This window comes from Maricaulis sp., assembly GCF_048270095.1.
Classification (GTDB): domain Bacteria; phylum Pseudomonadota; class Alphaproteobacteria; order Caulobacterales; family Maricaulaceae; genus Maricaulis.
The window spans coordinates 1-57,671 of sequence record NZ_JBLWTL010000003.1; the positions used below are offsets into that span (position 1 = coordinate 1).

40 protein-coding genes (1 of these 40 running past the window's edge) are annotated in these 57,671 nt (G+C 63.4%); 23 read left to right on the forward strand and 17 right to left on the reverse strand.

Annotated features, from left to right (window positions below; all coding sequences use genetic code 11):
- Positions 1-166: 166 nt before the first annotated feature.
- A complete protein-coding gene (glpK, locus tag ACN0YJ_RS02980; RefSeq protein ID WP_417495289.1) occupies positions 167-1,657 on the reverse strand; it encodes a glycerol kinase GlpK in 1,491 nt (496 codons plus the stop codon).
- Between the two features lie 94 nt (positions 1,658-1,751).
- Here glpK and ACN0YJ_RS02985 point away from each other — a divergent pair, with 94 nt between their 5' ends.
- From ACN0YJ_RS02985 to ACN0YJ_RS03000, 4 genes are all read left to right on the forward strand, one after another.
- A complete protein-coding gene (locus ACN0YJ_RS02985; RefSeq protein WP_417495290.1) occupies positions 1,752-2,687 on the forward strand; it encodes a lysophospholipase in 936 nt (311 codons plus the stop codon).
- Positions 2,688-2,693: 6 nt separating this feature from the next.
- The gene (locus ACN0YJ_RS02990) at positions 2,694-3,875 is read left to right on the forward strand and encodes an NAD(P)/FAD-dependent oxidoreductase (RefSeq protein WP_417495291.1); all 1,182 of its coding nucleotides are present in this window, start codon (positions 2,694-2,696) and stop codon (positions 3,873-3,875) included.
- A 136-nt stretch (positions 3,876-4,011) separates the two neighbouring features.
- On the forward strand, positions 4,012-5,088 hold the full coding sequence (locus tag ACN0YJ_RS02995; protein WP_417495292.1) for an efflux RND transporter periplasmic adaptor subunit: 1,077 nt from the start codon (positions 4,012-4,014) through the stop codon (positions 5,086-5,088).
- Positions 5,085-8,318, forward strand: a complete 3,234-nt coding sequence (locus tag ACN0YJ_RS03000; protein ID WP_417495293.1) for an efflux RND transporter permease subunit — start codon at positions 5,085-5,087, stop codon at positions 8,316-8,318. The genes ACN0YJ_RS02995 and ACN0YJ_RS03000 overlap by 4 nt, the downstream gene beginning before the upstream one ends.
- 48 nt (positions 8,319-8,366) lie before the next feature.
- On the opposite strand, the gene ACN0YJ_RS03005 is transcribed toward ACN0YJ_RS03000, so the two are convergent.
- The gene (locus ACN0YJ_RS03005; RefSeq protein WP_417495294.1) at positions 8,367-9,314 is read right to left on the reverse strand and encodes a hypothetical protein; all 948 of its coding nucleotides are present in this window, start codon (positions 9,312-9,314) and stop codon (positions 8,367-8,369) included.
- Positions 9,311-10,405 (reverse strand): PQQ-dependent sugar dehydrogenase, encoded by a 1,095-nt coding sequence (locus ACN0YJ_RS03010; RefSeq protein WP_417495295.1) that lies wholly within the window; start codon positions 10,403-10,405, stop codon positions 9,311-9,313. The genes ACN0YJ_RS03005 and ACN0YJ_RS03010 overlap by 4 nt, the downstream gene beginning before the upstream one ends.
- An 82-nt stretch (positions 10,406-10,487) precedes the next feature.
- On the opposite strand from ACN0YJ_RS03010, the gene ACN0YJ_RS03015 reads away from it, so the two are divergent.
- Positions 10,488-10,952 carry a hypothetical protein gene (locus ACN0YJ_RS03015; protein ID WP_417476872.1) on the forward strand — a complete coding sequence of 155 codons (465 nt, stop codon included), beginning with the start codon at positions 10,488-10,490 and terminating at the stop codon, positions 10,950-10,952.
- Positions 10,953-11,026: 74 nt separating this feature from the next.
- On the opposite strand, the gene ACN0YJ_RS03020 is transcribed toward ACN0YJ_RS03015, so the two are convergent.
- Together ACN0YJ_RS03020 and ACN0YJ_RS03025 are read right to left on the reverse strand one after the other, a co-directional pair.
- Positions 11,027-14,614 carry an ABC transporter permease/M1 family aminopeptidase gene (locus ACN0YJ_RS03020; RefSeq protein ID WP_417488579.1) on the reverse strand — a complete coding sequence of 1,196 codons (3,588 nt, stop codon included), beginning with the start codon at positions 14,612-14,614 and terminating at the stop codon, positions 11,027-11,029.
- Between the two features lie 31 nt (positions 14,615-14,645).
- A complete protein-coding gene (locus tag ACN0YJ_RS03025; protein ID WP_417476962.1) occupies positions 14,646-15,536 on the reverse strand; it encodes an ABC transporter ATP-binding protein in 891 nt (296 codons plus the stop codon).
- A 200-nt stretch (positions 15,537-15,736) separates the two neighbouring features.
- Between ACN0YJ_RS03025 and ACN0YJ_RS03030 the strand changes: the two genes are divergently transcribed.
- On the forward strand, positions 15,737-17,542 hold the full coding sequence (locus tag ACN0YJ_RS03030; protein ID WP_417476870.1) for an ABC-F family ATP-binding cassette domain-containing protein: 1,806 nt from the start codon (positions 15,737-15,739) through the stop codon (positions 17,540-17,542).
- A 19-nt stretch (positions 17,543-17,561) separates the two neighbouring features.
- On the opposite strand, the gene ACN0YJ_RS03035 is transcribed toward ACN0YJ_RS03030, so the two are convergent.
- Positions 17,562-20,222: a M14 family zinc carboxypeptidase gene (locus tag ACN0YJ_RS03035; RefSeq protein ID WP_417495296.1), complete on the reverse strand. Its 2,661-nt coding sequence runs from the start codon at positions 20,220-20,222 to the stop codon at positions 17,562-17,564.
- Between the two features lie 241 nt (positions 20,223-20,463).
- Between ACN0YJ_RS03035 and ACN0YJ_RS03040 the strand changes: the two genes are divergently transcribed.
- Positions 20,464-21,147 (forward strand): Crp/Fnr family transcriptional regulator, encoded by a 684-nt coding sequence (locus ACN0YJ_RS03040; RefSeq protein ID WP_417495297.1) that lies wholly within the window; start codon positions 20,464-20,466, stop codon positions 21,145-21,147.
- Here the strand turns inward: ACN0YJ_RS03040 and ACN0YJ_RS03045 are convergent.
- The 4 genes from ACN0YJ_RS03045 to ACN0YJ_RS03060 form a co-directional block, all read right to left on the reverse strand.
- Positions 21,130-22,950 carry a tetratricopeptide repeat-containing protein gene (locus ACN0YJ_RS03045; RefSeq protein WP_417495298.1) on the reverse strand — a complete coding sequence of 607 codons (1,821 nt, stop codon included), beginning with the start codon at positions 22,948-22,950 and terminating at the stop codon, positions 21,130-21,132. The two genes, ACN0YJ_RS03040 and ACN0YJ_RS03045, sit on opposite strands and share 18 nt — an antisense overlap.
- 52 nt (positions 22,951-23,002) lie before the next feature.
- Positions 23,003-23,608 (reverse strand): hypothetical protein, encoded by a 606-nt coding sequence (locus tag ACN0YJ_RS03050; protein WP_417495299.1) that lies wholly within the window; start codon positions 23,606-23,608, stop codon positions 23,003-23,005.
- A 61-nt stretch (positions 23,609-23,669) separates the two neighbouring features.
- Positions 23,670-25,697: a TIR domain-containing protein gene (locus tag ACN0YJ_RS03055; protein ID WP_417495300.1), complete on the reverse strand. Its 2,028-nt coding sequence runs from the start codon at positions 25,695-25,697 to the stop codon at positions 23,670-23,672.
- Positions 25,698-26,011: 314 nt separating this feature from the next.
- Complete coding sequence (locus tag ACN0YJ_RS03060; RefSeq protein WP_417495301.1) at positions 26,012-26,851, reverse strand: DUF3108 domain-containing protein; 840 nt, start codon at positions 26,849-26,851, stop codon at positions 26,012-26,014.
- Positions 26,852-27,050: 199 nt separating this feature from the next.
- On the opposite strand from ACN0YJ_RS03060, the gene ACN0YJ_RS03065 reads away from it, so the two are divergent.
- The 8 genes from ACN0YJ_RS03065 to ACN0YJ_RS03100 all read left to right on the forward strand — a co-directional run bounded on the left by ACN0YJ_RS03065 (position 27,051) and on the right by ACN0YJ_RS03100 (position 40,196).
- Complete coding sequence (locus ACN0YJ_RS03065) at positions 27,051-28,763, forward strand: autotransporter assembly complex protein TamA (RefSeq protein ID WP_417495302.1); 1,713 nt, start codon at positions 27,051-27,053, stop codon at positions 28,761-28,763.
- On the forward strand, positions 28,763-32,818 hold the full coding sequence (locus ACN0YJ_RS03070) for a translocation/assembly module TamB domain-containing protein (protein WP_417495303.1): 4,056 nt from the start codon (positions 28,763-28,765) through the stop codon (positions 32,816-32,818). Before ACN0YJ_RS03065 ends, ACN0YJ_RS03070 begins: the two co-directional genes overlap by 1 nt.
- Before the next feature lie 122 nt (positions 32,819-32,940).
- Complete coding sequence (locus tag ACN0YJ_RS03075; protein WP_417495304.1) at positions 32,941-33,921, forward strand: mechanosensitive ion channel family protein; 981 nt, start codon at positions 32,941-32,943, stop codon at positions 33,919-33,921.
- Positions 33,911-34,888, forward strand: a complete 978-nt coding sequence (locus ACN0YJ_RS03080; RefSeq protein WP_417476860.1) for a zinc transporter ZntB — start codon at positions 33,911-33,913, stop codon at positions 34,886-34,888. Before ACN0YJ_RS03075 ends, ACN0YJ_RS03080 begins: the two co-directional genes overlap by 11 nt.
- Before the next feature lie 2 nt (positions 34,889-34,890).
- Positions 34,891-36,537 carry a L,D-transpeptidase family protein gene (locus ACN0YJ_RS03085; protein ID WP_417495305.1) on the forward strand — a complete coding sequence of 549 codons (1,647 nt, stop codon included), beginning with the start codon at positions 34,891-34,893 and terminating at the stop codon, positions 36,535-36,537.
- A gap of 4 nt (positions 36,538-36,541) precedes the next feature.
- Positions 36,542-37,525 carry a D-Ala-D-Ala carboxypeptidase family metallohydrolase gene (locus tag ACN0YJ_RS03090; protein ID WP_417495306.1) on the forward strand — a complete coding sequence of 328 codons (984 nt, stop codon included), beginning with the start codon at positions 36,542-36,544 and terminating at the stop codon, positions 37,523-37,525.
- A 104-nt stretch (positions 37,526-37,629) separates the two neighbouring features.
- Entirely contained in the window at positions 37,630-39,210 is a 1,581-nt protein-coding gene (locus tag ACN0YJ_RS03095; protein ID WP_417495307.1) for a L,D-transpeptidase family protein, read from the forward strand.
- A 5-nt stretch (positions 39,211-39,215) separates the two neighbouring features.
- Positions 39,216-40,196 (forward strand): D-Ala-D-Ala carboxypeptidase family metallohydrolase, encoded by a 981-nt coding sequence (locus ACN0YJ_RS03100; protein ID WP_417495308.1) that lies wholly within the window; start codon positions 39,216-39,218, stop codon positions 40,194-40,196.
- Between the two features lie 3 nt (positions 40,197-40,199).
- On the opposite strand, the gene ACN0YJ_RS03105 is transcribed toward ACN0YJ_RS03100, so the two are convergent.
- The 4 genes from ACN0YJ_RS03105 to ACN0YJ_RS03120 all read right to left on the reverse strand — a co-directional run bounded on the left by ACN0YJ_RS03105 (position 40,200) and on the right by ACN0YJ_RS03120 (position 46,554).
- Complete coding sequence (locus ACN0YJ_RS03105; protein WP_417495309.1) at positions 40,200-41,162, reverse strand: alpha/beta fold hydrolase; 963 nt, start codon at positions 41,160-41,162, stop codon at positions 40,200-40,202.
- Positions 41,159-42,013, reverse strand: coding sequence for an SDR family NAD(P)-dependent oxidoreductase (locus tag ACN0YJ_RS03110; RefSeq protein ID WP_417495310.1), 855 nt, complete (start codon positions 42,011-42,013; stop codon positions 41,159-41,161). Before ACN0YJ_RS03110 ends, ACN0YJ_RS03105 begins: the two co-directional genes overlap by 4 nt.
- A gap of 125 nt (positions 42,014-42,138) precedes the next feature.
- On the reverse strand, positions 42,139-45,324 hold the full coding sequence (locus tag ACN0YJ_RS03115) for an efflux RND transporter permease subunit (RefSeq protein WP_417495311.1): 3,186 nt from the start codon (positions 45,322-45,324) through the stop codon (positions 42,139-42,141).
- Between the two features lie 42 nt (positions 45,325-45,366).
- The gene (locus ACN0YJ_RS03120) at positions 45,367-46,554 is read right to left on the reverse strand and encodes an efflux RND transporter periplasmic adaptor subunit (protein WP_417495312.1); all 1,188 of its coding nucleotides are present in this window, start codon (positions 46,552-46,554) and stop codon (positions 45,367-45,369) included.
- A gap of 135 nt (positions 46,555-46,689) precedes the next feature.
- Between ACN0YJ_RS03120 and ACN0YJ_RS03125 the strand changes: the two genes are divergently transcribed.
- The 3 genes from ACN0YJ_RS03125 to ACN0YJ_RS03135 all read left to right on the forward strand — a co-directional run bounded on the left by ACN0YJ_RS03125 (position 46,690) and on the right by ACN0YJ_RS03135 (position 49,379).
- On the forward strand, positions 46,690-47,256 hold the full coding sequence (locus ACN0YJ_RS03125; protein ID WP_417476851.1) for a TetR family transcriptional regulator: 567 nt from the start codon (positions 46,690-46,692) through the stop codon (positions 47,254-47,256).
- A gap of 174 nt (positions 47,257-47,430) precedes the next feature.
- Complete coding sequence (gene rimK / locus ACN0YJ_RS03130) at positions 47,431-48,336, forward strand: 30S ribosomal protein S6--L-glutamate ligase (RefSeq protein WP_091765700.1); 906 nt, start codon at positions 47,431-47,433, stop codon at positions 48,334-48,336.
- Complete coding sequence (locus ACN0YJ_RS03135) at positions 48,336-49,379, forward strand: succinylglutamate desuccinylase/aspartoacylase family protein (protein ID WP_417495313.1); 1,044 nt, start codon at positions 48,336-48,338, stop codon at positions 49,377-49,379. The genes rimK and ACN0YJ_RS03135 overlap by 1 nt, the downstream gene beginning before the upstream one ends.
- 71 nt (positions 49,380-49,450) lie before the next feature.
- On the opposite strand, the gene ACN0YJ_RS03140 is transcribed toward ACN0YJ_RS03135, so the two are convergent.
- Positions 49,451-51,220 (reverse strand): histone deacetylase family protein, encoded by a 1,770-nt coding sequence (locus ACN0YJ_RS03140; protein WP_417495314.1) that lies wholly within the window; start codon positions 51,218-51,220, stop codon positions 49,451-49,453.
- Between the two features lie 125 nt (positions 51,221-51,345).
- Here ACN0YJ_RS03140 and ACN0YJ_RS03145 point away from each other — a divergent pair, with 125 nt between their 5' ends.
- Both ACN0YJ_RS03145 and ACN0YJ_RS03150 read left to right on the forward strand, forming a co-directional pair.
- Positions 51,346-52,026, forward strand: a complete 681-nt coding sequence (locus tag ACN0YJ_RS03145) for a putative 2OG-Fe(II) oxygenase (RefSeq protein ID WP_417495315.1) — start codon at positions 51,346-51,348, stop codon at positions 52,024-52,026.
- A 97-nt stretch (positions 52,027-52,123) separates the two neighbouring features.
- Positions 52,124-53,905: an arylsulfatase gene (locus tag ACN0YJ_RS03150; protein ID WP_417495316.1), complete on the forward strand. Its 1,782-nt coding sequence runs from the start codon at positions 52,124-52,126 to the stop codon at positions 53,903-53,905.
- On the opposite strand, the gene ACN0YJ_RS03155 is transcribed toward ACN0YJ_RS03150, so the two are convergent.
- Positions 53,883-54,518, reverse strand: a complete 636-nt coding sequence (locus tag ACN0YJ_RS03155; protein ID WP_417476846.1) for a TetR/AcrR family transcriptional regulator — start codon at positions 54,516-54,518, stop codon at positions 53,883-53,885. The two genes, ACN0YJ_RS03150 and ACN0YJ_RS03155, sit on opposite strands and share 23 nt — an antisense overlap.
- Entirely contained in the window at positions 54,515-54,895 is a 381-nt protein-coding gene (locus ACN0YJ_RS03160) for a hypothetical protein (protein ID WP_417495317.1), read from the reverse strand. The genes ACN0YJ_RS03155 and ACN0YJ_RS03160 overlap by 4 nt, the downstream gene beginning before the upstream one ends.
- 115 nt (positions 54,896-55,010) lie before the next feature.
- Between ACN0YJ_RS03160 and ACN0YJ_RS03165 the strand changes: the two genes are divergently transcribed.
- The 3 genes in view from ACN0YJ_RS03165 to ACN0YJ_RS03175 are tightly spaced (at most 9 nt apart) and all read left to right on the forward strand, a layout consistent with a single transcriptional unit that may run on beyond the window.
- A complete protein-coding gene (locus tag ACN0YJ_RS03165; protein WP_417495318.1) occupies positions 55,011-55,727 on the forward strand; it encodes a glutathione S-transferase family protein in 717 nt (238 codons plus the stop codon).
- A gap of 3 nt (positions 55,728-55,730) precedes the next feature.
- Complete coding sequence (locus ACN0YJ_RS03170) at positions 55,731-57,386, forward strand: sulfatase-like hydrolase/transferase (RefSeq protein ID WP_417495319.1); 1,656 nt, start codon at positions 55,731-55,733, stop codon at positions 57,384-57,386.
- Between the two features lie 9 nt (positions 57,387-57,395).
- On the forward strand, positions 57,396-57,671 hold the 5' portion of the coding sequence (locus ACN0YJ_RS03175) for a DsbA family protein (RefSeq protein WP_417495320.1). 1,029 nt of this gene lie beyond the right edge of the window; only the first 276 of its 1,305 coding nucleotides appear in the window; the start codon lies at positions 57,396-57,398; its stop codon lies beyond the right edge, outside the window.

Sequence of the window (57,671 nt, forward strand, 5' to 3'; positions counted from 1 at the left end):
GGCACGGCAGACCTCCGAAATCTTTGTTTGGTAGCTTGATTTCTGGCCTGATTTGCAAGCCGGGTCTGCCGTGCACATCACCCCCAATCAATAAATCCCGGACAGCAGTGGACATACGTCAGGATGACGTTGGATAGTTGTCGGGCGTGGGGGATAAGTCGCCCCCTCACCCCGTCCTCACCCGCCCGACAGCATCTTTCCACCCGGCCCGCATTCGCGCCCGGTGGGCGGGCTCACACGCCGGTTTGAACTCGCGATCCGCTTTCCAGATCGCGCGGCCATCCTCGAGCTTGCGGAACAGGCCGGCACCCAGGCCGGCGAGGAAGGCGGCGCCCCAGGCGGTGGTTTCGGTGTTTTTCGGGCGCACGACGTCGATATCGGTGAGGTCGGCGAGGCGCTGCAGGACAGTGTCATTGCGCGCCATGCCGCCATCAACGCGCAGGGTTTTGGTGGTGACGCCGTCGCCGGCCATGGCGTCGAGCAGGTCGCAGGTCTGGTGGGCGGTGGAATCGATCGCGGCCTGGGCGATCTCGGGGCGGCCGGCACCGCGGGTCAGTCCGATGATCGCGCCGCGGGCATCGGCATCCCAATAGGGCGCGCCAAGACCGGTGAAGGCGGGGACGAGATAGACGCCGCTTTCCGGGTCGGCGCCGGCAGCCAGCGCGCTGATCTCGGAGGCCTGGCTGAGCAGGCCGAGCCCATCGCGAAGCCATTGCACGGTTGAACCGGCCGACAGGACCGAGCCTTCCAGCGCATAGGTCGTTTCGCCAGCGATACGATAGGCGATGGTCGCCAGCAGCCGCGTGCGCGAACGCACCATCTCCTGCCCCGTATTGAGCAGAAGGAATGCGCCGGTGCCATAGGTGGATTTCATCTCGCCGGGGCGGAAACAGGCCTGACCGATGGCGGCGGCCTGCTGATCGCCCGCGACGCCGGTGATCGGCAAGGCGCGGCCGAGCAGATCCGCTGCCGTAGTGCCGAAATCGCCGGCGCAATCCTTGACCTCGGGCAGGAGGTTGGCCGGGACATTGAACAAGTCGAGCAGATCCTCGTCCCAGCGGCCCGCGTCGATATTGTAGAGCGAGGTGCGCGAGGCATTGGTGGCGTCGGTGGCGTGGACCTGGCCGCCGGTCAGGCGCCAGATCAGCCAGCTATCGACCGTGCCAAAAGCCAGCTCGCCCGCGGCGGCGCGGGTCCGGGCACCATCAACATGGTCGAGGATCCAGGCGATTTTCGTGGCCGAGAAGTAAGGGTCGAGCACCAGGCCGGTGCGGGAGACGACGGTCTCGGCGCGGCCCGCCTTGCGCAGGGAGGCGCAGACATCGGCGGTGCGGCGGTCCTGCCAGACGATGGCATTGTGGATGGCCTGGCCGGTGGTGCGGTCCCAGACCAGCGTGGTTTCGCGCTGATTGGTCAGGCCGATCGCCTGCACGCTCCAGCCCTTCTTCTCGGCTTTCTTCAAGGCTTCGCGGGCGGTCGCCAGCACGGTCGCCCAGAGCACTTCGGGATCATGTTCGACCCAGCCGGGATTGGGATAGATCTGTTCAAATTCGCGCTGCGCCTCGGCGATGATCTCGCCCGTGGTCGAAAAGACGATGGCGCGCGAACTCGTCGTGCCCTGATCGAGCGCCAGTAGCGCCTTGCGCGTCTTGAACATGAGCTTTCCCCGCCTTGTCTTGCGCCTGACTATAGCCCTGCCGCCGGATAAGAAAACGCGCTAGGTTCATATTCGCGAGATCCGGGGAGCCGACATGCCGAAGTCCAATTACAGCCTGCAAACCCTGCCCAGCCCGACCGGCGCCCGCCTGGCGCTGTATACGGCAGAGGCCAAGGGTACACCGCGCGGCATTGTCCATATCAATCACGGCCTGGCCGAACATGCTGGCCGCTATGCGCCCTTCGCCGAGTATCTCGCCTCGCGCGGCTATCATGTCGGTGCCCATGACCATCGCGGCCATGGCGCGACGACGGCCGATGATGGCGCGCCGCGCCGCTATGCCGACAGCGATGGCTGGACCAAGGTGATGGGCGATGTCAGCACGGTCGAAGATTCGCTGCGCGCCACCTGGCCGGGCCTTCCGCTGATCGTTTTCGGTCATTCCATGGGCGCCGTCATTGCCTTCAACCAGGTCCTGCGCGAGCCGGGCAAGCTGGCTGGTGCGGCCATCTGGAATGGCAATATGACCCTGGGCGAACTGGCCAGCATCATGAAGCTCATTCTCTGGTTCGAGGCGGCCGCGGGCGGTGAATTCACCCCGAGCCTCACCCTTGATGCCATGACGTTCAAGTCGTGGAACAAGAACTTCCCCGAACGGCGCACCGATGCCGACTGGCTGTCACGCGACACTGAAGAGGTCGACAAATACGTCAATGACCCGGTGTGCGGCTGGCCCTCCAGCGTCTCGCTCTGGCGCGACTTCCTCGAGGGCGTCGCCTTTGCCGAGGACCGGGCCAATTTTGCCAATGTGCCAAGCGATATGCCCTTCCATCTGCTCGGCGGGTCGAAGGATCCCGCGACCCTGCAGGGCAAGGCGATGCGCACGCTCTACAAGCGGCTCAAGAAAGCCGGCTTCACCGATGTCGATCTCCACATTCTCAAGGGCTTCCGCCACGAGACCCTCAATGAGATCGGGCGCGAGGCGCAGATGGCCGCCTTTGCCGACTGGCTTGACCGGGTCACGGGCTGAGCCATCATGATCGAGTATGACGTCGCCATTATCGGGGCCGGCGCGGCAGGCATGATGTGCGCCGTCGAGGCGGGCAAGCGCGGCCGCACGGTCACGCTGATCGAGCACGCCGACAAGCCGGGCGAGAAGATCCGCATCTCCGGCGGCGGGCGCTGCAATTTCACCAATCTGCATTGCGGCCCGAATAATTTCATCTCGGCCAATCCCCATTTCGCCAAGTCGGCGCTCAAGCGCTACAGCCAGCGCGATTTTATCGCCTGGATTGATCGCCACCGCATCGCCTGGCACGAAAAGACATTGGGTCAGCTCTTCTGCGACGGTCCGGCGACCCAGATCATCGATGCCCTGCGCGGCGAGATGCGCGACGCCGGAGTCGGCCTCAGGCTGGGCGTCTCAGTCACATCGCACGTACGCAAGGGCGACGGCTTCGAACTCAGGCTCAGCGATGGCACCGTGTTCCGCTGCCGATCACTGGTGATCGCAACGGGCGGCAAGTCGATCCCGAAAATGGGCGCGACCGGTTTCGCCTATGATGTGGCGAAAACCCATGGCCTGGACGTCACCGAAACCCGGCCCGCCCTGGTACCGCTCACCTTCGGTCCGGAAATTCTCGAACGCTTCAAGCCGATTGCCGGCGTTGCCGTCGATGCGGTCGTGAGCGCCGGCAAGACGTCGTTCGAGGAAGCCCTGCTGTTCACCCACCGAGGCCTAAGCGGACCGGCCATCCTGCAAATCTCTTCCTATTGGCGCGAAGGCGACGAGATCTCGATCAGTTTTCAACCCGGTTTCGGTATATTCGACGAGCTCAAATCGCAACGCGGTGAGAATGGCCGGCAGGCGATCGGCACGGCGATGTCGGTCTTCCTGCCGAAGCGGCTGGCGCAATTGCTCGCGGCCGTTTGCGGTCTGACCGGCAATCTCGCCGATCAGTCCGACAAGAAGCTGAAAGCACTTGAGGCCTGGCTACGTGACTGGCGTATCAAGCCGACCGGGTCTGAAGGCTATCGCACCGCCGAAGTGACGCTGGGCGGGGTCGACACGGCCGGTCTCGACAGCCGCAGCATGGAGGCGCGACAAGCACCAGGCCTGTATTTCATCGGCGAAGCCGTTGATGTCACGGGCTGGCTGGGCGGGTATAATTTTCAATGGGCCTGGTCGTCGGGCTGGTCTGCCGGGCAGCATGTGTAAAGCCTGTAGGTGTAATTGACGGCTTCTCGCGCCCTGAAATTCCTCGCCCCGAGCGCAGGCACGCGGTATCAAGTCGGTCAGGTAAACACTGTTCGCTGATTCACGACGATGCACGATCCAATCGCAGGGCACCCAAATGATTTCGTTGAACCGTTCGCAATTGACCGCCCTTGGCATTTTCGTCGTCGTCGTCATCCTGTTCGCCATCGGAACCCTGTTTCAGGGTGACCGAAACCAGGCATCGGGCGCGCTATCCGGTGAGCCTGTCCTGTTCGAAGTTGTGACCGCGACCGTTCACGCCATCGACCGCCCCGCCCGGCTGACCTCACGCGGCCGCACCGAAGCCTTCCGGGAAGTCGTGGTGCGCTCGGAGACGGGCGGCCGCATCGTCGCAACGCCCGCGATCGAAGGCACGGCCGTGGTCGAGGGGGATACGCTCTGCCGGCTCGATATCGACGCCCGCGGCGCCGCCCTCGCCCAGGCCGAGGCGGAATACCGCACACGCGAGCTCGATTATAATGCCGCCGTGGAGCTGCTCAATCGCGGCCACCGCTCGGCCAATTCCGTCGCCGGCGTCGAGGCCCTGCGCGATGCGGCCCAGGCGCGGCTGGAAGCGGCGCGCCAGGAGCTCGCCAACATCAATATCCAGGCACCGTTTGACGGCTATTTCGACAATCGCGCCGGCGAAATCGGCGACTATCTTGCGCCGGGTGGCGCATGCGGCACGGTCGTGCAGATGGATCCCATCCTCATCACCGCCGAGATTGCCGAACGCGATGTCGCCGGCCTGGTCGCGGGCATGCCGGGCACGGCCCGCCTGATCACCGGCGAGGAAGTGAGCGGTACAGTTCGTTTCGTCGAGCGCCGCGCCGATCCGGCAACCCATACCTTCCGCCTCGAGCTGGAAGCGCCCAATCCGGACGGGCAGCTGCGCAGCGGCGTCACGGCGGTGATCACTTTGCCGCTGGCCGCCGAGCCGGCGCACCGGATCCCGACATCAGTCCTTGCTCTCGGTTCCACCGGTGAGCTGGGCGTGCGTATCCTGGAAACGGGCAATATCGTGCGCTTCCTGCCGGTTGAGCTGCTCAGCGATGATGGCGAGGAAGTCTGGGTTTCCGGCCTGCCCGACCCGGTCACCGTCATTACGGTGGGTCAGGATTTCGTTGATGATGGTGTCCGGGTCCGGATCGCAAACCCGGGAGTGTCCGAGTGACCGGACTCGTCGATTTTGCGGTCAATCGCGCCCGGATGATCCTGGCGATCTTCGTCTGTGCACTGATGGCGGGCCTGATTTCCTTTCTGACCCTGCCGCGTGAATCCGACCCTGACATTCCCTTCCCCTATGTCGTTGTCATCGTTCCGCTCGACGGGATTTCCCCCGAGGACGCCGAACGCCTGATCGTGCGACCGGCCGAAACCGAAATGCGCTCGATCGATGATCTGGTGGAACTCCACGGCACCGCCTCGCTCGGGGCCGGTTCGCTGGTCGCCGAATTCCAGGTTCCGTTCGACGCCAACCAGGCAGTGCTCGATGTCCGCGAAGCCGTCGACATGGCGCGGCGGCAATTCCCCGAGGATGCCCGCGAACCGGTGGTGCAGGAATTCAATTCCGGCCTCGCGCCGACCATCGCCGTGCAAGTTTATGGTGAGGCGCCCGAGCGCACCCTCTTCCAGCTTACCCGCCAGTTGGAAGACGCAATCGAGGCGCTGCCGGAAATCCTGCAGGTCGACGTCCAGGGCCTGCGCGAGGAAGTCCTCGAGATTGTCATTGATCCGGCCCTGCTGGAATCCCACGGCGTGACCTATGCCCAATTATTCAACGCCGTGCAGTCAAATAACCGCCTGATCGCAGCCGGTTCGCTCGATAGCGGTGCCGCCCGCTTCCAGGTCAAGGTGCCCGGCCTGTTCGAGACCGCAGACGACGCGCTCAACCTGCCCCTGACCAGCTCCAACCAGGCCGTGGTGACACTGCAGGACGTCGCCGCCGTACGCCGGACTTTCAAGGATGCCGACAGCTATGCGCGCTATAATGGCGCCCCGGCTTTCACGCTACAGGTCGTCCGGCGCAGCGGCGAAAACATCATGGATACCAGCGCCGCCGTCCGGGCGCTGACAGCCGAGGTCGCGAGCCAGTGGCCGGAAACCGTGCGCTATCAGTTCAGCCTCGATCAATCGACCTATGTGCGCGATTCCCTGCAAAGCCTGACCAGTTCCATCATGCTGGCGATTGTCCTCGTCCTGATCATCGTCGTGGCCGCGCTCGGCCTGCGCTCGGCGCTTCTGGTCGGGCTGGCGATCCCGTCGAGCTTCCTCTTCTCCTTCCTCCTGCTCAGTCTATACGGGCTGACCGTCAATTTCATGGTGATGTTTGCCATGGTCCTGGCCGTCGGCCTGCTGGTCGACGGCGCCATTGTCGTGGTCGAGTATGCCGACCGCAAACTGGCCGAGGGCGAGACCCGCAAACAGGCCTATACCCACGCCGGCAAGCGCATGTTCTGGCCCATCGTCTCCTCGACCGCGACGACGCTGGCGGCTTTCCTGCCCTTCCTGTTCTGGAATTCCATCCCCGGCCAATACATGGCCTATCTGCCGCTGACCCTGATCTTCGTCCTCAGCTCTGCCCTGGTCATGGCGCTGATCTTCCTGCCAACGCTCGGCTCGGTGCTGGGTGCCAAGGGCGGTGTGGTCGACCCCAATTCAGCCGTAGCGCATCTCAACGCGCAGGAATCCAGCGATCCGACCGATTTGCCAGGCTTGACCGGACGTTATGCCAAGCTGATCTCGGCCCTCGTCAAGCGACCGCTCGCGGTGGCGCTGAGCGCCATCCTGGTCGTGGTTCTGGTGATTGGCAGTTTCGCTGCCAGCTCAGCCAGCCTGTTCGGGCTGGAACCCAAACGCACCGAATTCTTCCTCGATGCGGAACCGGAGCAGCTCTATGTCTTCGTGCGCGCGCGCGGCAATCTCTCGCCCGCCGAGCAATATATCATCGCCCTGGAGGCCGAGAGCCGGCTGGCCGGGATTGAGGGCATCAAGGGCTATTACACGGTCGCCGGCCAACCGCCGGGCAATAATCCGTTTGACGGCACCGGGTCGGCGCCGGCCGACAGTATTGCGCGCATTTTCGTCGAGTTCGAACCCTTCGGCCAGCGCCCCAATGGCCGCCTGATCGAGCGGGAAATCCGCGCCGCCATGGTCGGCATTCCAGGCGTCATCATCGAGGTGCGGCCATTCGAGATGGGGCCACCGGTCGGCAAGGACGTGCAGGTCCAGTTGCGTTCCAATGATCCGGTCGCACTGGAGCAGGCTGCACGGCTGATCCGCGCCCATCTCGATACGATGGAAGGCCTGGTCGATATCGAGGACAGCCTGCCGCTGCCCGGTGTCGAATGGCGTCTCGATGTCGACCGCGCCGAGGCAGCCCGCTTCGGGGCCGATGTCACGCAGGTCGGCGCCGCGGTGCAGCTCGTCACCACTGGTTCGCTCGTCGGCCGCTACCGGCCCGACGATGCTGATGAGGAAGTCGATATCCGGGTCCGTTTCCCGGAGGAAGATCGCGATATCTCGCGGCTCGGCGATCTGCGGGTCAACACGCTCAACGGTACCGTGCCCATGTCAAACTTCGTCACGCTGGAGGCACGCCCACGGGTCGATTCCATCCGCCGCCGCGACGGGCAGCGCGTGCTGCAATTGCGGGCCAATGCCGATGAGAACCATGCCGGAAACCTGCTTGTCGCCGAAGTCAGGTCGTGGATTGATGACCAGATCGAGACCGGCAATATCGCCCGCAGCGTCTCGGTCGAGTATCTCGGCGCCGATCAGGAAAATGCCGAGGCCGGCGCCTTCTTCGTCAGCGCGATGATCGCCTCGCTCTTCATGATGGCCGTGATCCTGCTGTGGCAGTTCAATAATTTCTGGCACGTCATCCTGACCTTGCTGGCCGTCGTGCTGTCGGTGATCGGGGTGCTGCTCGGCGTTCTGCTGACCTTCCCTTATATCTCCATCCTCTTCCTGGGCACCGGGATCGTGACGCTGGCCGGGATTGTGGTGAACAATAATATTGTTCTGATCGACACCTTTCAGCGCCTGCGCGGCCTCGGCATGGCGGTCGATGAAGCGGTCATCCGGACCGCGGCCCAGCGCCTGCGCCCGGTCATGCTGACGACCATCACGACGATATTCGGTCTCTTGCCGATGGCGTGGCAGATCAATGCCGATTTCAGCCGGGGTGTGATCAGCATCGGTGGGCCCGCCAGCGAATGGTGGGTCCAGCTGTCCTCGGCCGTGGTCTGGGGTCTGGGCTTTTCAACCCTGCTGACCCTGATCCTGACCCCGGTCCTGCTGGCCGCACCCTCGCGCCTGGGCCAATGGCGGCGGCAACAAATCGACCGCCGCCTGCCCGGCCGGCGAGACAGTCACAGCGAAACAGGTCTGCACACCGACTGAGGTTCTGCCTTGTACCGGTCGACCGGGGACGGCGTCTCCGGTCCGACCTCAGCCAGTCGTGCAACGGCCCTCGCCATCCGGGCATTGCGGGCGCAGCACGATCAAACTCCCGCCGTCCCGCAATATCGCGACTGCGCCTGTCTCATCGGTCGCGAGTTCGGTCACATCCGCGGGCAGTTCAATGATCCAGACCCGCTTGCGGAGCAATCCGGTCGGCAAGACTTCCCCGATTTCATAGAGATAGATCTCATTTCCGACCAGAGCTGCCAGTAGGCGCTGATCGGACAGGCTGCGGACAGCGCCGACCAGGGTTTGGCGGATCGGCGAAAACTCGAAACCTTCGCAAGTCCGGTCCGCTGCTGGAAGATCAATTCCAGACATGTCGACATACGCCCCGTTCCCGCTGCGGCTATCAGCATGAACAAACGTGGAGTACTCAACCACATTCCCGAAGCGATTCACCGATGCAAGCGCCAGCCCGTGCTGCCGGTCCGCTCCAGGCGTGTCGCCGCCGACGCTAAAGTCCACGCCACTTGGCAATCCATGACTGTCGAGCTGGCCGCCCGTGAGCGCAACCAGCGGCCCGGGGGCCAAGCCCTCGGTCGCTCGTGACACTTCGCCCTCACCGGTTACCTGGTACAGGATGATGGTTGCCGATTGCCGGTAGTGAGGCTCCATTTGGGCGATGACGTCCGTCACGCCGTCCGCATTCAGATCGGTAACGATGAGATTGGAGACTTGCACCCGATACTGGATATCATCGAAGACCTCAGGATAGTCCTCGTCGAGGATATACGCCTGCACCGCCGCCACCGTGGCCTCAAAATCCTGCGCCTCGGCGAGCGGGCCCGATAACAGCCAGACGGCGCCAAGCGCTACCGCAGCATGCCAGCAGGTCCGGCGTGGTGTTTGGGCCCAGTGCGAATACGGGTCCCTCGCCAGGGCGACCGCCTTGAGGCCACTTCCCCACCAGTTGGTCAAAGCTCGCTGCGTCATTGTGTGAGCCGGATCACCACGCCTTCGGGATCATCGGTGAGGACGTAGATACTGCCATCCGGCGCAACCGCGACATAGCGCATCCGCGCCTCGACATCGCCGAGCAGAATTTCCTGCCCGGCAACCTCGCCGTCTTCCAGGTCGATCCGGCGCAAATGCCCGGACGCGACTTCGGCATCGCCGCGGATCAGGGCGCTGACCAGCAGGTCTCCCTCCCATTCGGCAAACATGGCGCCGTGATAGACCGCCATGCTGGACGGTGCGATCGACGGCACCCAGTAGAGCATCGGCTCGACCATCCCCGGATAGCTCGTATAGGGACTGACCAGCGCGCCATTATAATCAATGCCATAGGTCGCGATCGGCCAACCGTAATTCTCGCCCTCGACCAGGATATTGATCTCGTCGCCGCCGCGGGGTCCATGCTCGTTGGAATAGACAATACCGCTCACCGGATCGACCGCGATCGCCTGCGGATTGCGATGACCGATCGTGTAGACGCCGGGCGCGGCATCGGCGAAGGGTCCGTCAATCGCGCTGCCATCGGCATTGAGATGGACATAGCTGCCATAATGCGTTTGGGGGCGCTGGGCTTCTTCGCGATGATCGAAACCATCCCCGATACCGAGCAGGAGCGAATTGTCGGGCAGAAAAGCCAGCCGGGCGCCATAATGGACGTCGGTATCGCGCCGCGGTTCGGCGGCAAAAATCTCCTCGAAACCGGTCAGGGCCATGCCCTCGAGCCGGCCGCGGCCAAGCTTGAGCGTGTTGTCGCGGGCCTCGCCCTCCGACCAGGTCAGATAGACGATCTGATTGGCCGCGAAGTCGGGATGCAGAACGACATCGAGCAGACCACCCTGCCCTGAATACAGCACGTCGGGCACGCCCGACACGGGGTCGGCGCGAAGCCCGGTCTCGTCGATCACGCGCAGACGTCCCGGTTTTTCGGTGACCAGCATGCGGCCATCGGGCAGGAAAGCCAGGCTCCAGGGGTATTCCAGCCCCTCGACCACCGTCTCATGCCGTTGCTCGGCCCATCCGGCCGTGCTCATCATGGCCGCCGCAATAGCTGCAAAAACCCAGTGTTTCATGGTCAAACTCCGCCAATTGTCGTGTCGCCGGACAGTCTATAGGCTGGCGCGCATTGTGTAGAGCCCCGGAAAGCCAGCGCTGATGTCTATTTTTCGCACCCTCCTGATTTTCGTCCTCAGCGTGCTGTTGGGGAGTGTGCTGGTCAGCGTCGCCAATACCCATGTCGTCTTGCAATCACTCGCCGCCATCGGGGCGGAGATTCCCCCCGCCGTGCGGATCGACGCCATGCGCCGGGATTTGCTGGGCTTTGGACCGACACTGTTTGTCGTCGTGCTGATCGGCTTCGCCATCGCCTTTCCGGTCGCCGGCTGGATCGCACGGCTGCTCGGAAAGCCCTGGCGGCGGATCGGGTTTACACTGGCGGGCGGCGTCGCCGTCGCCTGCATCATGCTGGCCATCACCGCCTTCTATGCGCAGGCCCTGGAATCGACGATCACACCCGTCGCCTCGAGCCGGACACTCGGTGGTCTGCTCAGCCTCGCGCTTGGCGGCGCTGGTGCGGGCTTCTTCTTCTCACTGCTCAAGCCCCCCGCCCACACGCGCTGACGGCCCGGATTTTCAACTGAAACGAAGCCGCTGCGCGGGAGGCCCTCTGGCCTCCCGCACACGCTCAAGCCTCGCTATTCAACCGTCACCCGGCTGAGATTATCGTCGGAGTCACGATCGATCAGCTTGTTATAGGGATCGATCCCGACGAAGACGGGCTCTTCATCAACAACCAGTTCGAAGCGCATCGTCGTCTCATTGATGCGGTGCTTCTGCATGTAGAGGACATGGTCGGAGCCCTCGATGGCACCGTCCAGATTGCGTGTGAAGACACCGATATCGATCATGTAGTCGATATCCTCCTCGGTCTGCTCACCCGCCCCGTCGGCGGAGAATTTGTGAGCTTCGACATCGATCACCACATCCCAGCGGCCATCCTCGCGCTCGGTGGCTGTGGCTTCGGTGACCTTGAGGTCGAACAGCACGATCCGCTCGAAGAAGTCATGGATCATCTGCTCGTGCTCGGGGCCGGCCTCCTCGCGCAATATGCGCAGGAAATCGAGCGTGGTCGCATAGGGCTCGCTCGAATAGGCCCGCTCACTGATCAATCTTGCCATGACGTGATTGACCACATCCTCGCCAAGATAGTCCTGCAGCGCATACATGATCACCGAACCCTTGCGGTAGTGGATGTATTGCTGGTTCTCGACCCGGTAGAGCGGCTGCTCCTCGATCGCTTCCGAACCGCGCGCGCCCAGATAGCGATCGAGTTCGTATTTGAGGAAGCGGCGCATGGCGTCCGCGCCATATTCCTGGCGCATCACCATCAGGGCCGAATACTGGGCGAAGCTTTCGATCAGCATTGTGCCGCCCTGCACATTCGCCGACATCACCTGGTGGGCCCACCACTGGTGTGCCGCCTCGTGAGCGGTGACGTAATACACGTAGTCGATATCCTCGATTTCGCGCAAATCAGCAATGAAGCCAATACCTTCCGAGAATGGAATCGTATTCGGGAAGGCTTGGGCGAATGTCTGGTAGGCCGGGAATTCCAGGATCCGGAACTGGCGGTATTGATAGGGGCTGAAATGCTCGGAGAAATACCCCAGCGAATCCTCCGCCGCGTCCAGCATGCGCTCGACATTCCAGGCATGTGGTTCGTGATAGAAGACCTGCAGGTCAATCCCGCCACGCGTGCGCTCGACCAGCTCGTAATCGGCCGAGAGCCATGAGTAGAAATTGAGGATTGGCCGGTCCATCACATATTCGAAATAGCGACGATCGCCCTCAACCCATTCGCGCTCGAGATAGCCCGGTGCGATAGCGGTCTGGTCGCTACTGGTCGAGACGATGGTGCGGAAGTTCACATAGTGTGAGGTGCTCCCGAACGCGCTTTCCACCCAGCGGCTCTCATCCTCCAGATCATAGGCCCGCGGCAAGGGCTCAAGTCCTTCACGTCGACGCTGCTGGCGGTCTTGCAGGAAAATGCCCTGATTGACGCCAATACCCGGCATGGACTCGCTATTGTTGAAGAATGTGCCGTTGTAATTGACCGTCGTCACATTGCCTGAATTGCGGAATCCGGGATTGTCACGAGCAACGCTGAAATCGAATGTCCGGCTCTCGCCCGGCTGCATCGGAACGTCCAGGGCGAAGCTGTATATGTAGGACTCTTCATCGGAGGCGGCGATTGATGCGCCCTCGAATTCCTGGCTGCCGATGGTTGTGCCCGGACCGTAGGAAATCCACAAAGTGTCGAGTTCACCATCGGTCTGGTTTTGCAGGACATAGCTGCCACGGGCCGTATACCGCCGCTCATCGGGATAGATGTCGACGTCATATGAGACATCCGTGATGGTCGGCTGCGGCAGATCGACCAGATGCTCGTACTCGCGCTCATAGGCCGCTTGTTGATGACGAACATCCGGGCCGGAAACATATTCGTTGAGCACATTGGTGTTGTAGAAAATCCACCCGCCCGTCAGCCCGGCACCGATCAGCGCCGCTGCCGCGAGGCCTGCTGTCGCCGGTGTGAAGCGGCCGAACAGACCACCGAGGCGTGACCAGATGGGCGTCAGGGCACCGCGGCTCCACAACTGATAGGCCAGCACCAGCAGGATGACCGCGACAAAGCTCCAATAGAGGCTGTACCACGCCGCTATACCGAGGAAATGGCCATAGCCGTTCATGTCGGACCAAGGGCCCGTTGGCGGGAAGCCATAGCTGTAGAGCTGATGATCGAAACCGACCTGCGACATCACCAGGGTGATGATGAAGAAGACCATCATCGCCGCCATGCCGAGCCAGCGATTATTGAGCACGACCTGCAGGAAGATCGCCAGTGCTGCCAGCAGAACAGGCGGGACGATCAGCTCCACGAAGCCGCGAATGGCATACTGGCCAAACTCGAACACCGTATAGCCCTGGATCAGCTGCGATATGATCGCCGAGACGATGATCACCACCGCCAGCGACACGATCACCACGCACATGGCGAGGAATTTCGAGACTATGAAGACCCAGCTTGGTGTCGGGGTGGCGTCGGTTATTTCCGAGAATCCGACACCGCGCTCGCGCCACATCAGTTCTGCGGCATAGAAGATCACGATGATGATCGGGAATATCCCATAGCCACCTGCGATCAGGTCCATCATGACGCGGGTGACGGGATAGTTGTCGGTCCCGAAAATGCCGCCGCCGAGGAAGAAGCCCGGCACGGTATTGATCAGGCCAATCGCCAGAATGATCCAGAAGGCGACATTGAACACCACGCCTTTCACCTCGAAATTGAGGCGGGCCATGAATTGCTGCCATGAGGTCGCGCCGCCCAGCGTCGGAGTGACGCGCGGCAGAGCGACTTCTGAGATCGCTGAGGATGAAACGGCCACAGCGGCTGGCTTGCCCCGGCGTCCGGCCGAGGATGCGGCCTTGCGGAAGCGGAAACTCAAGACATTGATCACCAGAAGGACCAGACCGAAGCCCATCCAGCCCAGCCGGTTCATCATGAACACACCCTCGAATGGCACAACCTGGCCATTCTGCTCGAACGTGGTCCAGTAACGCGTCACCTCACCATAGGTGTTGAGACCAAACGGATCGATCAGGGCAATGATATCGCGCAATTCCGGTTCCTGGCCGGCGATGATCGAGCCCGTCAGATAAAGCACGAACAAGAGCAGGAAGGCGATCCAGACCAGAAGATTGGAGCGGGTGAAATTGGCGACGGTGAACAGGATAGTCCCCATCACCCACATATTCACCAGGCCGATCACGGCGTAGATATAGGCAAACCAGGACAGGTTCGTCGGCCCGATCAGCTCCTGGTCAAGCCAGGGCATTTGCGATCCGATCAGGAAGGCCAGCGGCACGCTGGCAAAGCACAATGCGGTCGCGATGAAACCGCCCGCGAACCGGCCAAGCACGAATTCCGTTTCACGGATCGGGCGCGAGAAGAAGAGTTCTTCTGTCTTGAAGCTCCGGTCGCGCAAAATCCCGGACGACAGGAAGGCGGCCGGAATAAAGCCGCCGAATAGCGAGAAGATCATCACATTGATGGTCAGCGCATTGGGCGAGTTGATATTGGTCGACCCGCCGCCACCGATCTGGATATTGTCAATGGTGACGCCACCGAAAACCAGGAAGAAGAAAATGGCGAAAACGGCAATGAAGGTGGGCGAGAACAGCTGATAGCGAACCTCGAACCCGGCGATTTTGGAGAGCATGACGTGCTCCTTCTCTACAGGGTTTCGGGGATCAGGCCGCGGCCACCTGGGCGTCACGGCCCTGGCGGATGGTTGAGAAATACACGTCTTCCAGATCGGCCTGGATCGGCTCGAAATCTTCACCGGGGCTCGAATCGGCCACGACATGGATCCGCACTTGGCCGACGGTCAGTCGTTCGGAGATGATAGTGTACTGGCTGCGCAGGCCAGCCAGTTCGGACTTGGCAATCGTGCGCGCCCAGACCTTGCCGTCCATCTGCGCGATCAGCTCGCCGGGCGAGCCCTTGGCGACGATCTTGCCGCCATTGAGGATCGCCATGTTCGGACAGAGATCGGACACATCCTCGACGATATGGGTGGAGAGAATGACGACAACATTTTCACCGATTTCCGACAGGAGATTGTGGAAACGATTGCGCTCTTCCGGGTCGAGACCCGCGGTCGGCTCGTCGACGATGATCAATTGCGGGTCACCGAGCAGGGCCTGGGCGATGCCGAAACGCTGGCGCATGCCGCCGGAGAAACTGGCGACGGCCTTGTTCGCGTGCTGCGCCAGATTGGTCTGTTCGAGCAGGCCCGTGACGACGGCCTTGCGTTGCTTGCCGTTTGAAATCCCCTTGAGGACAGCGAGATGGTCCAACATGGCTCGCGCCGACATGCGTGGGTAGACGCCAAAATCCTGGGGCAGATAACCCAGTGTGGCGCGCAAGGCCTGAGGGTCCTTGAGAATGTCGATCTCGCCGAAGGTCAGGCTGCCCTCATCCGGCGCCTGCAAGGTCGCAATGGTGCGCATCAGGGTCGATTTACCGGCGCCATTGGGGCCAAGCAGACCGAACATTCCCTTGGGGATGGACAGATCCACCCCGTCCAGCGCACGAACCTTATTGCCGTAAGTTTTCGACAGTCCCTTGATTTCCAGCATCTTTTTCTGCGACACTGATCGCGTCGCTCCCCTTGTCATTTCCCGATGCGGTCAACCTAGGCCGGACCGCGACAAGCGCCAAATGACGCTTTATCCAGATTGACGAATAGCGGGACAGGCAGAGACGCCGTCCCCCCACCGCAAATCTGACCTGATCGCGGACCGTGACCTTCATCGCGCGGACCTGTATGCGGTGCGCCATGGCTCCACCTCTCCTCACTCTCCAGAATATCCACCTCACCTTCGGCGTCACCGCCCTGCTCGACGGCGCTGAGCTCAGCGTCGGCGAGGGCGAACGCCTGTGCCTGGTCGGCCGCAATGGCTCGGGCAAGTCGACGCTGATGAAAGTCGCCGCCGGCACGGTCGAACCCGATGCGGGTGAGCGCTTCGTGCACCCCGGCTCGACGATCCGCTATCTCGAGCAGGATCCGGACCTGACGAAGTTCAAGACGGTGATGGAGTATGTCGAATCAGGGCTGACCGGCGGCGATGATCCCTATCGGGCCCAATACCTGCTGGAACATCTCGGCCTGACCGGGCTGGAAGACCCCAAAGTCCTGTCCGGCGGCGAGGCGCGCCGCGCCGCGCTGGCCCAGGCGCTGGCCCCGAGCCCGGACATCCTCCTGCTCGACGAGCCCACCAATCACCTCGACCTGCCGGCGATCGAATGGCTGGAATCCGAGCTGAAATCGAGCCGCTCCGCCCTGGTGCTGATCAGCCATGACCGGCGCTTCCTGTCGAACCTCTCGCGCAAGACGCTGTGGCTTGATCGCGGCCGCACGCGGCTGATGGAACGCAGTTTCTCCGCCTTCGAGACCTGGCGCGATGAAGTGCTCGAAGCCGAGCAGTTGGAAATGCACAAGCTTGACCGCAAGATCGTGCGCGAGGAGCACTGGCTGCGCTATGGTGTCACCGCAAGGCGCAAGCGCAATGTGAAACGCCTGTCCGATCTGCAGGGCCTGCGACAACAACGCACCGAGCATCGCGGACCGCAGGGCCAGGTCAATCTGCAATCCTCGGCCGCCCAGGATTCCGGCAAGCTGGTCGCCGAGGCAATCGATCTCAACAAGGCCTATGAAGGCCGTGACATCGTCAAGGATTTCTCGACCAAGATCGCGCGCGGCGCCCGGATCGGCCTGATCGGGCCCAATGGCGCTGGCAAGACCACCCTGCTCAACCTGCTGACCGGTAAGCTCGAGCCCGATAGCGGCGAAGTCCGCCTCGGCACCAAGCTGGAAATGGCCAGCCTCGACCAGAAGCGCATCGCGCTAAAGCCGGAATGGACCCTGTCCGAAGCCCTCACCCAGGGCGGCGGCAATACCGTTGAGGTCAATGGCCAGTCCAAACATGTCATTGCCTATATGAAGGATTTCCTCTTCCCGCCGGAGCAGATCAATACCCCGATCGAGGTCCTGTCGGGCGGCGAGAAGGCCCGCGTCATGCTGGCCCGTGCCCTTGCCTTGCCGTCCAATCTCCTGGTGCTGGACGAGCCGACCAATGATCTTGACCTGGAAACCCTCGATCTTCTGCAGGCGCTGATCGACGAGTATTCCGGCACCGTCTTTATCGTCTCGCACGACCGGGATTTCCTCGACCGGGTCTGTACCAGCGTCATGATCGCCGAGGGCGATGGTCACTGGACCGAATATGCCGGTGGCTATTCCGACATGCTGTCCCAGCGCGGCTATGGGCTGACGCCGCTCGGCGGCGATGCCGCGCCGAACCGCAAGGCCGCCGCCAAAACGGCCGCGCCAGCCCGCGTCGTGAAGCGCAAGATGGCAAACAAGGATCGCTATGCGCTGAAGCTTCTGCCCGGCGAGATCGAAGTGCTCGACAAAGCCATCAGCAAGCTGGAGACCGAGCTCGCCGATCCGGACATCTTCAAGGACACGGTCCGCTTCACCAAGGCGAGCAAAGAGCTCGCTGCGGCCCTGGCCTCACGGTCGGAGAAGGAAGATCGCTGGCTCGAACTGGAAACCGAGCGCGTCGAGATCGAGGGCGAATAGGCCCCCGATCCCGAAGCCGTCAGCGCATGCCGCGACTATGGGCCGGCCCGAGCAGGACGGCATTGAGCAGCAAGAGATCAAGCCCTTCCAGATAGGCGCGCGTTGTCGGCGCCTGGGTGAAGGCGATGACCTGGCCTGACCCCATCGAATTGGAGATCACGAAGGGTTTGAAGGCGATCTGCGAGGTCGATTCCGCCCACATATACCCGCCCGCCACGAGCGTATCGGGCCCGGCGAAACGCATGGCCGTATCGGCCGCGTCGCGGCTGACCGGCGCATAGATATCCGAACCGGTGACCAGCGCTGCGGCACCACGCGAATACCCGGCCGACATCCAGGCATCGGGATTGGCTTCGACGCGCAAGAGCGCGCCGGGCGCGTAATCCGGCATCGCGCCCTGTTCGGCCTGCACGACATCGAGTTCATCGACCGAGGTGAGCAAGACCGCATCGACAACAGCGCTGTCCTGCGCACCGGCGCGGGGCGTCTCGGCGGCCCGTTCACGGCGGGTCGGGATCAGGCCGACTTCGGGGTCAGCCAGCCAGCGTGTCGCATCACCCAGGCCCACCAGCACGCCACCGGCACGGACGAAGCGGGTCAGTTGCGCCGAACCGCTTGCGCCGAGCACCGATGAATAGCCGCTGCGGCCCTGCTCGGGCAGGATCAGGACATCAAAAACTGACAGATCGGCCCGCCCCAGCGTCCCGGCCCGGATAATGCTGACCGGCATGCCATAGCGTTGCTCCAGCACATAACGCGTGGCGCCGGCGGAACCGGAATCCGTCCCGTCATCCCAGAGCATCGCGATACGCGGTGCCGTCACGGGGACAAAGTGTTCGGAACCCGGATTGGGCCCTTCATCCACCCAGCTTGATGCGAGGCCGACAAAGCGGGCACCAATTTCACCGCCGAGGCGAGCGATCAGGCTGTCGAGATTGGCCGGCGCGCCATGGCGGGGCACGACGACGCTGCCGCGCGGGAATGTCCGCTCGCCAATCCTGAAAGCTACATCGCTTGAGCGAGCCGGCACGCCGGCCGCGGCGAGGGCTGCCACGAGGCGGGCCTGACCGGCATCCTCCCAGGCAATCGCATAGCCCCAGGCCGCGCCATCAGAGGAACCCGTCGAGGCAATCACGTCATCGGCATCAACAGGCTCGCCACTCAGGCCCGGATCACGGCGGCAGACCACAGAATTCACGTTATGCATCAGAGGCAAGGACCAGGCCGTGACGTCATAGAGCTCGGCATGCAAGCCACGCGTCCGTCGGCTCTCCTGCTCCTGCATGAAATCAGCCGGCAATTCAGTGGTATCCTCGAGCAGTGTGCGCGCCAGACGGCCAGCGGGCTGATTGAAGCGGACCTCGAAGGCGCCATCCTCGAAACGGCTGCCGCACGCGGACAGCGGGCCGTCAATGCGGCTCACTTCGATGCCTTGGGCGACCAGCAAACGGGCCAGCCGTTCGGCGCCCCAGCGATTGGAGGACAGGTCGAGGAGAACCGCCTGCGGTCCACCTTCATCCTCGGTCGCAGAGACCCGGAAATTGAGATAGTCGCGCACAAAGCGCTCGCGATTGGCGGCCACCACTTCGGCCGTCGACAGGCTGGCGACGTAGTGATGCTCGACCGCTTCGCCATAGGTCAGAAGCGAGCCATCGCGCCGGCGCCAGACCAGACCCCGCGCCGAGGCCTGTTCATAGGTCATCGCCACGGCACCCTGCAGGGTCGGCCACATATCGCCATAGCCGGGATAGAAGGCATCAAAGACTTCACGGGTGAAATAATCATAGCCGAACTGGTCAAACCAGCGGCCGTGATTGCGCCCGATCAGGTCCTGGGCGTCGCGTTGGCTCTGGACCACATGCGGGTTGAAGGGCTCGGCCGATGGCGCAAAGAAGTAACTGCTGTCGCCGCCCATTTCATGCGCATCGACGACGACCACCGGACGCCAGTCCAGCATCGCCGCAACGCGGCCGCGTGTTTCCGGCTGGGTCATCGCAAACCAGTCGCGATTCATGTCAAACAGATAGTGATTGGTGCGGCCACCCGGCCAGGGCTGGTCATGCTCGGCAGTGAAACGGTTCTCGTCGGCTTGCAGGCCACGTGCGGCAGTAAAACTGTGCACAAAGCGCGCCCGGCCATCGGGGTTCTGGACCGGATCAATAATGATAATGGTCTGGTCGAGGACCCGGTCGACACCGGCATCATTGCGCGATGCGAGCAGGTGATAGGCGGTGCGCAGGCCGGCATCGGTCGAGGAAATCTCATCGCCATGCACGCCATAGGAGAGCCAGACCACGGCCGGCGTCGAGGCGACCAGGCGGTCGCGCACGTCAGCGGCCAGTCCGCGGGGGTCTGCCAGCTGTTGCAGATCGGCCTGGATGTCATCGAGGCGCGCCATGGTGTCCGGATTGGCGATGATGGCGTAGGCGAGCGGGCGGCCTTCCCAGCTGGTCGCGTAGTCAACGACCTGAACGCGGTCGGGGGAAGCTGCCTCCAAGGCCCGGAGATAGGCAATCGCCTGATCGGGCGGTGTGATTTCAGCACCAAATTCATGACCCAATATCGATTGCGCGGTCGGAATTTGCGCATCGTATTGGCCGGCCAGCGGCGAAGATTGCGCCAACGCCGGTACCGACGCCATCACCAGACCGACCAAGGCCCCGAACAAATGCTTCATCATGGAATCCCCGTATATCCTGCGGCCAGTAAAGCAGGTTTTTCGCGGCCGGTGAAAGCCTTGTTGCTGTGGCTCTGTGGCACGCCTGGCCGGAGGATCTCGGCCCGAGCGCGCTTTTCAGCCAGCGCGCAAGGCCGGAGCTTCACCATTCCCCGCCCGTATGCGTCGGCCTTTTTCGCTGGCCTTCTGCGGGTGGATCGCCGATTATCCCTAACAAGCAACTGTTTGCGGGATGGGGACACGCATGATGGCGGACAAATCCTGGGCAAGGGCCCTGGATGCTCTCGCTCTGACGGACCAGGATGCTCGCGCTGCGCTGGTTGCGCGCGCCGAAATTCGACGCTTCCCCGCCGGTGCCAGCATCATCGCCCAGGATGACCAGGGCGACCAGGTCTTTCTCGTCCTCGACGGGACGGCACGGGTGGTCCTGCTTTCCGAGGGTGGCCAGGAAATCTGGCTCGACACGCTGCAGGCGGGCACCATCATCGGCGAGCTCGCCGCCCTGACCGACCGGCGCCGCACCTCGGAAATCATCGCCGAAACCGGATGCGAACTGGCAAGCTATCCGGCCGGTGTCTTTCTCGAACTGCTACAGCAATATGGCGATCTGGGTCTGGCGCTGGCACGCATTCTGGCGCACCGCGTTCACCACACGACCCAGCGCATGTTCGAGCTGTCGGCCCTGTCTGCCCCGGGCCGGATCTATGCAGAAATCCTGCGCATGTCCGAATGCTCGAAGGCAGGCCCGACCCGGGTCATCCGGCCCATTCCCTCGCTGACGGCTATCGCGCTGCGGGTTAATACAACGCGGGAAACCGTGTCACGCACGGTCAGCAATCTGGAACGGCGCGGCATGCTGATGCGGCGCCCCGATGCCTTCGAGCTCGTCGACCCTGATCACCTGGCCCGGCTAAGCACCGCCAACTGACGCAGCCGCGTCGAGCGCCGCCGGGCAGTCGGCCGCCACCGCGCGCAGGCTGTACATGCCGACCTCGGGCATCAAGGCGTCGATAGCGGTCTGACCGACATATTCGCACCGGAACTCGCTGCCACGCGCCATCGCCAGGGCCGCCGCAAAGAATGCGCTGACGAAAATCGAACCTGGCAAGGTTGCGCGCTCGATACGTGAGGCGATCGCCACCTGGCCGCCAAACAAGGTTGGCGTCTTGCGAAGCGGGTCCTGCGCCTCGTGGACCGGGCCGTAATGACCACCGATCCGCAGGGCGAGGTGTTCAGGCAAGCCAAGCGCTGCAAGATCAATCGCTGCAAAGGCGCGGCGGAGCGCGTCGGCGGCGCGCGCCGCCTCGCCAACATCGCGGAAGGCGAGAAAGAGGCCATCACCCCAGCTATTGGCGTGCAACGGGGCCGGCTCCAGCCCGTCACATACCTGCGCCAGGACGCTCATGACCGAGGTCACGAAGACCGGCACGAGATCATCGGCGACCGTCGAGGAACCGCAGACATCGATGAAGAGCATCGCCCGCAGGACCTGCCGGAAATCCGGGTCGGTGTCCGCGCTGGCGAGGTTGTCGCCGCGATAGCGCTCGAGCCCGGTCGCCGGGACCACGATCTGGCGCAGCCCGGCCTCCTGCCAGACATCACGGTCATGGGCTGTGCCAAACGGTTCGGCGGGCGGCGCGTCGTCGGCGATCAATAGCTGGACAGGCGAGGTCGACAGCGTGCTGGCCCGCATCCGCGCCAACCCCATCGCAACCTCACTTGCAAAGCGGATGTGCTGGCCAGACAGAAGCGTTCGGTCGGTTGTGACCTCGTGAATTGCCGCGGCGCTGGACAGGCAGGCCTCACAGCGCTTGACCCAATGCCCGCCCAGCGGGCGCACCGAGGTATCGATGAAGACATTGACCGGGATGGGCAGGACCAGGTGGAGCTCATTGCCGCGCTCGAGCGCCACTTCGGCGACCAATATGTCCGCACCAGCCGCGATCGCCCCGTAGCAGGGCCCGACATTTTCACGCTCAAACACCTCGGCGATGGCCAGGCTGAGGCCCGACTCGCGCGCCGGAGCGATACCGTCCACTTCGGCGCCCGGATGAAACAAATGCCCGGCGAAATGGCATGGTCTGGGTGGCTCCAGCTCGTGCAGCCAGGTGGCCGGAAGTTGGAGAAGGCGCTTGACCATGCGCAATTGCCGGATCGTCGTGGCATGGGCCATCGAATTGCCGCGGTCGCAGGCAATCGCCGATTCCAGCGCCATCTGGGCCGCTCCGGTATCGCACAGCAGCAGATGGGCCTCGGCCTGCGACGCCAGGCGGTAATAGGCCTCTTCGGCGTCAGCCGGGCTGGCGCCGCGGCAGCAATCCAGAACCCGGCGCGCCAACGCGTCGGCGCGTTGAAAATCGCCGGCCAGAAGATACAGGGTTGCCGCATTGATGCCGGGGTAATGGCCGCCCGTCTGGGCAAAAATCCGGGCGTACTGGGCGGCTGCAACCGCCGCCAGGGGACGGACGTCCCCGGCGTGAGCCTCCAGCGCCATGCTCTTGCTTAGCCGGGCACCGAGCGCCAGGCTATCCTCGTCATGGCTGGCCTCGGACAGTCGGAAGCGGCGGAAATCGAGTTCCGCACGCTCCAGCGCCCCGGACCGCACCAGGCAGAGCACGGCGCGATGCTTGAACCAGCCATCATCGGGCTGCTGGGCCAGGGCTGCCAGACACAGATCATAAGCCCGCGCAAGATCGCCCTGATTGAACCTTTCAAGGATTATCCGCCGCATCCGCCCTCCAGCGACCGTCCCGGCTCAAACAGGCCCGATGATCGCCAGCAGGTCAATCTTCATTCTTGATGATCGGATCAACAATCACCCGCGTGTGCTGGGCGCCGCCAGCCTGCGCGACATCCATGAAGAGCGCGAACTCGAAACTCTCGTCGGTCTGGGTGCAACTATCAACCAGCTGGAAGGCATTGGGCTCGAGGCTCACCCCATTCAGGGTCAGCCAGTCAAGGCCGCCGAACTCACCCTGGCCGAAGCCCGTCTTCAATTTGATCCGGGCCGGTTCGAAGCTCCAGTTGGGCATGCTCAGGGCAAAGATCAGCCGGCTGGCACAATGCACGTCCAGATCATACGGGCTGGGCTTGACGCTATTGCTGGGGGTCCACAAGGGCGCGAGCGTCGTATAGGCCAGCGTGCGCAATTGCGGGGCGGTCAGGCCGGGATTACCGCTGACGACCGCGTCGAAGCTGGCAAGGATGACGCCGATCTCCGTATCGGTGAAAGGATCGCGGTCATCATCGCTACCGGCGAGCACGACAAAACTGCCATCGCGTAACGTGCTCACGCTGATTTGCGTGCATTCGAAACTGCGCGACGGCACGTCGAGGAGTTCAGCCTGCACCCGGGTTCCGTCAAGCGCACTCATGTCTGGAATCGGCATCTCTGGTCTCAATTTCAAGCGGGCGCCCGCTCATGCGGACACGTGGGAGGCCCCGCAGGGCCTAATTGGCCTCGGAAGCCAGCGATTGCGCGCGGTGAAACTCCATCGCGGCATCAAGCCGTAACTGACCGGAAATCGGTGTCAGTGTTGTGACCAGATGTGCGCGCAGCGTTGCAGCCGCCGCAGCCGCGCCACGGCGGAGTTCAAGATCGGCCAGCTCATTGGCAGACGCTGCATAGAGATAGGGACCATACTGGAATTCTGTCTGCCAATTGGCTTCAGCGACCAGCGATGTCATCAGATGATCCAGCCGCAAATGCGCCGATTCATCCTGCCCCATGGCGACAAAAATACGCGCCTCGACCAGCGCCGCATAGAGCCGGGTTTCCGCGATACGGGCACTGGCATCAGCCATCCACGACGGATGCGCCATATAGGCGGATGCGTCGAGATAGGCCTCGCGGGCTCCGGCCACATCATTACCGAGCAGGCGGGCCTGGGCCAGCCACAAGCGCTGGCGAACCGTGGTCAGGCGCCAGTTGCCATTGGCCGGGTCGCGCTGCAGCAAGGCATCGGCCTCGAATGACGTCGCTTCAAGAATGGCCAGCGCGATTTGCAGGTCAGCCGCCGGGGTCGCGGGGCCTGGCGCGATCAGGAGCCGTGCCAGTGCGCGTTCGGCGTTGATGGCGTCACGGCGGATATTCCAGTCATCAACCTCGGCGGACAACTGGTCTTCGTAAATGGCGATTTCCTGCTGGCGCGCGGCGATTGCGGCATCGCGGCCCTCGGTCATTTCATAGACGGTCGCGACCCAGGCCAAGGCGTTGGCGTGGTCGACATGCGCCTGGACCACATCCGGTTGACGCGAAGCCAGATCGGCCATCAGCGCGCTGGCGGCGACAAAGGAGTCGCGGGCTTCCGGCAAACGCGCGGACTGGAGATAGACCACGCCCAGATTGGTGTTGGCATAGGCGTATTCGGCGAGCCATTCGGTATTGCCGGCGTCAATTGCAGTGAGGCGCGCGGCGAGGTCGCGATATTCCCGGAAATGCCCTTCAGCGTCATCGAGACGCCCCTGACGCCAGGCGTAATAGCCTACCCAATAGGCGCTCTGGGAGTGTTCGAAAATCCGCGCCGGGTCGTCATCAACCGTCTGCAGCGATTGCCCGGTCGCATCATAGGCGCGGCGAAAATGCCCGTAGGCCGCTTCCAGGTCGCCTTCCGCCGATTCGATTTCACCAAGCAGATGGAAAGCCCGCGACCGGCGCCCCAGCGCATCGGCCGACAATTGCCGCGTCGGCTGCGCCGCGTAATAGGCGACAACCTTTTCGCCTACCGCATCGAGGACATCAAGCCGCCCGACCGGCTCCAGCTTGTCTTGAAGGTCACTCAACATGAACTCGATCAAATCCTCCGCATCGGCCTTGCGGCGTTCCGCCTCAGATCGGGCCGAAGACGCGAGCAGGGTCAACCCCGTCATGACTACAGCGAGCAGAAGTGAGAGCATCGTGACGGTAGTCACGCGTTGTTGGCGGCGCTGAAGGTCGCGCTGAATGATCTGGTCAAGCCGCAGGCCCAGCATACCCGCAGCCAGCTTGACCACGCCCATCCGGAAACCATCGCCATTGCGCCGGAAATCCGCACCGACAGGCTCAGCCTCAGATTCCGGCAAACCAGTCTCAAGCAGGGCAGCAGGGAAGCAGCCATCACCATCCCCGACAGCCGCACCGGGCGTACCTGCAACGATCGCCGCAAGAATCTGCGCCCGGGGGTGGACACTGCGGAACTCCTGAATCTCCTGGTTCACCCAGCGCGAGGCTGCGGCGGCCGGCGAGCAGACCACGATCAGAACATCGGACTGCGCCAGCGCTGTGCGAACCGACGCAGTGAGATCACCGGCTGCCGGCAGATCGTCGCGGTCGCGAAAGATTGGATTGAGGCGTTTCGGCACAAGCCCTTGTTCAGTCTTGATACCGATCAGATTGCCGGGCAGGCGATAGGCCTCCAGGGCGCGGTGAATGCGGCGCGCCCAGCGGCTGTCATCATGGCTATAGCTGATAAACGCCCGGTATTTCGTGTGCCCGCTCATAATGCCCCCCACTCCCAAGCCCGACACATGATCGGGCCAGTTGCCGGTCGGTGCAAGCTCAAGGAAAGATTGCGCGTTATCGCACGGGGAAAACCCCGGACCAAACCGGGATCAATCCAGGCAAAATATCGAAAAATCCGGCGGGGCGCGAGGCGAAGTTGGGGCTTCGCTTGGGCAAGGACTCGCGCCCCGACCGTCCCCCATTAGAGGAGGAGGAGGGAAGCTGCATAGGACAGCGTGGCAATGACGTTACAGTTTCGCCGGTGGGCGAGGTGTGACCGCGGTCACACCTCGCCCACGAATCTCCAAGGCCGTCAGGGTTCGACGGACGCAAGCTGGATGTCGAGCTCGGCGACCTGGATCGTCACACCGCCGAAGCCGGCCCGCGTGTGCAGCCGGACCGGCAGGTAGAAACCGTGCTCGGGAAAGTGTGCCAGCCAGATATCGAGCGGATAACGCAATTCCGCCTGTGTCGGGTAGTCCTCTGGATCATAGCCGGCGATTGGCTCGTACCAGGCGTGGCAAAGCAAGGCCTCACCGCGCCAGGCCGGCGTCCGGATCGTCTCACTTTCCCCGGCCTCGAGGCGCAAATTATAGCGCGCCTTGCCATCGAACACCGGCAGGCTCCCAGAACACACGTCCGCTTCACCGCCCGTTCGTGCCTGTGCCAGCAGAAAGATCGCAGAGATCGGATCAATCACATCCTCGCGTTGCTCCGCCGTCGCAGGCGGAACGCCGAGCGAACCGAAAGCTGGCATGGCCTGAGCCGACGCGATGCGGTTCTCGAACGCGATTTCGACAGCGCGAACCTTCGAGCCGGTGCGCTCGACATGGGCGTAACGCAGGGGCATCACGGCAGCGGAGGTGCGCCTGCCCTCCACCTCGGCGCGAATATCGAAATCCGTGAACAGGGCGGCCAGCCCGGCCGCCTCGACGAATGTGTCGGCGGCGTAGCGCTCCGGCTCGAGCCGGGCCGTCAGGCTGATCGCCCCGACCCGGAAAATCAGCACCGAACTTGAATAACGCGCCGAAATGACCCGCGCACCGGGATGGAATTCGGCAGCGGCGTCAGACCCGCTCGCGAGTTCGCCAGCAGCGGACCCGGCCAAAACCAGGCTTGTGGCGGCCGCAATGACTTGAAACAATGCCGGCATGATCCCCACCCATTTGGTTCTAACATGGAAGCTTGCGCGACAATTGCGGTGGCAATTTGGCGTCGCAGCAGATCCTGTACACTGGCGCGGCGGGCCAGATGGATCCACCGTGCCATGCCGGCGCCAAGATGCAGAGAAACTATGACGGAACTCGCCCGCATGCCTATATGACACAGCGTCCGCAGGAAGGTGGCCCCGCTTGAAGTCCCTCATCGTCTCACTTGCCGTTCTTATGGCCTGCGGTCCCGCTTTCGCGGCGCCGCTCGCAATGATTGAAGGCATTGCGGACCCGGTGCTGCGGGACGCATTGCAGGCGGCGGTCGGAGCGCGGGCGGAGAGCGAAAACCCTGCAGACGGGCCGATGCGCCAGGCGCGCACAGCCGCGGACCGGGCGCGGCGCCTGCTCAGATCCGAAGGCTATTACCGGGCGCAAGTCGATCCGCGCCTCGACGACAACTCGCAGGCTGTCATCCACATCACACTGGGCCCCCGCGTGCGGATTGCGACAATCGACGCCGTCACCACACCCGACACCGAAGCGGCGCCCCTCGCTCGCGCCGCCATCACCTTGAGCCGCGACGCTCCGTTGCGCGCGGCCGACGTCATTGCCAGCGATGCGCTCGGGCTCGCAGCCCTGCAGGATGCCGGCTGGCCCAGCGCCGAGAGCGGAGATCGCCAGGTCAGGGTCGATCATGCCACCAACACAGCGATTGTGCAGTTTGTCTATGATACCGGGCCCTATTCGGTTTATGGCCCGTTTGAGCTGGACGGTGACAATTGGAGGCCCGGTTTCATTGCCGCCCTGTCACCACTGACCCGTGGCGCGACAGCCAGCCGCACGCAAATCCTGGAATACCAGCGCCGGCTGGATGCGCTGACCAGCGTGCGCACCTCCCAGGTCATGCTCGGTGAAGCCGATCCCGCGACGAGCGAACGGCCGGTCCGTGTGGAACTGACGCCCGCCTCACGCCACAGTATCGAAGCCTCATTGAGCTTTGCGACGAGCGAAGGTGCCGGTGCCAATTTCGACTGGACGCGGCGCAACATGTTTCTCGGTGACGAAACCCTCACCGTGGAGGCGAGCATCGCCACCCTGCAGCAAGGGCTCGGCGCGACGCTGACCCTGCCACATTGGCGCCGCTACCAGCAGACATTGCTGTTCAGTGCCGGCGTGCAATCCCAGGAGACCGATGCGTTCGATCAGACCGGGCTCCTGGTGACCGCCGGGGTGACACGCCGGGCCGGTCATCTCGAATATGGTGCGGGCACCCGGCTCGATATTTCGCAAGTGACCGATACGACCGGTCCGCGGGATGCCAATACGCTGGCCCTCGACTTGAGTGCCGCCTACGACACGCGCAATAATCCGCTTGATCCGGACGAGGGCCTGCGCGCCCGGTTGCAGATCTCGCCGGCCGCGACCTTCGGCGATGTCGAGACGCGTTATGTTGGCGTTGAAGCGCGGGCCAGCAGCTATTACCGGCTCTCCGATGACCTTGTCGCCGCGGCGCGCGTGCGGATCGGGACCGTTCTGGGCACTTCGGCGGAGAGCCTGCCGGCGGATTTGCGCCTCTATGCCGGTGGCGGCGGCTCGGTGCGGGGTTATAGCTATCAGTCGCTCAGCCCGCTCGGCAGTGATGGTTCGCCATTCGGCGGCCTGTCGGTAACGGAAACCAGCCTCGAGTTGCGCTGGCGCGCGCGGGAGCGTTGGGGCGCTGTCGCATTTCTCGATTCCGGTACGGCCTCGACCGCATCAACGCCGGACTTTGCCGAATTCCGCTCGGCCGTCGGAGTGGGTGTCCGCTATTATTTTGATTTCGCGCCGGTCCGTTTCGACATCGCCACCCCGCTTGACCGCCGCTCCGATGATGCCGCCTTGCAGATATATTTCAGCCTCGGACAGGCATTTTGATGGCGGTGCGGAACATTCCCTGGCGCGGGCTTCTGCAGGCCTTGGCACTGGGCCTCGGCCTGCTGGTGATTCTGGCGACCGGAGCGATCCTCGCCTTGAGCCACGGGCCCGGCCGCTGGCTGGTCCGGTCCTTCGTTGACGGACAGGAAATCGGCTCGATCGGGCAGGTGCAGATCGAAGGTCTGCGCGGCGATCTCCTGTCAGAGTTCTCCATCGACCGTATCGTCCTGACCGATACGGCCGGCGTCTGGCTGGAGGCCGAATCCATCGTGGTGCGCTGGCAGCCACTCTTCCTGGTCAATGGACCGGTCCGGGTTGATCTGCTTGCAACCGAACGGGTCATGGTCGCACGGCGCCCTGATCTGCCGGACCGGGCTGATCAAGGGTCCGGCAGCGGCTTGCCGGAATTCATCCTGACCGAGGCGCGGATCGACCAGCTCGATCTGGCCGAGGGCCTGGCCGGCCCGGCCGCGCGCCTGCAAGCGCGTGGTGATATGCAATTGCAGGGCGGCGCACCGGGACAGGCTTCAATCTCCATCCGCCGTCTGGATGCGCCGGGTGATGCCATTGACGGCCGGCTTGAAATCTTTGCGGATGGCCGGATAGACGGCCATTTCACCGCCTCCGGTGCGCCCGGCGGGCCGCTGGCCGTGCTGGCCCAAATGCCCGAAGAGCAGATCGAGATTGCCGCGGACCTGTCCGGCGACGGACAGTCCGGCAGCGGCGATTTCAGCGTCCGGATTACCGGCCGCGAACTGGCCAATGGCCAGCTGGCCTGGGCCGATAATGCCTGGCAGCTCGACAGCGCCGTTGAGCCCGGAAACTGGACCGGCCTGCCCGAGCCCCTGGCCCCCATCCTGTCGCGCGGGCGGATGAGCGCCAGCGGTTCCGTCTCGAAATTCGGCGTGCGCAACGCACAGCTGCGTGCCGATACGCTTGAGATCGACCTGGCGCTCAATGCTGCGCGGAGCTGGGATCTTGTCCTGCAGACGAGTGGCGGAGCCCTGGCGCAATTATCCGGCGGCGAGGTCAGTGCCGACTCCCTCCGTTTCGAGGGTAATGTCGATTTGATTGAAGGCTACGGCTTGAACGGCGCACTGGCCATCGAACAGCTGACCGCCGGCGAAGCGCAAATCGGTGCGATCGGCGGCCCCTTGCAGCTGCGTTATAGTTCGGGGCAGCTGGACGTCGCGGCCCAGCTCGCCCTGTCCGGTCCGGCATTGGGCGAGCGCACCCTCAATGATCTGGTCGGCGAACAGGCCACACTGACCTTCGATCTGGCGGCCGATCTCGACGCAGGCCGCTATCAGCTGACCGGTTCGCGACTCCTGGGCGCGCATATCCTGGTCGATGCTGACGGGGTCTATGGCCCGGGCAGCGACCGGATTGCGCTCAACGCCCACGCGAGGCTCGACGATCTTGGCCTTCTGACCGACCGCGCCAGCGGCCCGGTTTCCGCCGTCATGACCACGACCGGCGCCAATGAAATCCAGCTGGTGGTGGATGGCAGCGAGATCGAGACCGATGCCCGCCTTGCCAGCCTGGTCGAAGCCTTGAGCGTGACGGCCACGCTGCGCCTGGAAGAGGCTGGCTGGCGCGTTCCGGCCCTGTCGCTCAGCTCAACGCGGCTGTCGCTCGAGGCCCAGGCGCAGGGTAGCTCCGGCGACGACTGGCAAGCCAGCGGCGATCTGGCATTTTCCGGCGCACTGGAAGGCGTGGCGCTAAGCTTCTCCGGCGGTCTGGCGACAGGCTTCGAACTCAATTCGGTGGCTGGCCTGGTCACCGCGCGCACGGTCACGGCTACCGAAGCCATCGTGTTGGGCGAGACCCGCTTCAACGCCCCGCGTCTGGCACTCAATGCCGAGTATGATGACGGCAATCTGTCCGCCGACTGGACACTCGCCGGCCGTTATGACGCCCGTGAGCTCTTGCTGGCCGGCGCGGCCGAGCAGGACGGTGCGGACTGGACACTGGCAGTGCGCGACAGTCAGTTCGGCCCGTCGGTGATCGAAGCCGATGCCAGGATCGAGCAAGACCGGCTGCAACTCAGCCTGCTGGCCGGCACCCAGGCGCGCTGGTCACTCTCGGTGGAATACAATGCCGCTCTCGAGGCTTTGCTGGATGGTGATTTCGATGCCCGGCTGGGCGTCCGGGACCTGGTCGCCGGCAGTGTTGTACTGACCGATGCCCAGGTTTCGTTGAGCGGGCCGATGGCCGGCCTCGCCCTGGAAGCCGAGCTGTCGGGGCTTGCCGGCGTACCCTTCGACCTGAATGCCACCGGCATGATCAGCCTCGACGAAGCCGGGATGCGTGCTGAATTACGCCCGGCCGGCCATCTCGGTACCAATGCCTGGTCAACGGTGGAGCCTATCCTCGCTGTGATCGCGGGCGAGGATCGCTCGCTGGGCGGGCGGATTGAATTCGGCGGCGGTGAGCTCGGCGCGCAATGGCAAGAGAGCACCGGACAGGCACAGCTGGATGTTCAGGTCAGCCGCTTGCCGATCGCCTTGATGGTCGATCTGGCGGGACTACCGGCGGTGGACGGCATGATCGATGCCAGCTCAGCCCTGCACCAGACCGGCGGCATCTGGCGCGGCAATGCCGAGCTGGTGGCAAGCGGTCTGACGGCGGCCTCGCTGGCCGACGCTCCGGAATTGCGGATCGAAAACCGCCTCACCCTCGGCGAGGATGCCCGGATCGAGAGTCTGGCGACCGGGGGCGGATTGCGCGCGCGCAGCGTCCTGACCCGCCAGGGCACGACAACGGGATTGCTGGCAATCCTCGACGGGGCAGACGCGGTCATCACCGGTAGCATCGAGGCCAGCGGTGAAATCCAGTCCCTGACGTCCCTGCTGCTGCCGATCGGCACCACACTCGCCGGCGATGCCGACATCAATCTGGCGATTTCGGGGACCCGCAGCGCACCGCAGATCGACGGCTCGATTGCGCTGCATGACGGGCGTTTCAACGCCGCCGAGAGCGGCACGGATATTCTCGACATCCAGCTTCTGGCAAACCTGCACAATAGCCGGATCGAGCTGGAGAGCTTTACCGCCGGTGACGGCTCGACCGGCCAGATGCACGCCACCGCCTCCGGTGTCGTCACGGCCCAGGGGCCACGCGGCGAGGCCGAGTTCAATTTCGAGAATTTCACCGCAACCCGGCGCCCCGACCTGACGGCCCGCATGACGGGCCAGACCCGCCTGACCCTGGGTGAGGACGGCTTGCTCGTCGCTGGCGAAACCCGTCTCGACCGGGTCTACGTCCAGCCCCCGGCCAATGGTGTCGCCGCCATACCGCAAATCGAGGTCGTCGAGCTGAACCTGCCCAAGAACCAGATCCGCGCTTCACGGGCCCGATTGCCGGTTCAGCTGGACTACCGGGTCTACGCCACCGACCAGATCTATTTCAACTCCTCCGGTTTCAACACGGAATGGCGTGCCGATATCCGCATTACCGGGCAGGCCAGGAAGCCGACCCTGACCGGAACAGCCAACCTGGTGCGCGGCTCGGCAACCGTCTTCAGCCGGCGCTTCACGCTGGAATCCGGTGAGGTCGTGTTCAACGGCTCGCCGGCCGATGCGCGCGTCTCCCTGCTGGCACATTATCAGCGCGACGACTTCGAGGCCGATGTCGCGGTCGCCGGCCCGCTGATGTCGCCAAGCGTGACCCTGACCAGCACGCCGACCTTGCCCGATGACGAGATTATTGCCCGCCTCCTGTTCGACCGCTCCGCCAGCCAACTCGGCCCGTTCGAAGCCGCTCAGCTCGCCGCGCAGCTGGCCGGGCAGGACATATTCGGCTTCGTCGGCCGTTTCCGCGAACTGGTCGGCGTCGACCGGCTCGATATCGGATCGGACGCCAATGGTGGCCTGACCGTCACCAGCGGGCGGCGATTTGGCAATGATTTCTATGTCGAGGTCGAGAGCGCCGGCGCCGCCGCGCTGAGCACGGCCAGCGTCGAGTGGACACTGACGCCGCAGCTCAGCATTCTTTCCCGCCTGAGCGCTGATACTGAAGCGTCGGTCGCGATCCGCTGGCGCCGCGATTATTGAACGTTTGACGCTGCGCGGCCGGGCGGTCGCCTTGCACCACCAGCCGTGGCAGAGTAGGCAGCGAGATGACGACCCGGCGGTCTTGCCGGTCCCTCAACGGGTAGCAGAACGGGTGGGCTGGAATGGGTGATTTCTGGAAGCATATCATCAAGCCAGAGGGGCCCTGGGCCCGCTGGCTGATCTTCATCAGCCTGCTCGGCATTGTGATCGCCGGCGTCACCGGACATCTGGCCATTGTCAGCCAGTATCTCGATACCGAGGCGCTGACCTTCCGGGCCGGCGAATTCCATGTCAGCCCCTATGATGCCCTGCGCGCCCTGGTCCTGCTGGTGCTGATTTTCTGGGTCACGGCGGCGATTGCCGATCTGGTTCAACACCGGGTTCGCGGACTTTCGAAACTACACCCGACGACGCGGACACTCGTCTCGAAAATCTTTCAGATCGCGATTTATATCATCGCCATCCTGATCTCGATGGACGTGCTCGGCCTCAATCTGACGACGCTGACCGTGTTCAGCGGCGCGGTCGGCATTGGCATCGGCTTTGGCCTGCAGACGATCGCCTCCAACTTCATCTCCGGCCTGATCCTGCTGCTGGAACGTTCGGTCGATATCGATGATCTGATCGAATTGCCCGACGGGGTGACCGGTTTTGTGCGCAAATCGAGGGCGCGCTACACCCTGCTCGAGACCCTCGACGGCAAGGAAGTCCTGGTGCCGAACGAGGATTTCATCACCAATCGGGTGACCAACTGGACCCTCTCGACCAGCAAGGCCCGGGTCGAGATCAGTGTCGGCGTGGCCTATGGCTGTGATCTGGAGCTGGCGCATAACCTGATCCTGGAAGCCGCCACCGAGCACGCCATGTGCATGAGCGACCCGGCGCCGCAATGCTTCCTGCGCAATTTCGGTGACAGCTCGATCGACTTCATCCTGACCTTCTGGGTCGAGGATATCGTCGCCGGGCGGTGGCGGCCGCAGAGCGATGTGATGTTCGCGATCTGGCACAAATTCCGCGATAACGGCATCGAGATTCCCTTCCCGCAACGTGATCTGCATATCAAGAATGCGGCCGCCCTGAAGGAGGCCATCAATGCCCAATGAATTCGGCATTCTGCACGCCTGCTCGATCAATGGTGACGGACGCGGGGATGTGCTGTCCGGCGATGATGTCTCGCGCCTGATCCGCGACGAGGCGCTCGCCTGGGTCCATCTCGACGCCGGCCATCCCGGCGCACGGGCCTGGCTCGAACGCGAGATCACCTATCTCGACCCGATCATCATCGACGCCCTGCTGGCCGAGGAAACCCGGCCGCGCATGGTGATGTTCGAGCAAGGTGCGCTGATGATCCTGCGCGGCGTCAATCTCAATGAGGATGCCCAGCCGGAGGATATGGTCTCGATCCGGCTCTGGATTGACGGCTCCCGCATCATCAGCGTGCGCCGGCGCCGGCTCAAGGCCGTCTCCGACTTGCGCGAGCGCCTGGCCGAGGGCACGGGTCCGAAGAACGCTGCCGATTTCATCGCCATGCTCACCGCGCGCCTGTTTGAGCGTATGGAACCGGTGCTGACCGAATTGGACGAACGGCTCGACGATGTCGAGGAAGAGGTGATGGAATCACCGACGCCGGCTGCCCGCCAGGCGATCAATGCCCTGCGCAAACAGGCGATCATGTTTCGCCGCTATATCGCGCCCCAGCGCGATGTGATCGCGCATTTGCGCATCTCCGAACTTCCCTGGCTCGACGCAATGAACAAGCGCCGCCTGCAGGAAAATCTCGATATCGTGATCCGCTATCTCGAGGATCTCGACACGATTCGAGAGCGCGCCCAGATCGTCAAGGATGAGCTGGCCAATGGCCTGGCCGACCGCATGAACAAGAATCTCTACGTGCTGTCTGTGATCGCCGCGATCTTCCTGCCGCTGGGCTTCCTGACCGGCCTGTTGGGCATTAATGTCGGCGGCATTCCCGGCTCCGACAATCTCAGCGCCTTCTGGTTCTTCGTCGCCCTCCTGTTCGGCATTGGCGGCGTGCAGATTGCGGCCTTCAAATACATGAAATGGATCTAGGCATGAGATGGGGGGCGTTGTTGGCCGGCCTGGCCCTCATGATCGGCGGCTCGCCCGTGATCGCGCAATCTGCCGCCGATCACGCCCCCGATCCCGCCCCCGGTCCCGCTGTCGGGGCCGTGCAGAACGAGGCCAGCGGGGCGCAACAACCGGACGCCACTCCGGTCTGGACCGGCCCTGCCGCCGAACCGGCCCTGCTGAAGGATCTGGTCACCGCGATCCGCGCATCATCCAGTCACGGGCTCAACCCGCAAGACTATTTTCTGGCCCAGCTGGAGGCCGTCGATTCGATCCGGTCCGACCCCGCCACCGATGCCCTCGCAACGCGTGCCGCTCTGAGCCTGGCCGGACACCTTCTGGCGGGCCGGTTTGATCCGCTTCGCTTCGAACCTGACTGGACAGCACCGCGCCGCACCCGCGATCTACACGCCTGGCTGGACCTGGCCAGGGCCAATGGCGACATCGCCGCCCGGCTCGAGGCCCTCGCGCCGGACGAGCCGGGCTATACAGCCTTGCGCAACGCGCTGCCGCGCTTTGAGGCGATCGTCCAGGCTGGCGGCTGGCCCCCGATCGACGCGGGGCCGGAATTGCGGCCCGGTGATCGCGGTCCGCGGGTCGCGCAGCTAAGGGCCCGGCTGGAGGCCAGTAGCGATCTGGTGCCGCTGTCCATCCCCGCCGAAACCGGCGAGCAGGCAAGCGACGTCGCCGACCCGGTCACGCCAGAATCCAGCAGCGCCGAGCCCGCCGATCCGGAAGTCTTCGACGCAATCCTGCAAACCGCCGTCGAAGCTTTCCAGCAAGCCAGCCGGCTCGATGTCGATGGCCGCGTCGGCAGCCAGACCCTGCACGAGCTGAATCTGGGCGCGGACCATCGCGTCGCCCAGATCCGCGCCAATCTCGAACGTTATCGCTGGCTGCCCGCGGATATGGGCCGGCGGCATATCCGGGTGAATATCCCGGACTTCTCGCTTGAGGCCCGCACTGAAGGCGTGGTCGAGCGCCGCCACGACGCCATCGTCGGCCTCAGCTACCGGCCGACGCCGGTCTTTTCGGCGGAGATGACCTATATCGTCGTCAATCCCTGGTGGGAGACGCCCAGAAGCATCGCCGTGCGCAATGAATTGCCGCTGTTTCGCCGGGACCCGGGTGCGGTTACCCGGCTGGGCTTCCAGGTGCTGGACCGTGACGGCAATGTGGTTGATCCCGCACTGATTGACTGGAATACCGTGCCGGCGCGCGACTTCCCCTACCGGCTGCGTCAGGCCCCCGGCCCGCTCAACGCGCTGGGCGAGGTCAAGCTGATCTTCCCCAACCCGCACAATGTCTATCTGCACGACACCTCCAATCGAGAACTGTTCGCGCATAACCGGCGTTGCTATTCATCGGGCTGCGTCCGGCTACGCGATCCGTTCGAGCTGGCCGATTGGGTGATCGCCGAAACGCCGGACCTGACACCGGAGGGGCTGCGCGAAATTGCCGCCGGAAATTCCGAGACCCGCCTGCCTCTGGCCGAGCCGATCCCGGTCTATCTCCTTTACTGGACAGCCGTGCACGACCCGTCGACTGGTATCCGCTTCATCGCAGACCTATATCAAAAGGATGATGAGTTGATTGCGGCGCTGGAGATTACTCCATCGCCCATGGAGTAGTCTGATGAAAAAATTTCTCGGAAAAGCCCTGTTGAGTGCCGCCCTGGTGTCTGTCTTGCCCCAGGTCGCGCACGCCAGGCTTCTCAACCCGGTCGTCGACCGGACCGCCCCGCCCGTGGCCGGCTTTGAGCCCGGGCGTCTGCCTTTCGCGATCACCCTGCGTGAGGGCCTCGTCGTCGATCTGGACACCTTTGCCGTATTTGCCCAGCCGGGCGAACGGGTCCGCATCCGCGCCGACAGGCCACTCAGCTGGCTGGAGGGCGAGACCAGCCGGGCCGCAACGACCGAACTCGACTGGACGGCGCCGGTCACACCGGGCCTGACGCCCGTCCAGCTTGATGATGGCGAAGGCCATATCATGACCCTCAATCTGGTCGTGATGCGGTCGCACGCACCAGACGATGGCGAGACGATCAATGGCTACCGGCTTGGGAGCTATCCGTCGGAACCCTATCGCGGCCACGAGAATTACCGGGCGCCGGAAAACTTTCTCGAAGTCACGGACGGGCTTGAGGATCTGGCCGTATCGCCGCATTTCCGGCTCGGCCAGTTTCTCTGCAAACAGCCCGCCGACGGCAACCAGTATCTGGTGCTGAGCGAACGGCTTCTGGTCAAACTTGAGGCCATTCTTGCAGCGGCCAATGAGCGCGGCTGGCAGGCGGACACTTTCACTGTGATGAGCGGTTACCGCACCCCCGCCTATAATGCCGGACTCGGCAATGGCCGCCATTCGCGCCACATTTATGGTGGCGCCGCGGACATTTTCATTGATGCCAATGGCGATGGTGTGATGGATGATCTCAATGGCGATGGCGTGCATGACCGCAGCGACGCAGCGGCCCTGTTCGATCTGGTCGAATCCCTGGCCGATAGCCCCGTCTTCACCGGGCTGGCTGGCGGCCTGGGCGAATATGCGCCCAATGCCGCGCACGGCCCCTTCGTCCATGTCGATGAACGCGGATGGCGCGCCCGTTGGGGCCGCAGCTAGGCGGATCGGGGCAGAGGCCGCGCATCCGGTTTTGTAAGACCTCATGAGTCAGGCTACCGTCCCGGAGCGTTATCGCTCTGTGACCCTGATCAATGAGGCCTTGCATGATGAAGCGGCTGAAACGCCTTGCCCTGGCCTGTGCGGTCGCGCCCCTGATGGGCGTGCTTCCCGCCAGCGCCATGACGGTGAATTATGATTGCCGCGCTTGCGAGACCGGCACGCGCTTCTATCAGGCCCGCGAGCTCAGCCTCGCCTGGACCGGGCCAGCCAACGCCCATCTCTATGCCGATCTCATTACCGCCGTCCGCGGTGCCGCGTCGCACGGGCTCGACCCGGCCGATTATCACCTGGCCCTGCTCGAAGGGGCCGACCCGTTTCAGGCCGATCTTGAACTCGATGAGGTCGCGACCGACGCCTATCTGACGCTGGCGGCGCATCTGCTCTCCGGTCGCCTCAATCCGGTAACGATCGAACCAGACTGGACCGCTGCACGCCGTGGCCGTGATCTGGTCGCCTATCTTCAGGCAGCCCTAGGCAATGATGCAATCGCCGAAAGCCTCGAAGCGCTGGCTCCGGACCAGCCGGGCTATCACGCGCTGCGCGCGGGACTGACACGTTTTGAAACCATCGCCGCGGCGGGCGGCTGGCCTGGCGTGGACGCGGGTCCGACCCTGCGCCCGGGAGATCGTGGCCCGCGCGTCGCCCAGATCCGCGCCCGGCTGGGAGCAACCGGCGATCTGGCCGCAGCGATGCCCCCGACTGATCCGGCTACGCTGCCGCCCGATCCGGAATATTTTGATCCGGCGCTTGATATGGCTGTGCGCATCTTCCAGCACCGTGCCAGTCTCGATGCGGATGGTGTTGTGGGCGCCATGACCGTCGCCCAGCTCAACACAAGTGCAGACCAGCGTGTCGAGCAGATCCGGGCCAATCTGGAGCGCTGGCGCTGGTTACCCGAGGATCTCGGCCGCCGGCATATCCGCGTCAATATCGCCGATTATTCGCTGGAAGCCCGCAATGACGGCGTGGTCGAACGCACGCATGACGTCATCGTCGGGCGTCTCTACCGGCGCACGCCGGTCTTCTCGGCCAGCATGACCTATTTTGTCATCAACCCCTGGTGGGAAACCCCGCCCAGCCTGGCCGCACGCGACAAGCTGCCTGCCTTCCGGGCCGATCCGGGTGCGGTGACGCGGCTGGGCTTTCAGGTCATTGACCGGTCCGGCACCCTCGTCGATCCGGCAACGATCGACTGGGCCAGTGTTCCGGCCAATAATTTCCCCTATCGCCTGCGTCAGGCGCCCGGGCCGCTGAATGCGCTCGGCGAAGTCAAATTCATGTTCCCCAACCCGCATAATGTCTATCTGCACGATACGCCGACGCGCGGCTTGTTCGCCCAGACCCGACGCGACTTCTCTTCGGGCTGCGTGCGGGTGCGTGACCCGCTCGCCCTGGCCGAATGGGTCGCGGCGGAGAGCCCTGGCATGACACCGGCCCGTCTGCAGTCAATCGCCGCCGGCAATGATGAAACCCGGATTTCGCTGACGCGCGCGATTCCGGTCCACATCCTGTATTGGACGGCGGTGCTCGATTCAGACACTGGCGTGCGTTTCGTGAACGACGTATATGACAGGGATGCCGTGTTAATCGCCGCGCTGGATTCACCACCGCCGCCTTTGGAGTAGCGTCCTTGAACGCCATTTTCGGGAGTGCGCTGATCGCCACTCTTTGGCTTGCCAACCCTGTCCATGCGGCCGAGCTCGCCGCACCAAGCCCGATGAACCAGACCCCGCCACCGGCCGCCACGCTGGCTGCCGGGTTCGCACCGGGTCATCTGCCCTTCTCGCTGACCATACGCGACGAACTGAGCGTCGATTACGAAACCTTCGCCATTTTCGCCCGCCCCGGCGAGCAGGTGCGCATCCGCGCCGACCGGCCCTTGAGCTGGACCGACGACATGGTGATGCGCGCCGCCTCACCCGAGCTCGACTGGACAGCCCCCATGCAGCCCGGCCTGTCACGGGTCAGCCTCGAGGATGGCGAGGGCCATGTCATGACCCTCAATCTGATCGTGATGCGATCAGCGGACGGCGATAGCATTAATGGCTATCATCTCGGCAGCTATCCCAGCGAGCCCTACCGCGGCCACGAGAATTACCGCGCGCCGGAATTCTTCCTCGAAGTCGATAGCGATCTGGGCGAAATAGCGGTCTCGCCGCACTTCCGGCTGGGTCAATTCCTGTGCAAGCAGGAAGCCGATGGCCCGCAATATCTCGTCCTGAGCGAGCGCCTTCTGGTCAAGCTCGAACGCATATTGGAAGCGGCCAACAGCCATGGCTGGCGCACGGACGGTTTCACCGTCATGAGCGGCTACCGCACGCCCGCCTATAATGCCGATCTCGGCAATGGCGAGAATTCACGCCATATCTATGGCGGTGCCGCCGACATCTATATCGATGTCGATGGCGATGAGGTGATGGATGATCTCAATGGCGATGGCGTGCATGACCGCCGCGACGCCGCCGCCCTGTTCGATCTCGTCGAATCCCTGGCCGACAATCCGCTTTTCGCCGGACTGGCTGGCGGTTTGGGCGAATATGCGCCCAATGCCTGGCACGGCCCCTACGTCCATGTCGATGAACGCGGATGGAATGTGCAGTGGGGCCGCTAGACGCTAGCCAAAGCTCTTGGCCGCCATCCGCCGGATAAAGGCTTTGGTCTCGGCCGGCCTGTTGATCTGAACCATGTGACCGATGCCCGGCAGGACTTCGGCATCAAGCTGCGGGATGCTGCTCCGCAGGGCGTCCAGATTGATGGTCGCGTCAAGGATGCGGTCGCTATCGCCATAGATGACGCCGGCCGGCATCTTGATCTCGGAGAAGCGCGCCGTCAGTGCCGGCATATCGAGCCCGACCGCGGCATAATCGGTCGACGCTGTTACGAAGGCACGCGGACGCAATCCCAGCAGCCCGCCGCCACGCAGGCGGAAATCGGCGGGCGCTTCATTGGGGCCGAAAACGAGGCGCAACGTCGCATCACCGGTGCGGATCGACATCGGAACCGCCAGCGTTTCGCCGACCAGACGCCGTATCAGCGGACTGGCGATCTTAAGCGCGTTGAAGGCCTTGGCACCCTCTTCGGGGAGTTTGGCGAGGGGCGCGATCAAGGCAATGCCCGAGATCGAATCCGGATGGTTCAGTGCCAGCGTCAGGGCCACGGCACCGCCCAGCGAATGACCGACGATCAGGGGTTTTTCGATACCCTTTGCCGCGAGAAACTCGGCGATCATCCGCGCCTGTTCCGGAATACGGGCCTGCTCATCGCTGTCGCGGGCTGAATAGCCACTGCCGGGGCGGTCCAGTGCGATGACGCGGAAATCATCCTTCAAGGCGTCCGTGGTCGAATGGGTGAAATTCTGCAAATGCCCGGCGAGCCCGTGAATCATCACGATCGGACGGCCCTCGCCCTGGTCGAGATAGTGGATCTTGCCGCCCGTCACCGTCGCAATCTCACCCGCAGGCGGGATCGCGGCTTCAACCCGGCGCGCCACCATGTGCGACCAGATGCTGAGCCCGGCCATGGCCGCAAGGATGACCAGAACCAACCCGCCAAGAACCATCAAGAGAATTGAAGTCATGAGCCTGTTCCTCGTTCCACGGCCGGTTGTTCGGCGCTCGCATTGCGGCCAACCAGGCTCCAGTAATGGGCCGGCAGGAGGCGCTCGACCAGCGCCATGAAATGGGCATCACGGCCGACCAAAACGCGCGGGCGGCGCCGGGCTACGCCGCGCAAGATGATTGCAGCCGCCTGCTCCGGCGGCATGACGAGGAATTTGTCGAAGGCTTCCTGGCCCCGGGCCAGCTCCGCCGGGTCCGCATTGGCCGCGTGACGGGCATTCTTCGCGATTGATGTCCGGATACCGCCGGGATGCACGGTGGTGACGCCAACTGAAGTGCCAGCCAGCTCGTGCCGCAGCGAGTCGGAGAAACCGCGAACTGCAAACTTGCTGGCGCTATAGGCGGTCTGGCCCGCCGGGGCGACCAGGCCGAACAGGCTGGAAATATTGGTGATCTGGGCTTGATCGGGTTCCCGCAACATGGGCAGGAAAGCCCGCGTCATGCGCACCACGCCCCAGAAATTGATCGACATCAGCCAGTCGAAATCCGCCTCAGACACATCTTCGAACCGGCCGCCGACCGCGACACCGGCATTATTGAACAAGAGCGCCGCGCCGCCATGCGCCAGCCGCACCGCGTCGGGGAAAGCGGCTATTGCCTGAGCGTCGGACACGTCGAGATGATGCAGGCTGATCCGGTCGGCAGCGATCCCGGTGGACGCGGCGACCCGGTCGAGGCCCTCATGATCGATATCCGCCAGCGCCAGACGGCAGCCGCGTGCGGCCAGGCCGTGGGCCAGAGCAGCGCCGATGCCACTGGCCGCTCCCGTGACAACCGCCGTGCGGTCAGCGAAGTCGAACTGGGCAGGCATGGGCACTCCTGAGGCTGGGGTCGTCACGATCCGGACAGATCGCGAATACTTGCCCAAGTATGCCACATCGCCAAGCTGCAAAAGCGGGAAACCGGAAACTTCTCTTTTCCGGTATGGCCGCCGGATCAGGGTGCCGGATCGCTTTCCGGGCCCTGGCCAGTGTCTGGCTTGGGCAGGCGCGCCGAAACCCAGCGCCCGACCACGTAGAAGACCGGCGTGAAGATCAAACCGAAAATCGTCACGCCAATCATGCCCGAGAACACCGCAATACCGAGCGCCTGGCGCATTTCGGCACCCGCACCATGGGCGAAGGCCAGCGGCGTCACGCCGAGGATGAAGGCCAGCGCCGTCATCAGGATCGGCCGGAGACGTATGCGGGCCGATTCAACGGCGGCCTCACGCGGCAAGAGCCCGTCGCGTTCCTCGGACTGTTTGGCGAATTCGACCAGCAGGATGGCGTTCTTCGCTGCCAGGGCGATCAGCACGATCAAACCGACCTGGGTCAGGATATTATTGTCCATCCCGGCCAGATTGACCCCGATCATCGCCGCGAGAATACACATCGGAACGATGAAGATGACCGCCCAGGGCAGGGTGAAGGCCTCATACTGGGCGGCCAGGACCAGGAAGACGAAGACCACGGCGAGGGCGAACACAAACAGTCCGGAATCGCCGGCAGCCTTTTCCTGATAGGCCAGCTCGGTCCATTCATAGGAATAGCCCTGCGGCAGGACCGCGGCGGCGATCTCTTCCATCGCCTCGAGCGACTGGCTGGTCGACATGCCCGGCGGAGTGCTGCCCTGAACCTCGACGGCAGACAGGATATTATGCCGGACGACACGCACCGGCCCGGAATCCGCCGTCACCGTTGCGACAGCAGAGATCGGGACCATTTCGCCCGTCGATGAGCGGACGCGCAAGCGGCCGATATCGGCAATATCGTCACGCGAAGCCGCGTCGGCCTGCGCCATGACCCGGAAGGTTCTGCCCAGGAAGTTGAAGTCATTGACGTAACTGCCCCCGAGATAGACGCCCAGGGTCTGGTAGACCGCCGACGGGTCGACACCGATCCGTTGCGCCCGCTCACGATCGACATCGACGCGGACGCGGGGCGAGCCGGTGTTGAACGTCGTATAGACGCCCGCCAGACGAGGATCCTGATTGGCCGCACCGATCACCGCATTGGCGGCCTGTTGCAGCGCTTCCATGCCCCGGCCGTTACGGTCCTGGATCATCATCTTGAAGCCGCCGCCATTGCCGAGACCGCGGACAGCGGGCGGTGCCATGATAAAAGCGAAACCTTCCGGGATGGCCTGCCCGAGAACGCCGGTCAGGCGCTGGGACATAGCGACTGCACTCAGTTCCGGATGTCCCGTCCGCTCTTCAAACGGATCGAGACGAATAAACATGGTTGCGGCGTTGGAACTGGAGGTGAAGCTCGATCCATCCAGGCCGACCAGGGCCGCCAGCGTGTCGACGCCCTCGGTCTGGAGCAGCACGGTCTGGGCGCGCTGAATGACCTCGTCGGTACGGGCCAGGGAGGCACCCGGCGGCAACTGGACGACACCGATCAGGAAACCCTGATCCTGTTCGGGAATGAATCCGGTCGGGGTATCGGTCAGGCGCCAGGCCGTCAGGCCGAGCAGGCCGGCATAGACGATCAGCACGATCGCAATCGCCCGGACCAGGCGCGCAACGGTGGCGCCATAGAAGCCGGACAGCCAGTCGAAGCCCTGATTGAATTTGCGGCCGGCGAAGCGCAGCGGTGCCAGCAAGCCACCGCGTGGTTCAATGGCGGCATGAGGCTTGAGCAGAAGGGCGCACATCGCCGGTGTCAGGGTCAGCGAGACAATCAGCGAAATCATGGCCGCGGAGGCGATGGCCACGGCAAACTGGCGGTAGAAGATGCCTGGAATTCCGCTCAGGAAAGCGGTTGGCACGAAGACCGATATCAACACCAGTGTCATGGCGATCAGGGCGCCACTGACTTCGGTCATCGATTTGCGCGACGCATCGCGCGCTGACAATCCCTCGCGCATCAGGCGCTCGACATTCTCAACCACGACGATGGCGTCATCAACGACAATGCCGACCGCCAGCACCATGGCGAAGAGCGACAGGGAATTGATCGAATAGCCCAGCGCCAGCTGGACTGCAAAAATCCCGATGATGGAAATCGGGATCGCAACGATCGGGATCAGTGCCGCGCGCCAGCTCTGCAGGAAGATGACGACGACAAGAACTACGAGCAGCACGGCTTCGAGCAGGGTGGACTGAACGGCTTCGACCGAAGCGCTGACGAATTCCGTCGGGTTGTAGGGAACGATATAGTCCATGCCCTCGGGGAAATTGAGGGCGGCCTCGCGGACGGTCTCCAACACCCGGTCGGTGGTGGCGATGGCATTGGCGCCAGGCTGCTGGATAATCGCCATGCCGACGCCGGAAATCCCGCCGAAATAGCCCCGCATCAGATAGGATTCTGATCCCAGCTCGACCCGGGCAATATCGCTCAGACGCGTCACTGCACCATCGGCATCGCGGTTGACCACAACATCAGCGAACTCCTCCGGCCCGATCAGGCGGCCACGCACCTGGACCGGCAATTGGAATGCGGCCGGCTGGCCGTCAGCAAAGGGCGGCTGACCCAGATTTCCGCCAGCGGCCTGGATGTTCTGCGCGCGCAAGGCGTTGACGACATCGATCGCATCCAGCCCGCGCGCGGCGGCGCGGTCCGGATCGATCCAGACCCGCATGGCATAGCTTCCCGCCCCGAATATCCGGACATCGCCGACACCATCGAGGCGCAGAAGCCGGTCGCGCAGCTCGGAATTGGCGTAATTGCCGAGATAGTCGGCATCAAGGGAACCATCGAGTGAGCGGATCGCGAACAGGAGCAGGAAGCCCGTCGCCTGGGCCTCGACCTGGACTCCGGTCTGCGTCACCGTCTCTGGCAATCGCGGCGCGGCGCGGTTGACCCGGTTCTGCACAAGCACCTGCGCTGTATCGATATCCGTGCCGGGCTGGAAGGTGACGGTCACGGTCGCCTGACCATCCGCCGTCGAGGAGGAGGTCAGATAGAGCATGTTCTCGACGCCATTGATCTCCTGCTCCAGGGGCGCTGCGACCTGGCCGGCGACATCCTCGGCCGTGGCACCGGGATAGCTCGCCGTGACGGCAATGGTCGGCGGTGCGATCTCGGGATATTGCGAGAGCGGCAATTGCGGATAGGCAAATATGCCCATCAGCGTCATGAAAACCGCCAGCACCATCGCAAATATGGGACGGTCGATGAAGAAGTGAGACAGGCGCATGGCGTGGTATCCTGGGCGGATGCGATAAGGCGGGAGCGGTGTTTACTGCTCGACGGGATAGGCTGCGGATGCGGGCTGCGCCTGGGTCAGCGCGGTCGGCTGCTCCAGATCCTGCCGGACCAGTTCAACCAGCTGCGGCGTGACCGTCACACCGGGGCGGGCGCGCATGATGCCATTCACGACCACCCGGTCGGTGGGCTCCAGGCCGGCGGAAATCACCTGTAGATTGCCGCTCGGCGGGCCGGGCGTGACGACGCGCGGCTCAACGATATTCTCGGCATTGACGACATAGACCAGGCGCCGCGGACCATCGGAAAGTATGGCGGTTTCGGGCACCAGGATGGCCTCGTAAAAAGCGCTGCCGCCGACGCGTGCCGCGCCGAGCATGCCCGGGCGGATCAGCCCTTCAGGGTTGGCGACCCGTGCCCGCACCCGGATCGTGCCGGATGTTGAGTTGATGCGGTTGTCGGCAAAGACGATCTCGCCGACATGCAGATATTCGGTCTCATCCTGCAGCCGGATTTCGACGCGGGAGACATCATCGGTACGCTCGCGGCGCTGATAGCGCAGATAGACAGCTTCCGACGCGTCAAACTCGAAATAGAGCGGATCCGAGCCGACAATCGTCGTGAGAATATCGCCGGCAGAATTGCCGCCCGACACCAGATTACCCGGATCGACCATGCGCGAGGACGTCCGTCCTGCGGCCGGGGCCGTCACCTGGGTGAATTCCAGATTGAGCGCGGCTGCGGCCGAATTGGCATTGGCCGAGGCCAGGCCCGCTTCGGCCGTGCTGACGGCGGTCCGGCGTTGCTCGATCGCTTCCTCCGAGATCGCCCGCGAGGGCAGGAGGCGCTCGGCCCGGTCCAGATCGGCGCGGGCCTGGGCCAGCTGCGCCCGGGCCTGGGCCGTCTGGCCATTGGCTGCAGCCAGAACGGCTTCAAACGGGCGCGGGTCGATCGTGAACAACAGATCGCCAGCCTCGACGATAGCCCCATCCTCGAAATGGACCGCCTCCAGATAGCCACTGACGCGGCTGCGGACATCGACATGTTCCGGCGAGTCGAAGCGCCCGGTGAAAGCATCCCAGTCGGAAACCCGCTCGACCAGTGGCAGGGCGACATCAACACCCGGCGCACCCGGCGCCTGTTGCGAGCCACCGCCGCCGCCACAGCTGGCGAGGGCAAGAGCGAAGCAGAAAAGAATGAAGCGGGGAGCGAGGCGTGCCATGTCGAGTCCTTGGAAAATGGGCCGATTCGGACGCAGCTGCAGCGACAAGTCATCGGTCGATGACATACGTGCGCCCGATGGCTATGATATGTCAACAGCTGATGACAAGCTGTGACTGCGAATCAGGATTGTTTTATGACCAAGCCCGCCCGCCCCCGTAATGCCGAGGCTACACGCGCCGCGATTCTGGCCGCCGCGCGCCATTGTTTCTCGCGCGAGAGCTATGACCAGGTCGGGGTTCGCGACATCGCCATCAAGGCCGGCGTCGATGCCGCCCTCGTCTGCCGCTACTTTGGCTCCAAGGAAGATCTATTCGCCCAGCTCCTGCTGCGTCCGGACAAACCCCTCGATGTCATCGAGGCCGGCCGCGACGGGCTCAGCGTCCGGGTCGCGGAGATGGTCGTCAGCAAGGATGGTGACCAGGAAGCGGTTGAAGACCTGCTCATCATGCTGCGCTCGGCCTCGTCCAAGACGGCGGCGAGCCTGGTGCGCGACGCGATGGTGCAGCGCTTCGATGAACCGATCACGCAATTGCTCGAGGGCAACTGCCCGCAATTGCGCGCCCGCATGATGGGCAGCGTCATTATCGGCCTGATCGTCAGCAAGATCATCCGCGGGGCCTGGGATATCGAGGCGCCCGGACAGGCCGCCTTCCAGCAGCGCATCGAGGATCTCGTGCGTCTCAGCATCAAGGACTTCTGAGACCGGGATCAAGGCCGATCGCAGGCCGCACGGGCGCCGCCCGGCTCGACGAGACAGACAATAAGGGCGAAACCGCCCGTCTATCCCCTACCGGCCCGCCCCCAGACGGTATACAGCTTGCCGACTGCGCGCCGCCCGGCCCGAGGTCCGACCGCCCCTGAAAGGATGATCGTCATGAAAATCGCCATGCTCGCCCGCAATGCCAATCTCTACTCGCACAAACGCCTGAAAGAGGCAGCCGAAGCGCGCGGCCACGAGCTCGACATCATCGATACGCTGCGCTGCTACATGAATATCGCCTCGCGCAATCCGGCGATTTATTACAATGGCGAGAAACTGCCGAAATACGACGCCGTCATCCCTCGGATCGGTGCCTCGGTGACATTCTACGGCCTCGCCGTGCTGCGCCAGTTCGAGATGATGGGCGTCTATCCGCTCAATGAATCCGTCGCCATTGGCCGTTCCCGCGACAAGCTGCGCTCGCTGCAGCTGCTGGCGCGCGACGGGATTGGCCTGCCGGTGACGACATTCGCCCATGATCCCAAGCAGACCACCGAAGTGCTCGCCGTCACCGGCGGCTCGCCGCTGGTCATCAAACTGCTCGAAGGCACGCAAGGCATTGGCGTCGTGCTGGTCGATTCCGACCGCTCCGCCAAATCGGTCATCGAAGCCTTCCGCGGTGCCGGGGTGAATATCCTGGTGCAGGAATTCATCAAGGAAGCCGGCGGCAGCGATATCCGGGCGCTCGTCGTTGGTGGCAAGGTCGTTGCCGCGATGCAGCGCACCGGTGCAAAGGGCGAGTTCCGCTCCAATCTCCATCAGGGCGGCACCGCCCAGGCGGTGAAGATCTCGCCGGAAGAGCGCTCGACCGCCGTGCGCGCCGCCAAGAGCATGGGGCTGAATGTCTGCGGCGTCGACATGCTGCGCTCCAATCACGGACCGGTGGTGATGGAGGTCAATTCCTCGCCCGGCCTGGAAGGCGTCGAGAAGGCGACCGGAATTGATGTCGCCGGCAAGATTATCGAGACGCTGGAGAAGACAAGCGTGCCCGGCAAGACCAAGACAAAGGGCGCTGGCTGATGCCGGCCCGCCCCGTTTTCCAGATCGGCCGGCATGAAATTGCTGCCGGCAGCCGCGCGACGGTCGACCTGCCGGTCAGCGTGCTGTCAGATCACACGCCCGTCACCATGTCGGCGCATGTCGTGCACGGCAAGCGCGCCGGCAAGACGCTGTTCGTCAGCGCCGCGGTCCATGGCGACGAGATTATCGGGGTCGAAATCGTGCGCCGCCTGCTGCGCAATCCCGCCCTGAACCGGCTGCGCGGCACATTGCTGGCCGTGCCGATCGTCAATTCCTATGGCTTCATGTCGCATTCGCGCTATCTGCCCGACCGGCGCGATCTCAATCGCTGCTTTCCGGGCAGTACCCAGGGATCACTGGCGGCGCGGCTGGCGCACATTTTCATGACGGAAATCGTCAAGCGGTCCGATGTCGGGATTGATCTGCACTCGGCCGCCATCAACCGCACCAATCTGCCGCAAATCCGCATCTCGCCGGCCATGCCGCGCACGATGGAGCTGGCCGAGGCCTTCGGCGCGCCGCTGATCCTGACCTCGAAAACCCGTGAGGGCTCATTGCGTTACACCGCCCAGGAAGCCGGCGTCGATGTACTGCTCTATGAGGCCGGCGAAGGCCTGCGCTTCGACGAATTCGCCATCCGCGCCGGTGTGACCGGCATCATGCGCGTCATGCGTCATCTGGAAATGCTGCCGGCCAAGGACATTACCCGCCCGCGGACCCCGCCCATGAAGTCACGCTCGAGCTATTGGATGCGGGCGCCGGCCGGCGGTCTGATGCGCAGCTACAAGACGATTGGCGATCAGGTGATGGCCAATGATGTGCTCGGCGTGATCGCGGATCCATTCGGCGAGGTCGAGATCGAGCTGGTTGTTGAAGAGCCGGGCCTGATTGTCGGCCGCACCAATCTGCCGGTCGTCAACGAGGGTGACGGCCTGTTCCACATTGCCAAGCTCAGCAAGGCAGCCGACGCGGAATCGACGCTCGACAACATGGCGCTCGAATTCGAGGCTGACCCGACCTTCGACGAAGACGAGATCATCTAGCCAGTCCGGCGATACGCGGATGCGGGAAAGGCCGTGATCGCGCAGGCAGGGCGATGCGCCGCCCCCGTCCCTTACCGCGCCGGCGCCTCCTGGCCGGCGGCGAAGCCCAGCAGGAATTGCTGCACGCCGCGCCGGATATTGGCGAGGCTATAGCCACCTTCCTGCATGATCAGCGTCTTGTATTTCTCCCGGCCGATGGCTTCGGCGATGCGGTGCATACCGTCCGGCGTGATGAAGAAATTCCCCGTCGGATCGCCCTTCATGATGTCGACGCCGAGACTGACGACCAGATAGTCCGGCGCGAAAGCCCGGACCCGCCGCAGCGCCCGGGCGAGCACGGTGAGATAGCCGGCATCATCGACGCCGGGCCGGATGGGGTAATTGCGATTGAAGCCCAGCCCCGCACCGCGGCCGCGCTCATCCTCGAAGCCGGCGAAAAAGGGATAGCAATCCTCCGGATGACCGTGGATCGAGACGGTCAACACATCGTCTCGTTCGTAGAAGATGTCCTGGGTGCCATTGCCGTGATGATGGTCGATATCGAGCACCGCCACGCGGGCCGGTTTCGCTGTCTTTCCGGCGGCCTTGCCCTGGCCTGACAGGTGATGCGCAGCGATGGCGGCATTGTTGAAATAGCAGAACCCGCCAAAGGCGCGCCGCTCGGCATGATGGCCCGGCGGTCGCACCACAATATAGGCCCAGCCGGTCTTGCCATCCTTGATCAGCCTGGCACCCGTGAGTGCGGCATCAACGGCGCGGCGTGCGGCGGGGTAGACGGCGCGGGTCAGCGGCGTCGAGGTGTCGATACAGAAATACCCGGCCCGCATCTCGAAATTGCGTGGCAGGCGGTCAGCATGGCGTATCGGGAAGATTTCCGGATAGACGATGCGCCCCTCGGGGATGCGGGTCGCGGTCTCCTCCAGGAATTTCACCATGCGAGGATCATGGACCTCGAGGATATGCTCCAGCCCCCAGCGGCTCGCCTCATGATCATTGACCGGCAAGCCTTCCAGCGCCTTGCGTACGGCAGCAACGCGGGCGGGCCGCTCATAATAGCCCTTGAAGGGCGAGTGCTCGATCGAGGGCGCTTCATCGGCTGTGATCACAACATCAATCGGCCGCGCCAGAGCGGGCAATTTCTTCTGACGGAGATTGGTGTATTGCGGCGGCCGGATCCGCACCGGCTCGTCCTGGATCGAGGCCAGCAATTCGACCAGAACCGGATCGTCGGCGGTCATGCCATTCTTGGCCTGCATGATACGCGCGATGACGGTTTTCAGCGTGCGGCGATGGAGCGGTCTTTCGTCGCCCATGCCGTCATGCAGCAACATGTTGGCGTCACCCATATTCGACTTTGTGACAAGGCGCTCATAGCCGGTGCCCAGCACGGGCCGCGCCCCGAGGCGTTCATAAAAGGCCATGCGCCGGCGGCCATCGGCGAGGAGTTCGTGCTCATTGAGCAATCCGGCCTCGTCGGGGAGGCTGTCGAGGAAAAGCCGCCTTGATCCGCGCTTGCGCTGATCCTCGCGCGTCATCTCGTAAAGCGCCCCGCCAATCCCGCGCGAAGCACGCGCCGGATCGCTGGCGATATAGTCGAGATAGGAGGCCTTGATATCGGCAAAAAAGAATGTGACGGAGAAGCCGAGCACCTTGCCGGCCTTCGTGGCGCACAGCAGAATGACCTCGCAATCGGGCGGGTATTCTCCGGCGGAGTAGTGGGCGATCTTGTCGATGTAACTCGAATTGAACGGGAAGGCCTTCAGGAAAACGTCCTGTATCCCTTCCAGATGGCGCTGATAGTCCGGATCAATCCCCGCTATCACCCGCACGAATTTCAGCATTTTACGTGTTCCGCATCGCAAAAAGCCAGACCGATACTCAACGGCGTCCCGCAAGCGGAAACATCCCGATCGGCCTGTCGGGCAAGGTGATTTCTCCCTTGTCCGTCACTGGAGTCTCAAATCGCATGACACAAAGCAAGCAAGAAGTTTCGCGCCGCTACGACCTCTTCCCGACGCCGGTCATGACCTGGGAGCATGAGGCCCCCGATCTCAATGCCGCGCTGAAGCAGGCCCTGGTCGATGACCCCTTCTATCGCAGCGCCGACCAGGCCCAGAAATCCGACTCGATCAATCTGTGTGACCTCGCCGGCAAACTCCCCGCCTTCAAGAAATTGGAGACGCTGGCGCTCGCAGATCTCACCGAATATTGCCGCCAGATCGGCTGGATCGGCGAGTTCGATGTCGAGATGCAGATGTTCGCCAATGTCTCGGCGGCGCGCCATTATGTGCCCTCGCACAATCATGTCGCCCATATCGCCTCGGTGTATTATGTCGCCACGACCCCGACCGAGCGGCCGGTGCTGGAAGCCCAGTCGGCGATGAAGAATTACTGGCAGCCGGCCGAGGGCGCGCTGATCCTGCACGATCCACGCTTCAACGCCTCGCTGATGGGGGGCTGGCAACACCACGCCCATGTCCATCCGCGCCCCGGCCTGATGATCATGTTCCCGGCCTTCGTCTGGCATGAGGTCGTGCCGCATTTCCAGAGCGAGCCACGCCTGTCGATTGCGGTGAATTTCACCCTCACCTATCGCAATGTCGACCAGGCCCAGAAATTGACGAGGCTGACCGTCAATCCCGCCTGACCTGGCCGCTCCCGCCATCATGGATTGTCCCGCCCGATATTATGTCATAGTGTCTGCCACAATAATACGGGCACAGAGAGAGCGAAGCGGGGAAGCCATGCGCGCGACAACAAGCGGAATTCTGGCCGGGCTGGGCCTGATCGGCGCACTCATGGCGACGCCGCCATCCCTGGCACAGCAGGCGCCGGCCGTGCCTGCCGAGCGTCCCAATTTCGTGCTCGTGCTGGTCGATGATGCCGCCTTCATGGATTTCGGGATTTATGGCGGCGAAGCCCGCACCCCGGTAATTGACCGGCTGGCGCGGCGCGGCATGATCTTCTCCAATTATCACTCCTCGCCGCTGTGTGCGCCGTCGCGGGCCATGCTGCTGACCGGGCTCGATAATCACCGCACCGGACTGGCGACCATTCCCGAAGTCCTGCCACCGGAACATCGTGGCCAGCCCGGTTATGGCATGAGCCTGGAACCCGGCGTCGTCACCGTTGCCGACCATCTTCAGGCGGCCGGCTATCGCACCTATATGACCGGCAAATGGCATCTCGGGCATGGCGAGGGCGATCTGCCCGATGCACACGGTTTCGACCGCTCCTTCGTGCTCGACGCCTCCGGCGCCGATAACTGGGAAGAAAAACCCTACATGCCCTATTATCGGACCGCGGACTGGTTCGAGGATGGCGCGCGCGCGCATTTGCCGGACGAATTCTATTCGTCCGAATTCCTGGTCGACCGGATGATCGATTATATCGATGCCGATGCCGGCAGCGCCGATCCCTTCTTCGCCTATCTCGCCTTTCAGGCGATTCACATCCCGATCCAGGCGCCCGCCGCGTTCACCGCGAACTACCACGAGACTTACAGCCAGGGATGGGAAGCCTTACGGCAGGCTCGCGGCAGGCGAGCGGTAGAGCTGGGGCTGGTTTCCGCCACAAGCTCAATCATGCCGCTACCGGAGCGCATGCGCGCCTGGTCCGACCTGTCCGAGGCCGACCAGGCCCTGTATGCGCGCTCGATGGCGGTCAATGCCGGCATGCTCGAAGCGATGGATCACCATCTCGGACGCCTGGTCGAACATCTTGAAACAACGGGGCAATTCGACAACACGGTTTTCATTGTCACCTCCGATAACGGTCCCGAGCCCAGCCATCCGGTCGGCGAACCCGGTTTCGGCACCTGGATGACTTTGCATGGCTATAGTCGCGAATTGGAAAATCTGGGCGAAACAGGCAGTTACGCCTTTATCGGCCCGGAATGGGCGATGGCCGCAGCCGCTCCGTTCAACCTGTTCAAATTCTATGCCTCGGAAGGCGGATTGCGCGTCCCCTTCCTGATCACCGGGCCGGGAATTGCCCGCGGCCAGCACAGCGAGGCAGCGGGCTATGTCACTGACGTAACACCAACAATTCTGGACCTTGCCGGCCTGTCAGAGCTGACCGGGGACGTCACCGGACGCAGTCTGCGCGCTGTCATAAGCGGTGAGGCTGATAACGCTTATGCTCCTGATGATGCAGTGGGTTTCGAGGTTTCAGGCAATTCGGCCCTGTTCCGCGGCGACTATAAACTGGTCCGCACCATGCCGCCCTGGGGCAATGGAAACTGGCAATTATTCAACCTGGCCGTAGACCCCGGCGAAACCTTCGACCTCGCACCCGGACAGCCGGAACTGGCCGCCACCATGCTTGCAGACTACACCGCCTACGCCGAAGCCAATGGCGTACTGGACCTGCCCGATGGCTATGATGTGCACAACCAGATCTCCATCAATGCCACCCTGCGACAGCTGGAATTCTATGGCTGGCAGCTGGCATTTGTGATCCTGCTGATCCTCGGACTGGGCGGATTTGGCCTCTACCAGGCAGTCAGCTTCTGGCGTCGCCACTGACCGGCCCGGCATCCGGCCCCGCGTCGAAACTTGCCAGGGCTGCAGCCAGCATCACACGCGCAGCCTCCTCTGGCGGCAAATTCTGATCCGACCGCAAGCGGCGCCAGAAGTCGAAACAAGTCACCGCAGACAGGCTCTCGGCCGTAACAGAATCCAGCAATCCGTCTGGATTGACGGCCGAATCCAGCCGCTCGCGCTCCATCGCCACCAGGAAGGCATGATCCCCTGCGAGCACGCCGGAACGGTGGCGGTAGGCCTCGGCGGCGAGGCGGAAAGGGGTCATGTCCTCGAACATGGAGGCACGGTTCCGCACCAGCCTGATCAGCCGTTCGCGGCGGTCCGGGGTCGACAGGTCCAGCTTGGCGCGCGGCAGGAACTCGTCCCGCAGGGCAATGACAACCTCGCGATTGAGCGATTCCATATCCTGAAAACAGCGGAACACCGTGCGCGGACTGACCTTGGCACGCTCGGCCACCGCCTGGGCACTCGGCGAGACGATGCCCGACCGGATCAGCTCGAGAAAAGCCGTCACGATCCGGTCGCGGTTTTCCGATCGACGACGCGTGCGCCCGTCACCCGATTGCGCTGTGCTGGATCCGGCTGTCGTGGTCACACGGCCCTCTTCATCTTCCAGCGTCCGAGCATCAGGACCAATAGAAGGCCAGTATCGGCTGCGAACAGAGGCAGGGCGGCAAGCCCGTCAGGGTCGACAACCATGCCGACAATTCGACCGGCCAGCAAAAGCATGGCCCAGGCGACAGGTATGTCCAGCTTGCTCCCATCACCTGCCAGGGCAGCCCTGCCGGCCAGCCCGCCGATGAGAATCAGCGAGGCGCCAACATCACCACGCATGAAATTCAGACCGATCGCTCCGTCAGCCTGCAGACCCAGCGGGCCCATGATGAGGTCCGGCGTGATCAGAAATGCTGTACCGAGCACACACAGCACGAGGGCGGACAGCGCGGTTGCGGCTCGCAGAATCATTTGCATGGCATTTCCCCAAAACCTGACGGCGTCCCTCGCCAAACAATTGACGCACCGTATGACATATCCTACCGTCACTCGCAATCACCGGCCTTGTCAAATGCCGGATCGGAGAGACCGCATGATCGAACTCTACACATCCGCCACACCCAATGGCTGGAAAGCCTCGGTAACGCTCGAAGAGCTGGGCCTGCCCTATGAGGTGCACGCCATCGATCTGATGCAGGGCGCCCAGAAAACACCCGAGTTCCTGGCAATGAATCCGAATGGCCGCATTCCGGTCATCCGCGACCGTGACGCCGATGATTTTGTCGTGTTCGAAAGCGGCGCGATCATGATCTACCTCGCCGAAAAGGCCGGACGGCTTATGCCCTCAGATGCCAAGGGCCGCTCACGCGTGATCCAGTGGTTGATGTTCCAGATGGGCGGTCTCGGACCCATGATGGGGCAGGCCAATGTCTTTTATCGCTACATGCCCGAGAAGATCGACGTGGCAATCAAGCGCTATCAGGGCGAATCCGCCCGCCTGCTCTCAGTGCTCGACGGGCGCCTGGCGGGGCATGAATACTTGGCCGGTGAATACTCGATCGCCGATATCGCCAACTGGTGCTGGGCCCGCACCGCATCCTGGTCCGGCGTGGACCTTGAACCCTACATTCATTTGAAGCGCTGGATCGCCCAGATTGCCGAACGCCCGGCTGCCCAGGCGGGTATCAAGGTCCCCTATGATCTCGCCGAAATGCTCGCGAAGACTAAAGGCGACGACGCCGACAGCGCCGCGGAGCGTTTCGCCAAGGGCGCCCGAAGTATCGTCAATACAGGTGAGAACGGGAATTAGAAGATGAATACGCGGCTCTGGATCATCATCGCTGCCATCGCCGCCGTCCTGGCGATCGGCTATGGCGCTTTTGCGAAATACGGAATCGGACTTCCAGGGATAGTCGACCGCCTGCGGGATCCGATCCTGGCGACCCAGCCGGTTGTCTGGGAACAGGGCCCGGCGACGGCCTCGATGGCCCCCGCAGAGCGACAGCCCAATATCATCGTCATCCTGGTCGACGACCTTGGAATCAACGACATTTCGACCTTTGGCGGCGGCGTTGCCGGCGGCTTGTTGCAAACGCCCCATATCGACGCCCTGGCCGCTCGCGGCGCCATTTTCACGAATGGCTATGCCGGCAATGCCACCTGCGCCCCGTCGCGTGCCGCCATTATGACGGGCCGGTTTGCGACCCGGTTCGGCTTTGAATTCACGCCCGCGCCGGTACCGTTTCACCGCTTGCTCGGCTCGTTCGACTTTGGGCCTCACCCGGCAGTTTACCATGCCGAGCGGGAGAGCGAGGCCATCCCGCTGAATCAACAGGGTCTGCCGACGAGTGAAATCACCATGGCCGAATTGCTGCGTGACCAAGGCTATCACACGCTGTTCTTCGGAAAATGGCATCTGGGCGGAGCTGAAGAATTCCGGCCACAGAACCAGGGTTTCGACGAATGGCTGGGCTTCATGCCCGGCGCAGCGCTCTTCATGGACGTCAATAACCCCGATGTGGTCAATGCAGTCGCCGATTTTGATCCGATTGACCGCTTCCTGTGGCCCAACCTGAATTTCGCGGTGCGCCATAATGGCGGCCAGCGCTTCCACCCAGACCGCTATATGACCGATTATCTGGCCGAGCAGGCGGTGGCCTCCATCGAGGCGAATGCGAACCGGCCCTTCTTCATGTATTTTGCGCTCAATGCGCCGCATACACCGCTACAGGCCCTGCGCTCCGACTATGACGCACTCGCGGCGATCGAGGATGAACGCCTGCGCGTTTACGCCGCCATGATCCGTGCGGCCGACCGTGCTGTCGGCGAGATCGTCGCCTCGCTTGAAGAGCAGGGCATTGCCGACAATACGCTGATCGTCTTCTCCAGCGATAATGGCGGCGCCAGCTATGTCGGCTTCCCTGAGATCAATGCCCCGTATCGCGGTTGGAAGGCGACCTTCTTTGAAGGCGGAATCCGGGTCCCGATGTTCGTCAGCTGGCCGGCCCGTATCGCAGCAGGAAGCGTGGTCGAAGCGCCAGCCGCCCATGTCGATATTTTCGCTACGGCAGCCGCCGCAGCGGGCGCGCCGGTCCCGCAGGACCGCGTGATGGACGGGATTGATATGCTGGCCGTGATCGATGCAGCCGGCGCCGCACCGCAGGAGCGCGACCTGTTCTGGCGGTCGGACCGCTATCGCGTCCTGATGCGCGATGGCTGGAAGCTGCAAATCTCCGAACTGCCGCCAAGAACCTGGTTGTTCAACCTCAATGATGACCCGACCGAACAGGTCAATCTGGCAAGCACCGAGCCGGATCGCCTGGCCGCCATGACCGCAGCGCTCAATGCCATCGACGCCGTTCAGGCCGACCCGATCTGGCCGAGCCTGGTGGCCCCACCCGTGTATATCGACCGGCATATTCTCGAACCGCGATCCGTGGATGACGAGTATGTCCACTGGGCGAATTGAGGGATGCGGATGCGGGTCTGGCTGAGACGGCAAGTTTATCGCGCCCTGACGAGCCCCGCCCGGCGCGAGGCCAGGCGCAAGCGCGTCGAGGCCAAGCGTGTGCGGCGCGAGGAACCCCATCGGGTCCATTATTTTCATCGCCCGGGCGACCCTGCCTGCGCCTTGATGGCGCCGCTGGCCGCTGCCCTGTGCGAACGGTTCGATATCGAGTTGACCGTCCATCTCACAGGACTTCCTGCCGCCGATGTCAATCCCGACCCGGAACGCTTGCCCGACTATGCCCGG

Coding starts and splice junctions, on each gene's coding strand:
- ACN0YJ_RS03110 (WP_417495310.1), bottom strand. CDS start 42,013: ATGCCTGCCCAGTTCGACTTCGCTGACCGCACGGCGGTTGTCACGGGA.
- ACN0YJ_RS03170 (WP_417495319.1), top strand. CDS start 55,731: ATGAATACGCGGCTCTGGATCATCATCGCTGCCATCGCCGCCGTCCTG.
- ACN0YJ_RS03060 (WP_417495301.1), bottom strand. CDS start 26,851: ATGCCGGCATTGTTTCAAGTCATTGCGGCCGCCACAAGCCTGGTTTTG.
- ACN0YJ_RS03010 (WP_417495295.1), bottom strand. CDS start 10,405: ATGAAACACTGGGTTTTTGCAGCTATTGCGGCGGCCATGATGAGCACG.
- ACN0YJ_RS02995 (WP_417495292.1), top strand. CDS start 4,012: ATGATTTCGTTGAACCGTTCGCAATTGACCGCCCTTGGCATTTTCGTC.
- ACN0YJ_RS03135 (WP_417495313.1), top strand. CDS start 48,336: ATGCCGGCCCGCCCCGTTTTCCAGATCGGCCGGCATGAAATTGCTGCC.
- ACN0YJ_RS03020 (WP_417488579.1), bottom strand. CDS start 14,614: ATGCTCTCCAAAATCGCCGGGTTCGAGGTTCGCTATCAGCTGTTCTCG.
- ACN0YJ_RS03115 (WP_417495311.1), bottom strand. CDS start 45,324: ATGCGCCTGTCTCACTTCTTCATCGACCGTCCCATATTTGCGATGGTG.
- ACN0YJ_RS03160 (WP_417495317.1), bottom strand. CDS start 54,895: ATGCAAATGATTCTGCGAGCCGCAACCGCGCTGTCCGCCCTCGTGCTG.
- ACN0YJ_RS02990 (WP_417495291.1), top strand. CDS start 2,694: ATGATCGAGTATGACGTCGCCATTATCGGGGCCGGCGCGGCAGGCATG.
- ACN0YJ_RS03035 (WP_417495296.1), bottom strand. CDS start 20,222: ATGATGAAGCATTTGTTCGGGGCCTTGGTCGGTCTGGTGATGGCGTCG.
- ACN0YJ_RS03150 (WP_417495316.1), top strand. CDS start 52,124: ATGCGCGCGACAACAAGCGGAATTCTGGCCGGGCTGGGCCTGATCGGC.
- ACN0YJ_RS03095 (WP_417495307.1), top strand. CDS start 37,630: ATGATGAAGCGGCTGAAACGCCTTGCCCTGGCCTGTGCGGTCGCGCCC.
- ACN0YJ_RS02985 (WP_417495290.1), top strand. CDS start 1,752: ATGCCGAAGTCCAATTACAGCCTGCAAACCCTGCCCAGCCCGACCGGC.
- ACN0YJ_RS03125 (WP_417476851.1), top strand. CDS start 46,690: ATGACCAAGCCCGCCCGCCCCCGTAATGCCGAGGCTACACGCGCCGCG.
- rimK (WP_091765700.1), top strand. CDS start 47,431: ATGAAAATCGCCATGCTCGCCCGCAATGCCAATCTCTACTCGCACAAA.
- ACN0YJ_RS03090 (WP_417495306.1), top strand. CDS start 36,542: ATGAAAAAATTTCTCGGAAAAGCCCTGTTGAGTGCCGCCCTGGTGTCT.
- ACN0YJ_RS03120 (WP_417495312.1), bottom strand. CDS start 46,554: ATGGCACGCCTCGCTCCCCGCTTCATTCTTTTCTGCTTCGCTCTTGCC.
- ACN0YJ_RS03025 (WP_417476962.1), bottom strand. CDS start 15,536: ATGCTGGAAATCAAGGGACTGTCGAAAACTTACGGCAATAAGGTTCGT.
- ACN0YJ_RS03070 (WP_417495303.1), top strand. CDS start 28,763: ATGGCGGTGCGGAACATTCCCTGGCGCGGGCTTCTGCAGGCCTTGGCA.
- ACN0YJ_RS03075 (WP_417495304.1), top strand. CDS start 32,941: ATGGGTGATTTCTGGAAGCATATCATCAAGCCAGAGGGGCCCTGGGCC.
- ACN0YJ_RS03105 (WP_417495309.1), bottom strand. CDS start 41,162: ATGACTTCAATTCTCTTGATGGTTCTTGGCGGGTTGGTTCTGGTCATC.
- ACN0YJ_RS03140 (WP_417495314.1), bottom strand. CDS start 51,220: ATGCTGAAATTCGTGCGGGTGATAGCGGGGATTGATCCGGACTATCAG.
- ACN0YJ_RS03050 (WP_417495299.1), bottom strand. CDS start 23,608: ATGCCGATTCCAGACATGAGTGCGCTTGACGGAACCCGGGTGCAGGCT.
- ACN0YJ_RS03045 (WP_417495298.1), bottom strand. CDS start 22,950: ATGCGGCGGATAATCCTTGAAAGGTTCAATCAGGGCGATCTTGCGCGG.
- ACN0YJ_RS03015 (WP_417476872.1), top strand. CDS start 10,488: ATGTCTATTTTTCGCACCCTCCTGATTTTCGTCCTCAGCGTGCTGTTG.
- ACN0YJ_RS03165 (WP_417495318.1), top strand. CDS start 55,011: ATGATCGAACTCTACACATCCGCCACACCCAATGGCTGGAAAGCCTCG.
- ACN0YJ_RS03005 (WP_417495294.1), bottom strand. CDS start 9,314: ATGACGCAGCGAGCTTTGACCAACTGGTGGGGAAGTGGCCTCAAGGCG.
- ACN0YJ_RS03040 (WP_417495297.1), top strand. CDS start 20,464: ATGATGGCGGACAAATCCTGGGCAAGGGCCCTGGATGCTCTCGCTCTG.
- ACN0YJ_RS03055 (WP_417495300.1), bottom strand. CDS start 25,697: ATGAGCGGGCACACGAAATACCGGGCGTTTATCAGCTATAGCCATGAT.
- glpK (WP_417495289.1), bottom strand. CDS start 1,657: ATGTTCAAGACGCGCAAGGCGCTACTGGCGCTCGATCAGGGCACGACG.
- ACN0YJ_RS03085 (WP_417495305.1), top strand. CDS start 34,891: ATGAGATGGGGGGCGTTGTTGGCCGGCCTGGCCCTCATGATCGGCGGC.
- ACN0YJ_RS03145 (WP_417495315.1), top strand. CDS start 51,346: ATGACACAAAGCAAGCAAGAAGTTTCGCGCCGCTACGACCTCTTCCCG.
- ACN0YJ_RS03030 (WP_417476870.1), top strand. CDS start 15,737: ATGGCTCCACCTCTCCTCACTCTCCAGAATATCCACCTCACCTTCGGC.
- ACN0YJ_RS03080 (WP_417476860.1), top strand. CDS start 33,911: ATGCCCAATGAATTCGGCATTCTGCACGCCTGCTCGATCAATGGTGAC.